We start from the raw sequence: 56802 nt of genomic DNA, 5'->3' as shown, positions 1-56802 counted from the left end.
GGCGGTGTGCTGGTCGGCACCGGCACCGGTCCCGACGACTTCGGTCTCAAAGGCATCGCGCTGTGCGCGGTGGTGGCGATTGCGCTGAACCTGCTGCTGCCGGGCAATGACGGCTGGAAGCAGAAGAAGGCGGATGAGCCGCTGATCTAAGCCTTAGCTTCAAGATCGTTCCCACGCGGATCAACCCACACTGATCGTTCCCACGCTCTGCGTGGGAACGATCAAAGCCAGCCTGCTGGCGACGCTTTCAGAGGGCCAACGGCGCCCGTTCACAAAGCGTTGCCAACGCCTTCGCCCATTGCGGGTCGTCATTCAGGCACGGCACCAGCACCAGCTCTTCGCCCCCCGCCTCGCGGAACTGTTCCTTGCCGCGATCGCCGATCTCTTCCAGCGTCTCGATGCAATCGGCAACAAACGCCGGGCACATCACCAGAATCTTCTTCACGCCGCTTTTGGCCAGCTCATCCAGCCGCGCTTCAGTGTAGGGCTCGATCCATTTCGCCCGGCCCAGACGCGATTGAAACGACACCGACCACTTGCCGTCCGCCAGCCCCATGCGCTCAGCGAACAACGCCGCGGTGCGCAGGCATTGGGCGCGATAACAGGTGGCCAGGACGGCAGCCGAAGCGTTCCTGCAGCAATCTTCATTCTTGAAGCAATGATTGCCGGTCGGGTCGAGCTTGGTCAGGTGCCGCTCGGGCAAACCATGGAAGCTCAGCAACAGGTGATCGTAATCCTGCTGCAAGTGCGGCTTGGCGCTCGCCACCAGAGCGTCGAGGTACTCCGGCTGATCGTAGAACGGCTGCAACACCGACAGTTGCACATTGAGTTTCTTTTCGCGTACCACCCGCTTGGCTTCTTCAATCACCGTGGTGGTGGTGCTGTCGGCGAACTGTGGATAAAGCGGCGCGAGGGTAATGCGTTTGTGCCCCGCCGCTACCAGCTTCATCAGACTTGTCTCAATCGACGGCTCACCGTAACGCATGGCCAGTTCCACCGGGCCGTGGGTCCACTGCGCCTTCATCTGCTGTTGCAGGCGACGACTGAGCACCACCAGCGGCGACCCTTCGTCCCACCAGATCGAGGCGTAGGCATGGGCCGACTGCTCCGGGCGCTTGATCAGGATCAGCGACACCAGCAGACGCCGCAGCGGCCACGGCAGGTCGATCACGTACGGGTCCATCAGGAATTGATTGAGATAGCGGCGCACGTCGGCCACCGAAGTGGAGGCCGGCGAGCCCAGGTTGACCAGAAGCAAGGCGTGATCGGTCATGCAACGTCCTATTTCAGAGGCGGCTGGACAGATCGTCCAGGGCCGCGCGTAAATCCGTGAACCGGAAAGTGAATCCCGCTTCCAGCAAGCGTTTGGGCGTGGCCCGTTGGCCTCCCAGCAACAGCAATGACATCTCGCCGAGCCCGACCTTCAAGGCGAGCGCCGGCATCGGCATGAACGCCGGGCGGTGCAACACGCTGCCCAGCGTCCTGGCGAATTCGCGATTGCGCACCGGTTTCGGCGCGCACGCATTATAAGGACCGCTCGCCTGATTGCGGTGCAGAAGAAAATCAATCAGGGCGATTTGGTCATCGATATGAATCCACGGCATCCACTGCCGACCGTTGCCCAAAGGCCCGCCCAGCCCGAGCTTGAACGGCAGCAGCAGGCGCGACAAAAAGCCGCCCTCGGCCGACAGCACCAGGCCGGTGCGCACCAGCACCACGCGAATGTCCATCGCTTCGGCGCGTTGCGCGGTTTCCTCCCAGGCGATGCACAACTGGCTGGCGAAATCGTCGATCACCGGCGGCGAGTCCTCGGTCAACTCACGTTCGCCACCGTCACCGTACCAACCCACGGCCGAGCCCGAGATCAGCAGCGACGGTTTCTGCCCGCGCTTTTCCAGCCATGCCAGCAGCGATTCGGTCAGTGTGATCCGGCTACTCCACAACAGCGCCTTGCGCCGATGGGTCCACGGCCGGTCGGCAATCGGCGCGCCGGCCAGGTTGACGATCACGTCGACCGGTTCGTCGCCAAGGTCCTCCAGACGCGCGACGCCACGCACCTGGGCGCCACAGATTTGCGCAACTTTCTCCGGACGGCGGCTCCAGACCGTCAGGCGATGCCCTTGTCCGGACCAGTACCGGCAAAGCTGACGTCCGATCAACCCAGTACCGCCGGTCAGCAATATCTGCATGACTTCTTCCTCGCGTGGCGTTTTACCCCGATCACTAGTCTATTTTTATAAACAGGGATCTTTTCTATCGGGCAGGCTCTATTGTTTAACCATAGGCCAAGCTGTCAGAACCAGAACGCTGGAAGTTATACCAAAAAACATAATTGTACAGGTTTCATCCACGGCGTAGTCTGTGCAGAAAGGTAAACGAGGCCCCTATGACTGTACCTATAGCAATCATTGGCACCGGCATCGCCGGACTCTCCGCCGCCCAGGCACTCACGGATGCCGGGCATACCGTTCAGTTGTTCGATAAAAGTCGCGGCAGCGGCGGGCGCATGTCGAGCAAGCGCAGCGATGCCGGCTCGCTGGACATGGGTGCGCAATACTTCACCGCCCGTGACCGGCGCTTCGTGACCGAAGTCCAGCGCTGGCAAAGCAAAGGCTGGGTCGCCGAATGGGCACCGCAGCTCTACACCTATCATGGCGGGCAACTGAACCTGTCGCCGGACGAACAGACCCGCTGGGTCGGCACGCCGCGCATGAGCGCCATCACTCGCGGCCTGCTCGATGGCCTGGAAGTGCATTTCGCCTGCCGGATCACCGAGGTCTATCGCGGTGAAGAACATTGGCACCTGCAGGACGCCGAGGGTTTCACCCACGGGCCGTTCAGCCACGTGGTGGTCGCCACGCCGGCGCCTCAGGCCACTGCCCTGCTGGCCTCCGCGCCGAAACTCGCCGGCGCCGCCGCCGGCGTGAAAATGGACCCGACCTGGGCCGTCGCCCTCGCCTTCGACACGCCACTGGATACGCCGATCGAAGGCTGCTTCGTTCAGGACAGCGCCCTTGACTGGCTGGCCCGCAACCGCAGCAAACCGGGTCGCGACACCACCTGCGACACCTGGGTTCTGCACGCCACCAGTGCCTGGAGCCGGCAGCACATCGACCTGCCCAAGGAAGCGGTGATCGAACAATTGCACGGCGCCTTCGCCGAGTTGCTGCACAGCGCCATGCCGGCACCGACCTTCAGCCTCGCCCACCGCTGGCTGTATGCCCGCCCCGCCAGCAGCCACGAATGGGGCACCCTGGCCGACGCCGATCTGGGCCTGTATGCCTGTGGCGACTGGTGCCTGTCGGGTCGGGTCGAAGGGGCGTGGCTCAGTGGCCAGGAGGCGGCAAGACGCTTGCACGAACACCTGCAGTGAATCGCATCAATCCGCGCAAATTGCTGCTGTCGAAATGGACAGCAGCCCACCCGCAAAACCGTGAAAAGCATTTTCTGGTGACCGAACTCTTCCGCGACGAGGACGGCACAGTGCTGGAAATCGAATTGCAGGCGGTGCTAACCCGGCGTACCGAGCAATGCGACTGGCGCGCCCTGGAGGATGATTCACGCTGGAAAATGGGCTGGCGTTAAAAACCTCAAAAAAACTTATACAAACAGTTTGACTTGTACACCCATGAATCTATGCTGAGAGCATGTTGTACAGATCTATTTGTCTGTACAGGTTCAGATTCGAGGTTGTTGCATGTCCGACTCATCGACGTCCCTGCCGAAAATCGCCATCAGCGCCTGCCTGATGGGCGCCGAAGTACGCTACAACGGCGGACACAAGGAATCGCGGCTGTGCAGCCGCACCCTGGCCGAGCATTTTGAATTCGTTCCCGTCTGTCCTGAAGTCGCGATCGGTCTGGGGATTCCCCGCGAACCGATCCGTCTGGTGGGTGACCCGACCAGGCCCGAGGCGGTCGGCACCGTCAATTCATCGATCAATGTCACCCAACCGCTGGCGGCCTATGGAGAAAAAATGGCTGCAGAGCTCGATGGCATCTGCGGCTACATCTTCATGCAGCAATCGCCGTCCTGCGGACTTGAGCGAGTCAAGGTCTACCATGCCAACGGCGCACCGGTGAATGGTGGCGGGCGCGGCATTTACGCCGAGGCGTTCTGTGCACGGCATCCGGATCTGCCGGTGGAAGAAGCCGGGCGCCTTAATGACCCCGTGCTGCGGGAGAACTTCATCACTCGCGTACTCGCCTACCGCGAATGGCAGCAAGTGCTCAAGCAAGGCCTGAGCCGCCGCGCGCTCACCGACTTCCACTCGCGCTACAAATACCTGCTGATGGCCCACAACCCGGTGCAATACAAGGCGCTGGGCAATCGGCTGGGCAACATGGGCCGGACCGACCCGGCCGAGCTGGGCCCGCGCTATTTCAGCGAATTGATGGCGGCGCTGAAAAAATGCGCCACTCGCCGCACCCACAGCAATGTCCTGCAACACATCAGTGGTTACCTGAAACAGGCGATCAGCCCCGAAGACAAACAGGAAGTGCAGCACATCATCGGCCAGTACCGACACGGCATAGTGCCGCTGGTGGTGCCGCTGACGCTGCTCAAGCATCACTTTCGCCTCCACCCGGATCCCTATATTGCGCAGCAGGTGTACCTGCAACCGCATCCGGAAAACCTCAGCCTGCGAAACGCCATTTGATGAACGACTCACCCGATACCAGCGCCCGGGAAGACCTCGGCGCCGACTTCAAGAAAGCCCTCGACGAAGGCTGGCTGCCAATCCGCGAAGTCGCCCGTCAGACCGGCGTGAACGCCGTCACCCTGCGCGCCTGGGAACGGCGCTATGGGCTGATCGTTCCGCAGCGCACGCCCAAGGGCCATCGCCTGTACAACGCCGAGCATGTGCAACGTATCCAGAACATCCTTACCTGGCTCAACCGTGGCGTTGCGGTCAGCCAGGTCAAACCGCTGCTCGACACGGCGCAGGCCTTGAACGAACCGGTGGAGAACGAATGGCATCCCCTGCGCCAGGCCGCCCTGCTGGCGGTCACTGACCTGAACGAGCGCGGCCTCGACGACAGCATCAACCAGGCGATGGCGCTGTATCCGCCACGCACGCTGTGCGAGCAATTACTGCTGCCGCTGCTGAGCGATCTCGAACAGCGCTGGCAGGGCCAGTTCGGCGCGCAGATGGAACGTGTGTTCTTTTATGCCTGGTTGCGCAGCAAATTCGGCGCGCGCATCTACCATAACAATCGTCAGTTGCGCACCGCGCCGCTGCTGCTGATCAACCAGTCGGACCTGCCACTGGAGCCGCACGTTTGGCTCTGCGCCTGGCTGATCAGCAGCGCCGATTGCCCGGTGCAGGTTTTCGACTGGCCGCTGCCGGCCGGCGAGCTGGCATTGGCAACCGATACCCTGCAAGCCCGTGGCGTACTGCTGTATTCCAGCAAAGCCCTGAACCTTGCGCAGCTGCCGAAACTGTTGAATGGCGTCAGCTGCCCGAAACTGATTGCCGGACCAACGGTGTGCATCCACCACGCCGAGTTGTCCGCAAACACTACCGAACTCGCTGATCTGCTCCTGGCCGAAGACCCCCTTTCGGCGCATCGGGTACTCGTTGAGCGTGGGTTGATTTAATGATTCAGACAGAGACCGACATGCAATTGATCTGGCTGCGCAGCGACCTGCGCCAACATGACAACACCGCCCTGGCGGCCGCCGCCGAGCGTGGCCCGACCGTGGCCGTGTACCTGTTGAGCCCAGAGCAATGGCAGCAACACGACGACGCACCGTGCAAGATCGATTTCTGGCTGCGCAATCTACGTGAGCTGAGCAAAAGCCTCGGCGAGCTGAATATCCCGCTCCTGCTCCGCACCGCGCCTCACTGGGATCAGGCACCAGCGGTACTGCTCGAACTGTGTCGGCAACTGAAGATCGAGGCCGTGCACGTCAACGAGGAATACGGCATCAACGAAAGCCGTCGCGATGCGGCCGTCGCCGAGGCCCTGCAAGCCGACGGCATCACCTTCCACAGCTACCTCGACCAATTGCTGTTCAAGCCCGGCAGCGTGCTGACCCGGACCGGCACTTACTTTCAGGTGTTCAGCCAGTTCCGCAAAGTCTGCTACGAACGCCTGCACCGCTCGATGCCTTCGCTGAAACAGGCGCCGGGCAAACAGTCGGCACTGAACATCACCAGCGACCCTGTTCCAGCAGCCATCGAAGGTTTCCCGACACCCGGCGAATCCCTGCGCGCACTGTGGCCCGCCGGTGAAACCGAAGCCCGACGCCGTCTCGACACGTTCGCCGATGCACAGATCGACTACTACAAGAGCGAACGCGACTTCCCGGCCAAACCTGGCACCAGTCAGCTCTCGGCCTACCTGGCCGCCGGTGTGATCTCGCCGCGCCAATGCCTGCACGCCGCCCTGCAAAGTAATCAGGGCGAATTCGAAAGCGGCAAGGTCGGGGCCGTCACCTGGATCAACGAACTACTGTGGCGCGAGTTCTACAAACATATCCTCGTCGGTTATCCACGGGTTTCACGCCATCGCGCATTCCGTCCGGAAACCGAAGCCCTGGCCTGGCGCGATGCCCCGGACGATCTGGCCGCCTGGCAGGAGGCCCGCACCGGGTTGCCGATCATCGATGCGGCCATGCGCCAACTGCTGGAAACCGGCTGGATGCACAACCGCCTGCGCATGGTGGTGGCGATGTTTCTGACCAAGAACCTGTTGATCGACTGGCGCGAAGGCGAGCGTTTTTTCATGCGCCACCTGATCGACGGCGACCTGGCCGCCAACAACGGCGGCTGGCAGTGGAGTTCCTCGACCGGCACCGATTCGGCGCCGTACTTCCGGATCTTCAACCCGCTCAGCCAGTCGGAAAAATTCGACAGCGAAGGCCTGTTCATCAAGCACTGGCTGCCGCAACTGACCGGGCTGAACAAGAAAGACGTGCACAACCCGGCCAATGCCGGCGGGCTGTTCGGCGTGGCGGACTATCCGTCGCCGATCGTCAATTTGAGCGCGTCACGGGAGCGAGCGCTGGCAGCGTTCAAGAATCTGCCGTCGCGGTCGTCTCAAGGAGAGAGCGATGAGTGAATTTCTGCGCAGTTTCGCCCAGCGGTTCGCACAGTTGGATAAAGACAACTTGCGTAACCTCGACGAACTGTACAGCGCAGACATTCATTTCACCGATCCGTTGCACGAAGTCCAGGGGCTGGCGCAACTACGCAGTTACTTCAGCGAGTTGTACGCCAACGTCAACGAACTGCGCTTCGATTTCCACGGTTTCGACCAGATCGGCGAAGGCGAAGGCTATTTGCGTTGGGTCATGAGCTACCGCCACCCGCGACTGGCCGGCGGACAACTGATCCGCGTCGTCGGCTGCTCGCACCTGCTCTGGCGCGACAAGGTTTACCGCCACCGGGATTACTTCGATGCCGGGGCACTGCTCTATGAACATTTACCCGTATTGGGCCGGGTGATCGCCTGGCTGAAAAGGAGATTGGGATGAGTCGTACAGCTCCACGTCGTTACTGGTTGACCGGTGCCAGCAGTGGTATCGGCGCGGCACTCGCAGAAGAAATTCTCAAAAGCGGTGCACAGCTGGCGGTCAGTTCCCGCCAGGTCGCGCCGCTCAAAGTGTTGTCACAACGCTATCCGGGCCAGGTACTGGTCGTGCCGGGAGACTTGACCAACAGCCAGACCGTCCGGGAAATCGGCGAGAAGATCGCAATGGAATGGGGGGCGCTGGACACGGTGATCCTCAACGCCGGCACCTGCGAGTACGTCGATGCCCGGCAGTTCGACGCCTCGATCATCGAGCACGTGGTGCGCACCAACCTGCTCGCCAGCAGCTACTGCATCGAAGCCGCCCTGCCCTTGCTGCGCAAAGGTACGGCACCGTTTCTGGTGGGGATGGCCAGCTCCGTCACCTATGTTCCGCTGCCCCGCGCCGAAGCCTACGGCGCATCCAAGGCCGGGCTGCGTTATCTGTTCGAATCGCTGCGCATCGATCTGGCCGACGAAGGCATTGACGTTACCGTCATCAGCCCCGGTTTCGTCGACACACCGCTGACCGCCAAGAATGATTTCCCGATGCCGCTCAGCTGGCCTGTGGATAAAGCCGCGCGGCATATTTTCGCCAAACTTGAGGACCGGCCGCTGGAGATCGCTTTCCCGGCACTGTTCATGGCGGTCCTGTGGCCCCTGTCGAAAATGCCTGCGCGGGTACAACTGGCCATTGGCAAACGCATGGTGCGCAGCAACCCGCCGCTCAGGGATGCAACATGAAAATCGCCATCGTCGGCAGCGGCATCGCCGGTCTGAGCTGCGCGTATCTGCTCGCTCGCCGACACGAAATCACCGTGTTCGAAGCCGACGCCCGGGTCGGCGGCCATACGCACACCGTGCCGGTGACCGTGGACGGGCGCGAGTACGCGGTGGACACCGGGTTCATCGTGTTCAACGACTGGACGTACCCGAACTTCATTCGCTTGCTCGGTCAGTTGGGCGTGGCCTTCAAGCCCACCGAGATGAGTTTTTCGGTCAACGATCCGGACACCGGCCTGGAATACAACGGCAACAACCTCAACAGCCTGTTCGCCCAGCGCAGCAATTTGCTGTCACCTGGATTCTGGGGCATGTTGCGCGACATCCTGCGGTTCAATAAAGAAGCCCGGCGCGACCTTGCCGAGCAGCGGATCGACACTGACACCACCCTTGACGATTACCTCAAGGCCGGCGGGTACGGCGAGCGTTTCATCCTGCATTACATCGTGCCGATGGGCGCGGCGATCTGGTCGATGCCGATGGCCGAGATGCTCAATTTTCCATTGCAGTTCTTCGTGCGCTTTTTTGAGAATCACGGATTGCTGTCGGTCAGCAATCGGCCGCAGTGGCAGGTGATCGAGGGCGGTTCCAGTGCCTACATCACGCCGCTGGTCGAGTCGTTCAAGGAACGCATCCGCCTGAACTGCCCGGTGGGCCGGATCGATCGCGACGAGCACGGCGTGGTCATCCACAGCCCGGCCGGCATCGAGCGTTTCGACAAAGTGGTGCTGGCCTGTCACAGCGATCAAGCGTTGCGACTGCTGGGAGATCCTGACGATAAAGAACGGGAAATCCTCGGCGCCCTGCCCTACGCCGACAACGAAGTGGTGCTGCACACCGATACCCGCCTGCTGCCCACACGCAAACGGGCCTGGGCCAGCTGGAATTATCGCCTCGGCGGAACGGGCCATACCCAGGCAGCCGTGACCTACGACATGAACATTTTGCAAGGCATTCAGAGCGACACCACGTTCTGCGTCAGCCTCAACCAGAGCGCTGGCATCACACCATCCAAAGTCCTGGCGCGCTTCACCTATGCCCACCCGCAATTCAGCCTCGCGGCCGTGGCGGCGCAGCAGCGCTGGGCTGAAATCGACGGTGCGCAACACACGCATTATTGCGGCGCCTATTGGGCCAACGGTTTTCATGAGGACGGCGTAGTCAGCGCCCTGCGCGTGGCCGCAGCCTTCGGAGAAAGCCTGTGAACAGCGCGCTCTACAGTGGCTGGATTGCCCATCGGCGATTCGCACCGCGCCGTCATCAATTCCGTTACCGGATCGGCATGCTGTATCTGGATCTGGCTGAACAGGAAGCGGTGCTGGGCCTGTCCCGACTGGCGGGCACCAGCCGCTTTGCGCCGTTTTCATTTCGCGAAACCGACTACCTGAAAACCTTCACCGGCCGGGGTGTACGCCTGAGCGATGCGGTGCGGCAACTGGTGGGCGAAGCCCTGGGCCGCGCACCGCAAGGCTCGATCTGCCTGCTGACCCAGCCGCGCAGTTGGGGCCTGTCGTTCAACCCGGTAAGTTTTTTCTATTGCCACGAGGCCGACGGCCAACTGGCGGCGATTCTCTGCGAAGTCAGCAACACGCCGTGGCGCGAGCGTTATCACTACGTGCTGCCGGCCCGAGCGCCGACCCATTTGCAGAACTTTCACCAGCACTTTGCCGTGGCCAAGGCCTTTCATGTGTCGCCGTTCCTGCCGCCGGATCTGGAATACCGCATGAGTTTCAGCCCCGCCGCGCAGACCCTGGGCGTACACATGGCCGACTGGCAGGGCGAGCAGAAACTGTTCGACGCCACCCTCGACCTGCGACGCGAACCCCTTGATCGAAGCCACTTGCACCGACACCTGTGGCGCTTTCCCTGGATGACTGCCAAGACCGCGCTGGCGATCTATTGGCAGGCGCTGCGCCTGTTGCTCAAGCGCACTCCGGTGTATGACCACCAGCGCACCGACGACCTTTTTCGAACCGCCACCGTACCGACCGAGGAACGCCACCATGAAATCCACTAGCGTCTCGGCCAAAGCCAGCCTGTTCAGCCCCCATGGCCTGAGCGGTTCGCTGCTGCGCCGGGGAGTGCTGCGCCAGCTCGAGCAGCTCAAGCAGGGTCAATTGATCGTCATCGAGGACGGCGAACGCCACGTCTTCGGTACGCCAGGCAGCACGCTGGTGGGGGAAATTCAGGTGCTGGACCCGGCCGTCTGGGGGCTGGTCGCCGGCAATGGTTCGATCGGTGCCGGTGAGGCTTTTATTCATGGCTACTGGCGCTCGCCGGATCTGACGGCCGTAGTGCGGGTCTTTGTCAGCAACCTTGAAGTGCTCGACGCCATGGAAGGTGGCCTGGCCCGGCTCGGTCGCCCACTGGTGCGCGGACTGCACTGGCTCAACCGCAATACGCGCAAAGGCTCGCAGAAAAACATCGCTGCTCATTACGACCTCGGCAATGACCTGTTCGAGCAGTTTCTCGATCCGACCATGATGTATTCCGCCGCGCAGTTTCTCAGCCCCGACGACAGCCTGGAGCAGGCGCAACTGAACAAACTGGAGCGGATCTGCCAGAAACTCGCGCTCAAGCCCGACGACCACCTGCTGGAAATCGGCACCGGCTGGGGCAGCATGGCACTCTACGCGGCGCAGCATTACGGTTGCAGAGTCACCACCACCACGTTGTCGAAGGAGCAGTTCGCCTTCACTGCCGCCCGTATCGAACGCCTCGGTTTGCAGGATCAGGTGACGCTGCTGCTCAAGGACTACCGCGACCTCACCGGCCAGTACGACAAACTGGTGTCGATCGAGATGATCGAAGCGGTCGGCCACCGCTTCCTGCCGACCTACTTCAAACAGTGCGCGCACCTGCTCAAGAGCAACGGCCTGATGCTGCTGCAAGCGATCACCATCCGCGAACAGCGCTACGAACAGGCACGTCGCGGGGTGGACTTCATCCAGCGCTACATTTTCCCCGGCGGCGCCCTGCCCTGCGTGCAGAAGATGCTTGAGATCGTCAGCCGCGACACCGACATGAACCTGCTGCATATGGAAGATTTCGGCCTGCACTACGCCCGCACCCTGCGTCTGTGGCACGAGAACTTTCGCCATGCTCACGGCCGCCTGACGGAACTGGGCTATGACGATTACTTCCTCAGGTTGTGGGAGTTCTACCTGTGTTACTGCGAGGGCGGATTTCTCGAACGCACCATCGGCACCGCACAACTGGTGCTGGCCAAACCGGCGGCGATGACCGCGCCCTTGCTCGGCCGATTCGATGCTTGAGCGATTGGCCAACGCGGTGCTGTTCCAGATCGGCTGGCTGGCCTGCGTGCTCGGTGGCGACAGCCTGTGGTTGCTGCTGGCACTGGCGATGCTGGTGATTCATCTGCGCTGGATCAGCAGTTGGGCGCAGGAAGGCCGGTTGATCCTCAGCGTGGTGATCATCGGCACGGCGGTGGACAGTGCGCTGCGCGGCCTGGGGGTTTTCGAATTCAAGGATCTGTCGCCGCTGATTCCGCTGTGGCTGATGCTGTTGTGGGCGCTGTTTGCCACGACATTGCGTCATTGTCTGCAATGGAGCGCCAGGCCCTGGTGGCTGGCCAGTCTGCTCGGCGCAGCGGGTGGCGCGCTGTCCTATGGCGCTGGCGGACGTCTGGCCGGCGTGCAGTTTCCCTATGGTGAGTTTGCGACCCTGACCGGCATCGCGCTGCTGTGGGCGTTGCTGTTTCCGCTGTTGCACCAGTTGTCCCGGCGGCTGGAACGCTAAACGCCTGTCAGGCCTTTCACACGGTCCTCGGTCACTGCCGTACACTGGCGCCATGAAAACCATTCCCCATCGGCAAATCGCCGAACCCGTGGTCACCTGCTCGACCTGTGCGGCCTGCTGCTGTCAGCTTGAAGTGATGCTGATCACCGACACCGGCGTGCCCGAGCGTTTTATCGATACCGACGATTGGGGGGGTGAAGTGATGCTGCGTCTGGACGACGGCTGGTGCGCGGCGCTGGATCGCGACACGATGATGTGCACGATTTACGAGAAGCGTCCGCTGATCTGCCGCGAGTTCGAAATGGGCGCCCCGGAATGCATCGACGAACGCCAGGGAATTGCCACGGCGTATCGCTGAGCACAAAAAAAAAGAGCGCCTGGCGCTCTTTTTTGCTTGAACTGATTTTCCAGGTACTTACAGCGGCATCGTGTAATGCAGCGCGTAGCTTTCAACCCCGTCGTTGTCGCTGCTCAGACCGGCGTTGGAATAGTGCGTCGCACGGATCCCGACTTCATGCCCGCCATTGAAGCGCAGGCCGAAACCGATACGGTCTTCGAACTGGAAAGAGCCGCCGAGCTTGTTGTCTTCGTATTCGGTGTTGGAGAACAGCGCCACGCCGATCCCCGCCTCGACATACGGTTTGACCGACTGGCCGGCAAACTCGTAAACAAATACCGGCGAGAAGGACAGGCTGTTGTTGCTCGACGTCTTGTCGCCTTCCCAATAAGTGTAGGCACCGCTCCAGTAACCGGTCAGACGACCCACGTCACTTTGCAGCCAGCTCTTGTCCCAATCGAAATTCATGCCCAGGCGATAAGTCATGGTCGAATCGCTGGTAGCACCCACTGCAAACTCGACGCCAGCAGCTTGTGCGGTAAAACTTTGCCCCATCAGTGCAGCCGCAATCGCGGCCAAGCAGAATAGTCGCTTCACTTTGAAACTTCCTTTTCCGGAACGATCGTTTGGTTTTTTAGGTCACTCTGCGCTATAGAAATCTGCGCTTGGTCAGAAGTTCAGCTGACTTTTTAGATATTTCACATTTTTTTTACAAAGTGAATCTTTCAACGTCGCCAACGACTTGGCCCAGCAGGACCAGGGTCTTGCGCAGAGACGCGGGATCGGCGCTGGTCCAGAATCTGACCGGGCGGTTCGGACCTGCGGCGAGCAGATCACGCTCGGCCAGCAGCCGCTGCAATTGCCGCGCTACCGCCGCGCCCGTATCGATCAGGCTGATGCTCTCGGGGATCATCGACTTGAGCATCGGCTTGAGAAACGGGTAGTGGGTGCAGCCCAGGATGATCGTGTCGCAACCGTTGGCCAGTAGCGGGTCAACGTAGTGCTTGAGCAAGGCACGTAACTCGGGGCTGTGCAGATCGCCGCTTTCAATGCGCTCGACCAGTCCTGGACACGGCTGAGTGATGACCCGCACATCCGTGGCGAAGCGGTCGAGCAATGCGGCGAATTTGGCGCTCTGCAAGGTGCCGGTGGTGGCGAGCACGCCCACCACACCGCTGCGGGTGGCGGCGGCGGCCGGTTTGACCGCCGGCTCCATCCCAACAATCGGCCACTCGGGAAAGTCCCGGCGCAGATCGGCAACGCCGGCCACGGTCGCGGTATTGCACGCGATCACCAGCGCCTTGGCGCCCTGCTCGCGGAAAAACCCGGCCATCACGCTGCAACGCTGGCGGATGAATTCCGGGGTTTTCTCGCCATAAGGGATGTGGCCGCAATCGCCCAAGTACAGCAGCGATTCGTTCGGCAGCAGGTGCTGGATTTCCGCCAGCACCGACACGCCACCGACGCCGGAATCGAATACGGCAATCGGCGCTTCACGCATGCTGCGAACCACAGACGCTGCACCCCGGATCGCGCTTGACCCGCAGTTCACGAAAGCGCGAGCCCAGTGCATCGATCAACAGCAGACGGCCCACCAGCGGCTCACCAAATTCCGCCAGCAGCTTCAAGGCTTCCAGCGCTTGCAGGCTACCGACCAGACCGACCAGCGGCCCGACCACGCCGGCTTCGCTGCAAGTCAGTTCGGCTTCGCTGCCGTGACCGTACAGGCAGTGGTAGCACGGGCTCTCGGTGCGACGCGGGTCGAACACTGAGAGCTGTCCTTCAAGACGGATCGCCGCGCCGCTGACCAATGGCTTGCGCGCCGCCACGCATGCGGCGTTGACCGCTTCGCGGGTGGAGAAATTGTCCGAACAGTCGAGCACCAGATCCACCGCGGCCACGGCGGCGGCGAGGGAATCCTCATCCAGCGCCTGACGATGGGGCACCAGGCGGATTTCAGGATTGATCGCGCTCAGGCGCTTGAGCGCCGAGTCGACCTTGGTCATGCCGACGCTGTCGGTGTCGTGGATGATCTGGCGTTGCAGGTTGGTCAGGTCGACCGTGTCGAAATCCGCCAGGTGCAATTCACCGACACCCGCCGCCGCCAGGTACAAGGCCACCGGCGCACCGAGGCCGCCGAGGCCGACGATCAATACCCGGCTGTCCTTGAGCTTCAACTGGCCATCGATGTCGATGTGTTGCAGCAGGATCTGCCGACTGTAGCGCAACAATTCCTGATCATTCAGCACGGCAGGCGCCCCAGGCTGATCCGTTGATGGCCGCCCAGATCGGTGCGGCTGTGGACTTCGTCGAAACCTTGCGTCAGCAGCAGATCGCGCACGGCTTCGGCTTGATCATAGCCGTGCTCGAGCATCAGCCAGCCACCGGCCTCCAGATGGGCCGGCGCCTGGGTGATGATCAGCCGCAGATCGTCGAGCCCGTCGATGCCGGCCACCAAGGCGCTTTCCGGCTCGAAACGCACATCACCTTCCACCAGATGCGGGTCGGCGGCGCGGATGTACGGCGGGTTGCTGATGATCAGCTCGAAACGCTTGCCTTCGAGGGCGCTGAACCAGTGGCTGCTCAATACCGTGGCGTTGTTCAGGTGCAGGCGCTGACGATTGCGCTCGGCCAAGGCCACGGCCTCCAGAACGCGATCCACGGCGGTGACCTTCCACGCCGGGCGCTCGCTGGCCAGGGCCAGGGCAATTGCCCCGCTGCCGGTGCCAAGGTCGAGGACCTTGGCCGGGGTCGCCGGCAACAACTCCAGCGCGGCTTCCACCAGCAGCTCGGTGTCCGGACGCGGGATCAGCGTGTGCGGCGCGACTTCCAGATCCAGCTTCCAGAAACCCTGCTGGCCCAGAATGTAGGCGACCGGTTCGCCACTGCGGCGGCGTTGCAGGTACTCGGCGAAGACCAGCGCAGCTTCGCTGGGCACGATGCGCTCGGGCCAGGTGTGGAGAAAACTGCGCGACTTGCCCAGCGCGGCGGCCAGAAGCAATTCGGCGTCCAGACGCGCCGTCGACGAGTCCGGCAGTTCGGCGGCGCGCAACAGGCTGGCGATGATGGTCATTTACTCACCTATCGCTGCGAGTTGGTCGGCCTGGTATTCGGCCAGCAACGGCTCGATCACCGCTTCGACGCCACCGGCGAGAATTTCGTCGAGGGAATACAGGGTCAGGTTGACGCGATGATCGGTGACCCGGCCCTGGGCAAAGTTGTAGGTGCGGATGCGCTCGGAGCGGTCACCGGAACCCACCAGCAATTTACGTTCGCTGGCGATGGCGTTGGCCGCGGCGGCAGTTTGCTGATCGTTGAGCTTGGCCGACAGCCAGGCCATCGCCCGGGCGCGGTTCTTGTGCTGGGAACGTTCTTCCTGGCACTCGACAACGGTGCCGGTCGGTATGTGGGTGATGCGGATCGCCGAATCGGTGGTGTTGACGTGCTGACCACCGGCCCCGGAGGAGCGGTATGTGTCGACGCGCAAATCCGCCGGGTTGATCTCGATGGCTTCACGCTCGTCCGGCTCGGGCAATACCGCCACGGTGCAGGCCGAGGTGTGGATACGGCCCTGGGATTCGGTGGCGGGTACACGCTGTACGCGGTGCGCGCCGGATTCGAATTTCAGCTTGCCGTAAACGTTGTCGCCTTCGATGCGGGCGATGACTTCTTTATAGCCACCGTGTTCGCCTTCGTTTTCCGAGAGGATCTCCACGCGCCAGCCACGGCGTTCGGCGTAACGCGAGTACATGCGGAACAGGTCACCCGAGAAGATCGCCGCCTCGTCACCACCGGTGCCGGCGCGGATTTCGAGAAACACGTTGCGCCCGTCGTTGGGATCCTTGGGCAGCAACATGCGTTGCAGGTCGGATTCCAGCGTGATCAGCAATTCCTTGGCTTCGCGGACTTCTTCCACAGCCATCTCACGCATGTCCGGGTCGCTGTCCTTGAGCAGCGCCTGTGCGCCTTCAAGATCGCTTTGTACGCCGAGCAGCTTTTTATAGCCTTGTACCACCGGCTCAAGTTCGGCGTATTCCTTGGAATAAGCGCGGAATTTGGTCTGGTCGGAAATGACTTCGGCGTCGCCGAGCAGCGCGGTCAGTTCCTCGAAACGGTCCTGGAGGATGTCCAGCTTATTGAGCAGTGACGCTTTCATTGCGGTTTTTTATCCGAAAAGCTATCCGGTGAGCCCTCGAGGGCAAAGAGTTCCTGAGCCATGGCCAGCGCATCAAGGCGGCCTTCGGCAGAAAGCTTTTTCAACTGCACGCTCGGGGCGTGCAGGAGTTTGTTGGTCAGGCCACGGGCCAGTTGCCCGAGGATGTCTTCGGCGTTGCCGCCGTTGGCCAGCAGGCGCAGAGCCTTTTGCAGCTCTTCGTCACGCAGGCGTTCGCTCTGTTGACGATAGGCCTTGAGCACATCGACCGCCGCCAGCTCGCGCAGGCGCACCATGAAATCGTCGGCGCCGACCGAAACCATCTCTTCGGCAGCCTGGGCTGCACCCTGACGGCTCTTGAGGTTTTCGGCGACCACTTCGTGCAGATCGTCGACGCTATAGAGGTAAACGTCGTCGAGTTCGCCGACTTCCGGCTCGATGTCACGGGGAACGGCGATGTCGACCATGAAGATCGGCTTGTGCTTGCGCAACTTCAGCGCGCTTTCCACCGCACCTTTACCGAGGATCGGCAACTGACTCGCGGTAGAGCTGATCACGATATCGCTGCGCACCAGTTCGGCCGGGATGTCCGATAGCAACACTGCATGGGCACCGAACTGCTCGGCCAGCAGGCTGGCGCGTTCCAGGGTCCGGTTGGCGACCACGATGCGTTTGACCCCCAGTTCATGCAGATGGCGGGCGACCAGGGTGATGGTCTCGCCGGCGCCGATCAGCAGGGCCTGGCTGCGTTGCAGGTCGCTGAAAATCTGTTTGGCCAGGCTGACGGCGGCAAACGCCACGGACACCGGGTTTTCACCGATGGCGGTGTCGGTGCGCACTTGCTTGGCGGCGTTGAAGGTCGCCTGGAACAGTCGCCCGAGCAGCGGCCCGATAGTGCCGGCCTCGCGGGCCACGGCGTAGGCCGATTTCATCTGGCCGAGAATCTGCGGTTCGCCCAGCACCAGCGAGTCGAGCCCGGAGGCGACGCGCATCATGTGACGAACGGCCGCATCGTCTTCATGCACATAAGCGCTCGCGCGCAGCTCATCGAGGCTCAAATGGTGATAGTCGGCCAGCCAGCGCAGCACGATATCGGCCGACAGCTGATCCTGTTCTATATACAGCTCACTGCGATTGCAGGTGGAGAGGATCGCAGCTTCGCGGCTGTCGGTGAGTCGGCAGAGCTGCTGCAAGGCCTCCACCAGCTGCTCAGGGGTAAAGGCCACGCGCTCGCGGACGTCTACTGAAGCAGTCTTGTGGTTGATACCGAGTGCAAGGAAGGCCATTCAAGGTCGCTGATGGTGACGTGAAGCCGGCAATTGTCCTACTTCGTCAGATTCAGAACAACTACCGCTGACTATTGTCCCAATTGTCGGCCCCTATAATGGCCACAATCGAGACTCGGTTATGTTTGGCCGAAGGCTTGTGTCATGATGATCCGACCGCAGGTTAGTCGTCCTCTTCCTATATGAACAGATCTTCCGCGTTGCTCCTCGCTTTTGTCTTCCTCAGCGGCTGCCAGGCCTTGGCCCCCGTTTCGCAGGACGGTGCCTCACCGGTCGAAGACACCACGCCGGCCCCTGAAAAGCCCAAGGTTTACAGCTCGTTCAGCCAGGAAACGGTGTTCAGTCTGCTGAGCGCCGAGCTCGCCGGCCAGCGCAATCGTTTCGACATTGCCCTGGACAACTACGTGACCCAGGCCATCAACACCCAGGATCCGGGCGTCTCCGAGCGTGCGTTCCGCATCGCCGAGTACCTGGGCGCCGACCAGCCGGCTCTCGATACCGCGCTGATCTGGGCGAAAAACGCCCCGGACGACCTCGAAGCGCAACGCGCCGCCGCCGTGCAACTGGCCCGCGCCGGGCGTTATGACGACTCGATGGTCTATATGGAGAAAGTCCTGCAGGGCAAGGGCGACACCCATTTCGACTTCCTCGCACTGTCGGCCGCCGATACCGATCAGGAAACCCGCAACGGCCTGATGAAAAGTTTCGACCGCCTGTTGCAGCGTCACCCGAACAACAATCAGCTGATTTTCGGCAAGGCCCTGCTGATGCAGCAGGATGGCGACACCAAAGGCGCGCTGACCCTGCTCGAAGACAATCCGCCGGAAGACGGCGAGATCGCCCCGATTCTGCTGCGTGCACGCCTGCTGCAAGGGCTGAGTCGTGGCGACGAAGCCTTGCCGTTGCTGCAAAAGAGCATCAAGAAGTATCCGGACGACAAACGCCTGCGCCTGACCTACGCGCGGATGCTGGTAGAGCAGAACCGGATGGACGACGCCAAGGTCGAGTTCTCCACCCTGGTTCAGCAATACCCGGAAGACGACGAGCTTCGTTACTCCCTGGCACTGGTCTGCCTGGAAGCCAAGGCCTGGGACGAGGCCAAGGGTTATCTGGAAGACCTCATCGCCCGGGAAAGCCATGTCGATTCGGCGCATCTGAACCTGGGGCGCATCGCCGAAGAGCGCAACGATCCGCAAGGCGCGCTCATCGAGTACGCCCAGGTCGGCCCGGGCAACGATTACCTGCCGGCGCAACTGCGTCAGGCCGATATTCTGATGAACAACGGCAAGACCGCCGAAGCCCAGAGCAAACTGGCCGCCGAGCGCGATGAGCAGCCGGATTACGCGATCCAGCTGTACCTGATCGAAGCCGAAACCCTGTCCGCCAACAATCAGGGCGACAAGGCCTGGAAAGTCCTGCAACAAGCGTTGCAGCAGTACCCGGACGATCTGAATCTGCTTTACACCCGCGCGATGCAGGCGGAAAAACGCAATGACCTGGCGCAGATGGAAAAAGACCTGCGCCTGATCATCAAGCGCGATCCGGACAACGCCATGGCCCTCAACGCCCTCGGCTACACCCTCTCCGACCGCACGACCCGCTACGCCGAAGCCAAGGCGCTGATCGAGCAGGCCCACCAGATCAATCCGGAAGACCCGGCAGTGCTCGACAGCCTCGGCTGGGTGAACTTTCGCATGGGCAATCTGGAAGACGCCGAGAAATACTTGCGCCAGGCCCTCGATCGCTTCCCCGATCACGAAGTCGCCGCTCATCTGGGCGAAGTACTGTGGGCCAAAGGCAAGCAGCGCGAAGCCAAGCAAATCTGGGGCAAGTTCCTCAAGGACCAACCCGACAGCACCATCCTGCGCAGCACCATCAAGCGCCTGACCGGATCCGAGACTCTTTAACTCATGTTTTTGCGCCACGTCATCGTTTTCAGCTTCATCGCCCTGCTCGCCGGTTGCGCGGGCTTCGGCGCCCGTGAATCCGTCGAGGGCCATGGCAGCCCTGCCCAATGGGCCGCGAACAAACAGCAACTGACCGGTCTCGACGGCTGGCAGATCGACGGCAAGATCGGCATCCGCGCGCCGAAAGACTCGGGCAGCGGCACGCTGTTCTGGCTGCAACGTCAGGGCTACTACGACATCCGCTTGTCCGGCCCGCTGGGTCGCGGCGCGGCGCGGCTGACCGGCCGCCCGGGCGCGGTGTCACTGGAAGTGGCGAATCAGGGTCGCTATGAAGCACCAACTCCGGAAGCACTGATCGAAGAGCAACTGGGCTGGAAACTGCCGGTCTCGCATCTGGCCTGGTGGGTTCGCGGCCTTCCGGCCCCGGACAGCAAAAGCCGCTTGACCCTGGACGGCAACAGTCGCCTGGCCAATCTGGATCAGGATGGATGGCAGGTCGAATACCTCGGTTATGCCGAACAGAACGGTTACTGGCTGCCCGAGCGGATCAAGCTGCACGGCACCGATCTGGACGTGACGCTGGTCATCAAGACCTGGCAACCGCGCAAACTGGGGCAATAACGCATGACCGCTGCACGCCTGACGCTGCCCTCGCCGGCCAAACTCAACCTGATGCTGCACATTCTCGGTCGCCGTGAAGACGGTTATCACGAGTTGCAGACGCTTTTTCAGTTCCTCGACTACGGCGACGAAATCACCTTCGCCGTGCGTGACGACGGCATTATTCGCCTGCACACCGAATTCGACGGCGTGCCCCACGACAGCAACCTGATCGTGCGCGCGGCGAAAAAACTGCAGGAGCAATCCGGCTGCTCGCTCGGCATTGATATCTGGATCGACAAGATCCTGCCGATGGGCGGCGGCATCGGTGGCGGCAGTTCGAACGCGGCCACCACGCTGCTTGGTCTCAATCATTTGTGGCAACTGGGTTGGGATCAAGATCGCCTGGCGGCACTGGGCCTGACGCTGGGCGCCGACGTGCCGGTGTTCGTGGGTGGCCATGCGGCTTTCGCCGAAGGTGTCGGCGAAAAACTGACCCCGGTCGAGCCCGCCGAACCGTGGTATGTCGTACTCGTTCCGCAAGTCTCTGTTAGTACGGCAGAAATTTTTTCAGATCCTTTGTTGACACGTAACACGCCGCCCATTAAAGTGCGCCCCGTTCCCGAGGGAAACAGTCGAAACGACTGCTTGCCGGTGGTCTCGAGGCGTTACCCGGAAGTACGTAACGCATTGAATTTGTTAGGTAATTTTACCGAAGCAAAACTCACCGGAACTGGAAGTTGTGTGTTTGGGGGCTTCCCAAGCAAAGCTGAAGCTGATAAAGTCTCGGCCCTTCTGACAGAGACCCTTACAGGGTTTGTAGCAAAAGGAAGCAACGTTTCGATGTTGCATCGCAAGCTGCAAAGTCTGCTCTAAAGGAATCAAGTGCCCGGCACTTGCAAGCAATAGATACAGGGGCGTCGCCAAGCGGTAAGGCAGCAGGTTTTGATCCTGCCATGCGTTGGTTCGAATCCAGCCGCCCCTGCCATTTTCCTATACTCATCCAGGTATACCCTCAGCCTTCAGGTACTGCGCGTGTCCAAGATGATGGTCTTTACGGGGAACGCTAACCCCGATCTGGCTCGGCGTGTCGTACGTCAGCTGCATATCCCTCTCGGTGACATCTCTGTCGGTAAATTTTCCGACGGCGAAATTACAGCCGAGATCAATGAAAACGTTCGTGGTAAAGACGTCTTCATTATTCAGCCGACTTGCGCTCCGACCAACGATAACCTGATGGAACTGGTAGTGATGGCTGATGCCTTCCGCCGCTCCTCGGCTACTCGTATCACTGCTGTTATTCCTTATTTTGGTTATGCCCGTCAGGATCGCCGTCCGCGTTCCGCACGTGTGGCTATCAGCGCGAAAGTCGTTGCTGACATGCTCACCGTAGTCGGCATCGACCGTGTTCTCACGGTTGATCTGCATGCTGACCAGATTCAGGGCTTCTTCGATATTCCGGTAGATAACATCTACGGCTCCCCGGTTCTGGTGGATGACATCGAAGATCAGCGCTTCGAGAACCTGATGATCGTGTCCCCGGACATTGGTGGCGTCGTGCGTGCACGTGCCGTTGCCAAATCCCTGGGCGTGGATCTCGGGATCATCGACAAACGCCGTGAGAAAGCCAATCACTCTGAAGTGATGCATATCATCGGTGATGTCGAAGGGCGTACCTGCATTCTGGTCGATGACATGGTCGATACCGCCGGCACCCTGTGCCACGCGGCCAAGGCCCTGAAAGAGCATGGCGCAGCCAAGGTCTTTGCCTACTGCACACACCCTGTGCTGTCGGGTCGGGCCATCGAGAATATCGAAAATTCCGTGCTGGACGAGCTGGTGGTCACCAACACCATCCCGCTGTCCGCTGCAGCACAAGCCTGTGCACGTATCCGTCAACTGGATATCGCACCGGTTGTTGCCGAAGCGGTTCGCCGCATCAGCAATGAAGAATCGATCAGCGCGATGTTCCGTTAAGGGCCCTGCCCTTCGCGAAATGTCTCGTTGACGAAAAGCGCCCCGCCCCGGCATCTCTGCCGGGGCGGGGCTTTTTTGCCCATACCGTGTTCGGCGCTGGTCGCAAACGCCACTCGGTCATGGCTATTTTGGAGATACAAAATGAACGATTTTACTTTGAATGCTGAACTGCGTTCCGACCTGGGGAAAGGTGCGAGCCGCCGCCTGCGTCGTCTCGCTGCCCTGGTTCCAGCTGTTGTTTACGGTGGCGAAAAAGCCCCTGAATCCATCAGCATGCTGGCCAAAGAAGTTGCCAAACTGCTCGAAAACGAAGCGGCCTACAGCCACGTTATCGAACTGAACGTTGGTGGCACCAAGCAAAACGTAATCATCAAGGCTCTGCAACGTCACCCGGCCAAAGGCCACGTGATGCACGCTGACTTCGTACGCGTTGTAGCTGGCCAGAAACTGACCGCTATCGTTCCTGTGCACTTCATCAACGAAGCGGCTCCAGTGAAGAAAGGCGGCGAAATCTCGCACGTTGTTGCCGAGATCGAAGTTTCCTGCCTGCCGAAAGATCTGCCTGAGTTCATCGAAGTCGACCTGGCTAACGCTGAAATCGGCACCATCGTTCACCTGTCGGACCTCAAGGCTCCTAAAGGCGTTGAGTTCGTTGCTCTGGCACACGGCGATGACAAGGCTGTTGCCAACGTCCACGCTCCACGTGTTGCTCCAGAAGCTACCGAAGAAGGCGCAGCAGAGTAATTCACTCTGTCATGCCTGAGTGAGCAGGTAACATCGCGGACTGGAACGTAGCGAGAAAGCGGGCGGGAACGCGGAGTTTACATCCATGGTAAATGAGCATTTTTCGTCCACTTTCGCCGCCTTCCCTGATCGCGGCGATGTTATCCACCACTCAAAGGAAGGGCCCCTATCGTGACTGCCATCAAACTGATCGTTGGCCTGGGAAATCCAGGCGCTGAATACGAACAGACCCGGCATAACGCAGGGGCCCTTTTTGTTGAGCGCATCGCCCACGCACAGAACGTGAATCTCGTGGCCGATCGCAAGTATTTCGGCCTGACCGGGCGTTTTTCGCATCAGGGTCAGGATGTTCGTCTGCTGATTCCCACCACCTACATGAACCGCAGCGGCCAGGCCGTGGCGGCACTCGCCGGTTTCTTCCGCATCAAGCCTGAAGAGATCCTGGTGGCACATGACGAACTCGATCTGCCTCCGGGCGTCGCCAAACTCAAAGTCGGCGGCGGCCATGGCGGTCACAACGGGTTGCGCGACATCATTGCGCAATTGGGCAATCAGAATACGTTTCACCGCCTGCGGCTTGGCATCGGCCACCCGGGCGTCGCCAGTATGGTTTCAAATTTCGTCCTGGGTCGTGCGCCACGCGCCGAACAGGAAAAACTCGATGCCAGCATCGACTTTGCCCTCGGCGTGCTGCCGGATATCCTCGCCGGTGAATGGAACCGCGCGATGAAAAACCTGCACAGCCAGAAGGCCTGACTCTAATCCGAGGGGAAACACCATGGGATTCAATTGCGGCATCGTCGGCCTGCCTAACGTCGGCAAGTCCACCCTGTTCAACGCCCTGACCAAATCCGGGATCGCGGCCGAGAACTTCCCCTTCTGCACCATCGAGCCGAACAGCGGCATCGTGCCGATGCCGGATCCGCGTCTGGATGCCCTGGCGGCCATCGTCAATCCGAAGCGCATCCTGCCGACCACCATGGAATTCGTCGACATCGCAGGCCTGGTGGCCGGCGCGTCGAAAGGTGAAGGCCTGGGCAACAAGTTCCTGGCCAACATCCGCGAAACCGACGCGATCGCCCACGTTGTGCGCTGCTTCGAAGATGAAAACGTGATCCACGTTTCCAACAGCGTCAACCCGAAGCGCGACATCGAAATCATCGACCTGGAACTGATCTTCGCCGACCTCGACAGCTGCGAGAAGCAACTGCAGAAGGTTTCGCGCAACGCCAAGGGCGGTGACAAGGACGCAGTGGCCCAGAAGGCCCTGCTGGAGCAGTTGATCCCGCACTTCACCGAAGGCAAGCCTGCACGCAGCCTGATGAAGAACATGAGCGCCGACGAAAAGGCGATCATCAAGGGCTTCCACCTGCTGACCACCAAGCCGGTCATGTACATCGCCAACGTCGCTGAAGACGGTTTCGAGAACAACCCGCACCTGGACGTGGTCAAGGCCATCGCCGAAGAAGAAGGCGCCATGGTCGTTCCGGTCTGCAACAAGATCGAAGCGGAAATCGCCGAGCTGGATGACGGCGAAGAGAAAGACATGTTCCTCGAGGCCCTGGGCCTGGAAGAGCCCGGCCTCAACCGCGTGATCCGCGCCGGCTACGAAATGCTGCACCTGCAGACCTACTTCACCGCCGGTGTCGAAGAAGTCCGCGCCTGGACCGTCCGCGTCGGTGCCACCGCACCGCAAGCCGCCGGCGTAATCCACACCGACTTCGAAAAAGGCTTCATCCGCGCCGAAGTGATCGCCTACAACGACTTCATCCAGTACAAGGGCGAAGCCGGGACCAAAGAAGCCGGTAAATGGCGTCTGGAAGGCAAGGACTACATCGTCAAGGACGGCGACGTGATGCACTTCCGCTTCAACGTGTAAAAGCCGCACCCAATAAAAAGCCGCGTTCGATACGCGGCTTTTTTATGCCTGAAATTCAGTCCGTCAGGCCTTTCTGGTTTTCGGCAGGAAGATCGCCAGCACCCCGAACAGCGGCAGGAACGAGCACAGGAAGTACACGTATTCGATGCCGTGAATGTCCGCGAGATGCCCGAGCAACGCCGCACCAATCCCGCCAAAACCGAACATCAGACCGAAGAACACCCCGGCAATCATCCCCACGTTGCCCGGCACCAGTTCCTGCGCATACACCACGATCGCCGAGAACGCCGAAGCGAGGATGAAACCGATCACCACGCTCAGGACGCTGGTCCAGAACAGATCGACATGTGGCATCAGCAGCGTGAACGGCGCCACGCCGAGGATCGAGAACCAGATCACCGCCTTGCGCCCGATCTTGTCGCCAATCGGCCCGCCGAAGAACGTGCCCGCCGCGACCGCGCCGAGGAACAGGAACAGGTGCAGTTGGGAACTTGCCACCGACAGGTCGAACTTCTCGATCAGGTAGAAGGTGAAGTAACTGGTCAGGCTGGCCATGTAGAAATACTTGGAGAACACCAGCAGCCCGAGCACCACCAACGCACTGGTCACCCTGCCCTTCGACAGTCCATGAGTGGCGGCCTGGCCAGCCTTGAGCTTGAACAGGTTCAGGTGATGGGCGTACCAGCGGCTGATGCGATAAAGCACGAACAACGCAAACACTGCGAACAGCCCGAACCACGCCACGTTGCCCTGACCGAAAGGAATGATGATCGCCGCCGCGAGTAACGGGCCGAAGGCCGAACCGGCATTACCACCGACCTGGAACGTCGACTGCGCCAGACCGAAACGCCCACCAGAAGCCAGGCGGGCGATACGAGAAGCCTCGGGGTGAAAGGTTGATGAACCAATGCCGATCAGCGCCGCCGCCAGCAGAATCAACGGAAAACTGCCGACCATCGACATCATCACGATGCCGATCAGCGTGCACACGGAACCTGCCGGCAGCAGCCACGGCTTCGGGTGCCGGTCGGTGTGATAACCGACCCACGGCTGCAACAGCGAAGCGGTCAATTGAAAGGTCAGGGTAATCAGGCCGACCTGAGTAAAGCTCAAGCCATAGTTGGCCTTGAGCATCGGATAGATCGACGGCAGCACCGACTGGATCAGGTCGTTGATCAAATGCGCCAGCGCCACCGCGCCGATGATGCGCATCACCAGTGGACTGCTCTGGGGAGGAGCGGACGCCGAGGCAGCGGCGGTCTGAACGTTGCTGATAGCCATGGGAGTTTCCGGACTGCAGATGGGTGCACGCGGGCAGGTGCGTCAATGTGCCATTTTTCGGTGCGCCAGCGCCATCCCCTTAGCCAGCTAACGAACTATTCAATCGTCGCGTCGCAAGTGATAGCGCAACGCCATGGTCTGAATCTTGCCTTGCTTATCCGCTTGAACGCGGCGCCCTTACAAAGGGCATCGAGAATGGGAAGTTTCGCTACAGAGCCGGCCTACAGAGCGGGTAAGGGTGAACTTTCGAGGCCTTTAAGCAGGGCACCAATCCCGGTCGCAACGACCGCGATGCACGCCGATGGTGCGTGGTGTCCAGAGGAGTCATGGGGCATGCAGTTTTTTTTATCACCGGGGATCGGATTGCTGGGGCGGTTTGGCTTCGCGCGTAAATTCCAGTTGTTGTTTCTACTGTTTATCCTTCCATTGGCCGGCAGCCTGTTGATGATCGGCCAGGACTATCGCGAAAAACTCAACCTGATCGCTGGCGAACGTGCCGGCGTGCGGCAGTTGCTCGCCCTCGATGCGCTCGACAACCTGCTCGCCGCCCAACGCGACCGCGCCGCCCGCTGGCGCGCCACGGAAACCAACCGTCAGCCGACGCCCGCCACCCTCGCCGCGATGGCCGCATTCGATGCTGTGCAGCCTGCCGTTGCTCAGGCCACACTGGATCTGGGCAATGCCTTGCGAGCCGAAGGCGCGGAAGGCGAAACACTGACCCGCTATCAGGCCCTGCAAGCCGCGCTCAATGGTCTGGACTCGAAAAGCCTTTCCGGTGTTGGCTGGTGGCCAGACGGTTATGATCGCTTCACCAACGCACTCAGCGCCCTGCAAGCGCTGCGCGAACAAATCGCGATGGATAATCGCCTGATTCTTGCGCCGTGGCTGGAAACCTATCTGCTGACGCAGATTTCCACCCAGCACGCACCGGACCTGATCGAACGCGTCGGCCGACTGGCAGCTGTCGGCCAGGCGTCCGTGGTTTCCGGCCAGTTCACTCTGCAAAGCCGTTTGCAACTGCGTGACTTGCGCAGCCGCATCGGTGATGCCCGCGAGCAGTTGGTGAAAACCGCAGGCCTGCTCGAAGCGCGTCTGCCGCCAGCCCTGCAAAACTGGGCCGGGCAGTATCACGACAGCCTCAAACAACTGGATGCGGGTTTGAAAGTGCTGGATGACGGCGTATTCGGCGGCAGCATCAATCTCAAGCCTGAAGCGTTCGAGCGCAGCCTCGATGCCCTGCTCGGCAACCTCGCCACGCTGCGCCAGCAATCGCTGGTATCGCTGGATCAGCGGCTGGATGACTACCATGGATCGGCGATTCGTCAGTTCATCGTTGTGGCGACGGTCTTCGGTTTGCTGTTGCTGGCGGCGCTGTACTTGTTCGTTTGCCTGCAAGCCTCGATCCGTCGTAGCGCCAGCGGCATCACACTGCTGGCTGAGGCTTTGCGCGACGGTAATCTGAGCCTGCAAGTGCCAGTCGTGGGTCGCGATGAACTGGCCTCGATCAGCACCGCACTCAACGTGGCGGTGGTGCAATTGCGCACCAGCCTGCTGGGTGTCGATCACGAGACTTCGCAACTGAGCAACGCCGTGCGCAGCCTCAATGAACACTCCAGCGGCGCCCTCAGCGAAGTCGAGGCGCAGCAATTGCAGATCAGCCAGATCGCCGCAGCGGCCACACAACTGGCAGCGACTTCTCAAGGCGTGGCGCAGAGTTGCGAACAGGCGTCGGGCAGTGCCCAGCACACCCGGCGCATCGCTGCCGACAGCAGCCGTGACAGCCAGCGCACTACAGCAAGTATTCAACAGCTCAATCAGCGTCTGAACGAAACCGCAGCAGCGCTCGGCCGGGTCAGCGAGCAAGGGCAGCAGATTCAATTGGTGGTCGATACCATTCGTGGCGTCGCCGAACAGACCAACCTGCTGGCGCTCAACGCCGCCATCGAGGCCGCTCGCGCCGGTGAACAAGGGCGGGGTTTTGCCGTAGTGGCCGACGAGGTACGCAGCCTGTCGCAGCGTACGCAGTCGTCTACCGCGCAGATCGCCGGTACGGTCGACAGTCTGCGCAATACGGTCAACGAAGCCGTGAGCCTGATGGAAGCAGCGTGCGGCCAGGCGCAATCGGATGCCGAGGCGGTCACCGGACTTGGCGAACGCCTGGGGGAAATCGCCAGCGCCGTGCAGAGCGTCACCGACACCCTCGCCCAGATCGCCACGGCGGTCGAAGAACAGGCGAGCACCGCCGATGAGGTCAGCGGCAATATCCAGCAGGTGGATCAGGCGGCGGTCCGCCTGCTTGAAGGTGCGCGGGCGGTGAACCTTGCGGCGGACACCTTGAGTCAGGGCAGCCATGCCTTGAGTGCCAACACCGGAAGATTTCAGCTGCGTTGAAAGCCCCTCCCGCCCCGATTTTCGGTGCGGGAGGATAAGCGGTTGAAAATAAGAAGAAATATTTTGAATTTACGCTTGACGCTTTTCCATTTCAGGGGAATAATGCGCGCCACTTGGCTACATAGCTCAGTTGGTTAGAGCATAGCATTCATAATGCTGGGGTCCGGGGTTCAAGTCCCTGTGTAGCCACCAAGTACTAAAAACGGCTTACCGAAAGGTAAGCCGTTTTTTTATGCCTCGAGAAAAGTGCCTCCCCGCTGGATCGGTCTGATTCTGTAGGAACCCGGTGCGAAAGGCGTATGAAGAGGATTATTCGTTCGATCAGGCCTCTGCATCCCGGCAAGTCGATTTGATCGCCATCCCGATTGACCGACAAGCTCCCCTGTCTCGATTCCCGGACAGACAGGGAGTGGTCATGGACCTGAACAAATTCCTTTTCGACGATGAGTGGCGTCGAAAACGCCCGAGCGAAAACGCGACATGGACCGGATGGATTCCACCCCCGCCACCAGAACCCGTTTATATCCGGACAGACGAATGGCCCACCCCGACGCCCCGCGACGATCTGGTATTTGCCAAGTCCTGCACACCGGACAACTGGTGTCGAACGGATGCCGGCACAACACCTGAGCCCGCCTCTCACTTCGGCAAAGTCATGGTGGCAGGCGCCCTGCGCATTCCCGCTGCCAATCACGCCGTAGCGAAAGCCATCGGCGCCGATCTGGCGTTGGGGCGCATGGCCGGTGGTGGAATCCTGCAGCAGCGCCTTAATTGGGCAATCCGCGGTGCGGGAGGCCCGGCCAGCGTGTTTATCCTCGGGATGCTCCCGACCCGAATGGGCGACGGCACGCTTCACACTGATGAACAGCTACGCAGCATGAGCCGCGCCACCACTCGCGTGCGCTTTCAGTTTCGGCGTGATGCCGAAGGGGTCATGCAGGTTTACGGCATTCACACCGGCGCTTCGGGCGATGACTCGGTGCGCACCGTAAAAGTCGAGTGGAACAGCGACAAGACCGCCATGGAGGCGAAGCTCAACGGCATCACGATTTTGTGGACGCCGCAACGCGGGCCGCTGGGATCGATGCCGCCGCTGGTGTATCCGGAACACGGCGAACCACTCAGCACGATTCTCGTCCATCCGATCGCGGCGAACACCGACAGCCAGATTGAAATCCTGCCCGGCGAAGACATCACCGCCGAGGATTGTATTCTTGTGTTTCCGGCGGAGACCGGGCTGAAGTCGTTGTATGTGGTGTTTTCGAAACCGGCGAGATTAACGCCTGGGACGGTGACGGGGGTTGGGGAGGATGTTTCCGGGATATGGCTTGACCATGCCCGGGGGGGATCTGGTGCGCCAATCCCAACCAGCATTGCCGATTCGCTAAGAGGGCGTGAATATTCCAGCTTTGATTCATTCAGACGCGCCTTCTGGGCCGAAGCATCAAAAGATACCAGGCTAGCCGGGCAACTCAGCGAAGATAGCTTGGAGCGTATGCGCAACGGAAAGGCGCCTCGCGCCCGATTAGCTGATGCGGCTGGTAAAAGAATCTCTCACGAAATTCATCATGTGGAACTGATATCTCAAGGCGGCGAGGTCTATAACGTTGACAACCTGAGGGTCCACACTCCTAAAAATCACGTCGAAATACACCAGGATTGAGGCAACTGCATGAGCGACCCCTTCATCAAAAGCAATTTCTCTGATTACACCGAACAAGACTTCGTTGAGTTCATTGACGAGATCAGAAAGGAAGACAAGGCACCTACAGATGACCGTGCAGATATTCTATTGCTGCACTTCAACAAGATCGTTGGGCATCCGAGCAAGATGGATCTTATCTACTACCCTGAGCCAGGTGCTGACACGTCGTCCTCTGGCATAGCCCGTACAGTCGCGGCATGGCATGAAGCAAACGGACTGCCAGGATTCAAGAAGTGAAGATTCATGGTCAATCACTGAAATGACTTCACACTACTAAGTATTAAAAACGGCTTACCAAAAGATAGGCCGTTTTTTTATGCCTCGAGAAAAGTGGCCTCCTCTGCAGATCAGCCAGATTCCGTAGGAACCGGGTGCGAAAAGCGTACGAAGAGGATTATTCGTTCGATCAGGCCTCTGCATCCCGGCAAGTCGATTTGATCGCCATCCCGATTGACCGACAAGCTCCCCTGCCTTGATCCCAAGACAGACAGGGAGTTGTCATGGGTCCGGACAAAGATCCTTTCGATGATATCTGGCGCCGAAAACTTCCGAACGGTGGCGCCTTAATTGGGCAATCCGCGGTGCGGGAGGCCCGGCCAGCGTGTTTATCCTCGGGATGCTCCCGACCCGAATGGGCGACGGCACGCTTCACACTGATGAACAGCTACGCAGCATGAGCCGCGCCATCACTCGCGTGCGCTTCCAGTTTCGGCGTGATGCCGAAGGGGTCATGCAGGTCTACGGCATCCACACCGGAGCCTCGGGCGACGACTCCGTGCGTACCGTGGGAGGGAGTTTTCAAACTTCGACGCGTTCAGAAAAGCATTCTGGCAAGCCGTGCGGGATGATCCAGAACTTTTCGATCAGTTCAATTCGGATGCCCAAGATCGTTTAATGTCGGGCAACGCACCCGCGGTTCGAGACAGGGAGTCTGTAGGCACAAGAGGGGTATTTGAAATACATCACGTCGAGCGGATCACTGATGGCGGCGCTGTCTACGACATAGACAACCTCCGAATCAACACCCCTAAAAATCACATCTTTCAACACAAAAAACAGTGAACGCACATGGAAAAAATATCTGAATACACTGAAACCGAATTTATCCGTTTCATCGAAAAAATACGTGCCACCAATAAAAGTGGATCGGATACGGAGCTTGGCGAGCTGCTGGCACAATTCAGAAAGCTGACCGGTCACCCGGACGGCACCGACTTGATTTTTTATCCCGAACCAGGAGAGGACAATTCTGCCGTGGGCATTACGAAGACCGTAAAAGAATGGCGTGCTACCAACGGACTGCCAGGCTTCAAGCAGTGAACATCAGCCGGCCATAGTCCCACCCACTGCAAATATCCAAGCAGTCAAAACGGCTTACCGAAAGGTAAGCCGTTTGTTTATCCCTCGCCCATTAACGCCGCCAGCCCTCTCGCCCAAATCTGCCGCGTCCGCAAACCGACAATCGCCCGCCAGTCCGGATCCGCCGGATAAAACTGCTCCAGCAGATTCAACTTGATCGCCCTCCCCGCCGCATCCAGCGGATCGCCATGCAGATGCAGCCAGTGATCGTCGCGCAGATAACGATGCACGTCCGGCCCCGGATAAGTCCCGCACTCGATCACGAACGGCATCAGTTGCACATTCGGCAGCGCATTGAGCAATGCCTGCGAGGTGTAGCCGGTAGCGGTCGCGGCAACGCCGGTTTCACTCAAGGTTTCGGCGCCGGTGTGCAGCGTGTAGAGCCACGGGCCGTAAATCGATTGCGCTTGGGCCAGTGCCGGATACGGCGCCTGGGTTATCGTCAGCAGCATCGGATGCCCGTACTCACCGGCGCCGGTGTGCAGGTCGAAACACATCACGGTTTCAGCGCCGGCCAGATGATTCTCGATGATGGAATGCAGCGTGCGATTCGACCAACTCGGCGCGAGTCCGCCAAAGAACAACCCGTCGGAATGACTGTGCTGGCCGCCCTCGACAATCGACATCACTGCCGGCCAGCCGTGCTCGGCAATTTGCGCATCGAGAAAGGCATCAGCCTTTTGCCGCTCGGGGCCGTTCAAATCGGTGCAGGCGTAGATTTCATGGAGCGCCGCGTAAGCGCGGTTGTCCGGAAGCGGTCGGTTGAAATCCAGGTGATTGCGGTTGAGGTCGATGTTGTCTTCGTTGACCCGCCGCAGCCACGCCGTGCCCCACGGGTTGATCAGATGAACCATCACCACCGCGACATCCTTCGGCAGCGACTCCGGCGTGAAATGCTTCAGCCAGTCGATCTGGCACTCCGAGCCGTAATAACCTTCAACCCCGTGGGTGCCGCTGAGCGCCACCAGACGCCGTTTGGTCGCTGGATCCCCCAGCACCGCGATATCGGTACTCAAAGACTCGCCAAACGGCCCATTGAGCGGATGCGCGTACGAAGAGAGCGTGGCACCCGCCACCTTCGCGGCAGCAAGAAAGCGCTCGCGCTGTTCGCGATAGCTGGGCTGTGTCGGAAATGCGTTATGCATGGCGGCCTCTTGTTGTTTGTTCTGGCTTCACTATTGGCTCTGACCCTACAGAAAATTCGCCAAGGCATGAAGGACAAACACACCGATGGTTTGCGTCCTGCACGGTCGGCCGATACAGTCCGTCAGACTTTTATCCCACGGACGGAGAGCCCCGCGTGCTTCCAGCCCTTTCCCTGAACCGCTTTCGTCTGCCCGCCCTGACGCTGATCGTCAGCGCCATCGCCCTCACTGCCTGCAACGCACCGCCCTCCTCGACCCTGCCGCTGGCCCCGGAAGCCGCCTCCGGCTACCGCACCGGCCTGCAAGCCAGCCACGCCGAGAAACACATGGCCGCCGCTGCCAATCCACTGGCCGCCGAAGCCGGTCGCGAGATGTTGCGTCAGGGTGGTTCCGCCATCGATGCCGCCATCGCAATGCAAGCCGTGTTGACCCTGGTCGAGCCGCAATCCTCGGGGATCGGTGGTGGCGCGATGATTGTGCTGTGGGATGGCAAACAGGTGCGCACCTATGACGGTCGTGAAACGGCACCGGCCGGCGCGACCGAGAAGCTGTTTCTAAACGCTGACGGCAAACCGATGCCGTTCCCGCAGGCGCAGATCGGCGGGCGCTCCGTCGGCACGCCGGGCGTGATGCGAGCGCTGGAACTGGCGCACAAAAAGCACGGCCGCTTGCCGTGGGCCAAGCTGTTCGAACCGGCGATCAAACTCGCCGAGCAGGGCTTTGCAATCTCCCCGCGCCTGCATTCACTGCTGAAATCCGATCCGGAGATACGCCGCTCGCCAGACATGGCCAAGTACTTTCTGAACAGCGATGGCAGCGTCAAAGCCGTCGGCACTCGCTTGCAGAACCCGGCGCTGGCCGCCGTGCTCAAGCGCATTGCCAATGAAGGTGCGGACGCGCTGTACAAAGGCCCGATCGCCGAAGAGATCGTGGCCAGGGTTCAGGGTCACGCCAACCCCGGCAGCCTGTCGCTGACCGACCTTCTGCACTATCAGGCCAAGGAGCGCGCGCCCCTGTGCACCGACTACAAACGCTGGCAGGTTTGCGGGATGCCGCCGCCATCATCGGGCGGGATTGCGGTGGCGCAGATTCTCGGCACCTTGCAGGCGCTGGAGGGCCGCGATCCGCGTCTGTCCCTCACACCGCTCAAACCTGTGAAAACCGATAAACCGGCCGGCCTTGAACCCGCGCCACAAGCCGTCCATCTGATCGCCGAAGCCGAGCGCCTGGCCTACGCCGACCGCGCGCAATACGTAGCCGATACCGACTTCGTGCCGGTACCGGTCAAAGGCCTGGTCGATCCGGGTTACCTGGCCAGCCGCGCCAGCCTGATCGGCGAACGCAGCATGGGCAGCGCCAGACCCGGCACACCGCCGGGCATACAGGTTGCCTATGCGCCGGATCGCTCTCCGCTGCGCATTTCCACCTCACAAGTGGTGGCCGTGGATGACTTCGGTGGCGCCGTATCGATGACCACCACCATCGAAGCAGCGTTCGGCTCGCACCTGATGGTTCAGGGCTTCTTGCTCAATAATCAGATGACCGACTTCTCGTTCATCCCCGAAGAGAACGGACAGAAAGTCGCCAACCGCGTAGAGCCCGGCAAACGCCCGCGCTCGTCGATGGCGCCGACCCTGATCTTCGACCGCAACAGTGGCGAGTTCGTCGCCACCGTCGGTTCACCCGGCGGCTCGCAGATCATCGAATACGTGGCCAAAACCACCGTCGGCCTGCTCGACTGGAACCTCGACCCACAAAGCGCCATCAGCCTGCCCAACTTCGGCAGCCGCAACGGCCCGACAGAACTGGAACAAGGCCAGTTCAGCCCGACGCTGATCCAGGCGCTCAAGGACAAGGGCCACACCGTCAACGAAATCGACATGACCAGCGGCACCCAGGCCATCGTGCGGGTCAAGGATGCTGCGGGGAAGGCAACGCTGGCAGGTGGGGCGGATCCTCGGCGTGAAGGGGTAGCATTGGGGGATTGAATCAGCACTGCCAACTGAAAAAGGCTTACCGAGAGGCAAGCCTTTTTTTGTATTGCAACATCCGGCCATGACTTGTCATCCAGCGGCGCTCAAACCTCGAGCGTCTTGCCATCCACCGGATCGCCAATCGTCAGGAAATGCCCCCCGGCCACGTGGTGCAGAGTGCGCAAGCCGTCATGCCCCTCGAAGTGCCAGCGTCCATCGCTGAACACCCGCGAATCAGCCTGCGCCGCAATCACCTCGGCCAGGAACAGATCGTACTGTTCATGATTGCGCGGCTCCGGCAACAACCGGCATTCGAGCCAGGCCACGCAACCGTCCAGCATCGGAGCATCAACCTGTTCAGCCGCAAAGGTCTGCAAGCCATAAGCCTGGAACTTGTCCTGCCCCTGGTCCCGATTGATTTCCAGGCCTGAAGTCGAGCCGACGGTCTGCACGATGTCAGCCTGACTCACACAAGGAACGTTGAGAACGAAAGTGCCCGCAGCTTCGAGCAATTGCCGGGTCCAGGTGGACTTATCGAGGACCACCGCGACTTTCGGCGGTTCGAAATCCAGCGGCATGGCCCACGCAGCCGCCATGATGTTGCGCTGCCCGGCATGGGCGGCGCTGACCAGCACGGTCGGCCCGTGATTGAGCAGGCGGTAGGCTTTGTTCAGGGGAACCGGGCGGCGGAAAGACTCGCGCATGGGATCTGCTCCGGGGAAAAGAGCCGATTGTAGCGGGATAAAAACCGCGAAGGGATGGTCATGGACAATCCCTTCGCCTGACAGCATCAGTTGGATAACTGATTGGCAAACTGGCCGACCGCGTTCACCACTTTCTGCGCGCCGTCCTGGATCTCGACGATCACCGTACCGGCCTCCGCCGCCAGCGCCAGCCCTTGCTCGGCCTGCTGCTTGCCGTCGGTCATGAGGGCCACGGCGTTGCGCGCCATATCCTGGTTCTGGCGCACCACACCGACGATTTCCTCGGTCGCCTGACTGGTGCGCGAAGCCAGTTGCCGCACTTCGTCGGCCACCACGGCAAAGCCTCGGCCCTGCTCACCCGCGCGAGCGGCTTCAATGGCAGCGTTGAGCGCCAGCAGGTTGGTCTGTTCGGCAATGCCGCTGATGGTCTTGACGATGGTGCCGATCACCTGGGATTGCTCGTTCAGCGCCTCAATGCCTTCGCCGGCGGTCTGCATGTGCCTGGACAGATCGCGCATCACGTTGACCGCTTCAGTCACCACACGGGTGCCGCGCTGGGCGGTGCTGTCGGTTTGCAGGGACGTGCTGTAGGCGATATTGGCGGCGTCGGCGACGGCCTGTTCCTGATTGACCTGATCGGTGATCACCGTGGCGAACTTCACCACTTTGTAGAGCTTTTCGTTGGCGTCGAGTACCGGGTTATAGGAGGCCTCCAGCCAGACGACACGACCATGGCTGTCGACCCGCTTGAAACGGCCGGCAACGAATTCGCCATTGTTCAAACGACGCCAGAAGTTCTGGTATTCGGCGCTGTTGTACTCCTCCGGCTCGCAGAACTGGCGATGATGTTTGCCCTTGATCTGCGCCAGGCTGTAACCCATGCCCTGGAGGAAACGTTCGTTGGCACTGAGCACGTTACCGCTGAGGTCGAACTCGATCACGGCCGTCGAACGCACCAGCGCGCCGATCAGGTTTTCGTGTTCGCGGGAAGCCTCGATGGTGCGGGTCAGGTCGCTGGAGAAAATCGAGAAGTGCTTGATCCGGCCATCCGATGAACGAATCGGCTGGACGATGGAGCGCAACCACGCCTCTTCGCCGTTACCGCGTGAAAGACGCACAGCACCGGCGAAATGCTCGCCACGGCTCAGTGCAGCCTTGAAGCGGTGATGAAACTCGTCGGACTTCACATGGGCCGGCACGATGTCTTCGATGGCCCGGCCGATCAGGTCGTGGCTCTTGTAGAGCATTTCGTTGAGGAAGTTCTGGTTGACCGACTGAATCCGCCCGTCGGGCTCAAGGGTGAGCACCAGCATCTCGCTTTCCAGGCTCTCCTTCACTTGCAGAAGGCTGGAGAGTTCTTCACGAAGAGCCGCCAGCTCTTGCTTCAGGCGTTTGTTGAACATGGGAAAGCACCGATGGACTGGATGGAGAGCGGACACACAGCCTAACCATCGGCCTTGGAAATCTTTTCTGAAGAGCGCGCGAGGCTTGTCCTACAAAAATAGTTAAGCCTCGACAACTCAGGCGGTGCCGGCCACGGCACACTGCTCCGCGCGCGGCATCCGCGAACCGAAATACGCCGCACTGGCGACGCCCACCGCGCCCATCACCGCGCAGAACATCACGCAGATCCACGGGCTCCATGGCATCAGACCGATCAGCAGCAACGGCGTGACACTGGCCCAGGCGGCGTAGGCAATGTTGTAGGTGAAGGAGATCCCGGAGACGCGAATCCGCGCCGGGAACAGGCTGACCATCACCGACGGCACCGCACCGACCACGCCACAGCACAACCCGGCGATGGCGTAGGCCAGACCGACCCAATCCCCGCCGCTGATAAGGCAGGTGTAAAGCAAGCCGATCCCCAGTGGCAGCAACAGGCTGTAGAGCATGACCGTACGCCAGGCGCCGATGCGATCGACCAGCCGACCGGCAATCACGCAACCGATGTTCAGAAAGACAATGCCCAGTGCGCTCAACGCGAAGGTGTGACCGGCAGTCATGCCAAAGGTTTTTTGCATCATGGTCGGGGTGATGACCACGAACACCACCACCGCCGAGGTCAGTACGCAGGTCAGCAGCATCGCCGGCAACATCGCCAGGCGATGATCGCGCAGCACGCTGCGCAGCGGCAGTTCGACCCGCGCCTCGCGCTGCGCTTCCATGGCCATGAACACCGGGGTTTCGCTCAGCCAGCGGCGCAGCCAGACGCCGATCACACCGAACACACCGCCGAGCAGGAACGGGTAACGCCAGGCGTAATCGAGCACTTCGGACGGAGTGAACACTTGTGCGAGAAAGGTCGCGGTCAATGCGCCGATCAAATAGCCGAAGGTCAGACCGGCCTGCAAAAAGCCCAGGGCATACCCGCGATGACCAACCGGTGCGTGCTCGGCAACGAACACCCAGGCACTCGGCACTTCGCCGCCCACCGCCGCGCCTTGCAGGATACGCAGCGCCAACAGTAACAGCGGTGCGAAATAGCCGATCTGCGCGTAGGTCGGCATGATCCCGATCAGCAGGCACGGCAGCGCCATCATCAGGATGCTCAGGCTGAAGACTTTCTTGCGTCCCAGTCGGTCGGCGAAATGCGCCATCAGGATCCCGCCCAACGGGCGCGCCAGATAGCCGGTGACAAAGATCCCGAAGCTTTGCAGCAGGCGCAGCCACTCAGGCATTTCCGGCGGGAAGAACAACTGGCTGAGGGTCAGGGCGAAGAACACGAAAATGATGAAATCGTAGATCTCCAGCGCCCCGCCCAGGGCCGCAAGGCCGAGGGTCTTGTAGTCGGAACGGCTGAACGGCACCGGTCGGGCTGTGGATTGGGCAGTCATGGCAAAGAACTCTGGCAGGCAAAAAACCAAGGCGCTCATGGTCTACGCAAACGGGCCGTCGGACAACCCGTTAGACCATAGTCCTGATTTCTGCAAAACACGGTCACAAAAATCCGCCGTTGATTTACTGTTGGCACCTGTCCAGACGGGCCGGCCAAGCCCCGAAGACCACAATAAACATAAAAATCCGAGGTATTCCCGTGGCCGTTGATATCGAAGATAGCCGCTCTGCGCGCTTTGCCTTGCGCTGTTCAAGTTTTGCCGAACGCTGGTTTCCCGATTCCTGGGTATTCGCCGCACTGGCGGTGATCATCGTCGCCCTGGCGACCCTGGCCATGGGCGCCAAACCCACTGACGCCGCCATGGCGTTCGGGGACGGGTTCTGGAGCCTGATCCCGTTCACCATGCAGATGGCTTTCGTAGTGATCGGCGGTTATGTCGTGGCCAGTTCGCCGCCCGCCGTGAAACTGATCGACCGTCTGGCGCGGATCCCGAAGAACGGCCGCTCGGCCGTGGCCTGGGTCGCGTTGATCTCGATGGTCGCATCCTTGCTCAACTGGGGCCTGTCGCTGGTGTTCGGCGGTTTGCTGGTCCGCGCCCTCGCCCGCCGCACCGATCTGAAAATGGATTACCGCGCCGCCGGTGCCGCCGCCTATCTGGGCCTTGGTGCGGTTTGGGCACTGGGACTGTCGTCGTCCGCCGCGCAGTTGCAGGCCAACCCGGCCAGCCTGCCGCCGTCGATTCTGTCGATCACCGGGGTGATTCCGTTCACCCAGACGATTTTCCTCTGGCAGTCGGGGGTGATGCTGCTGGCGCTGATCGTGATTTCGATCATCATCGCCTACGCCACCGCGCCCGGCCCGAACTCGGCGCGTGACGCCAAGGCCTGCGGCATCGACCCGGCCTTCAACCTGCCGCCGCTGCAACCGCGCACCCGTCCCGGCGAATGGCTGGAACACAGCCCGCTGCTGATCATTCTGCTGGTATTGCTGGCGGCCGGTTGGCTGTTCCACGAGTTTTCGACCAAACCGGCGATCACCGCGATTTCCGGGCTCAACACCTACAACTTCCTGTTCATCATGCTCGGCGCGTTGCTGCACTGGCGCCCGCGCAGTTTCCTCGATGCGGTGGCGCGAGCCGTGCCGACCACCACCGGGGTGCTGATCCAGTTCCCGCTGTATGGCTCGATTGCAGCGCTGATGACCACGGTCAAGGGCACTGACGCCCAGACCCTGGCCCATCACATCTCGACGTTCTTCGTCAGCATCGCCTCCCACGACACCTATGCGCTGCTGATGGGCGTGTACTCGGCGATTCTCGGTTTCTTCATTCCGTCCGGCGGCGGCAAGTGGATCATCGAGGCGCCGTACGTGATGCAGGTGGCTAACGATCTGAACTATCACCTCGGTTGGGCAGTGCAGATCTACAACGCCGCCGAAGCCCTGCCGAACCTGATCAACCCCTTCTACATGCTGCCGCTGCTGGGCGTTCTGGGGCTGAAGGCGCGGGATCTGATCGGTTTCTCGTTCGTGCAATTGCTGGTGCACACGCCACTGGTGCTGGTGTTGCTGTGGGCGCTGGGCACGACCCTTTCCTATCTCCCGCCCGTGATGCCATAAACGATGGCGACAGGGTGCCGGCCCCGGCGCCCTGTCTTTCTCTTCAACAAAATCACCCGAACGAACCGTTCTGCGGCTGCCTGTCGCAAATAATGGCTCAGAGCCATCATCTTTCTTTACCGCGCCACTGCCTCGGTAATATTCTTGCGCGCCAATATCTGTTTCATTTTTTGTCTGAGCGCAAAGGGAGTTCGTTGCAATGATCGTCGGGATTGACCTGGGAACGACCAACAGCCTTGTTGCCGTATGGCGCGGCGATGCCACTGAGTTGGTGCCCAATGCCCTGGGGCAGTTCCTGACACCCAGCGTGGTGGGGCTGGACGATCAGGGCCGGATTCTGGTCGGGCAAGCCGCCCGTGAACGCCTGCACACCCACCCGCGCCTGACCGCGTCGCTGTTCAAACGCCATATGGGCAGCGCGACTGAGGTCTACCTCGGGGATAAAAAATTCCGTCCCGAAGAGCTGTCGGCGCTGGTGCTCAAGAGCCTGAAAGAAGACGTCGAGCGCACCTACGGCCAGACCGTCACGGAAGCCGTGATCAGCGTTCCGGCCTATTTCAGCGACGCCCAGCGCAAGGCCACACGCATCGCCGGTGAGCTGGCGGGCCTGAAAGTCGAAAAGCTGATCAACGAACCCACCGCCGCCGCACTGGCTTACGGCCTGCACCAAAGGGACAAGGAAACCTCATTCCTGGTGTTCGACCTGGGCGGCGGTACATTCGACGTGTCGATTCTCGAACTCTTCGAAGGCGTCATGGAGGTGCGCGCCAGCGCCGGTGACAACTTCCTGGGCGGCGAGGATTTCGACAACGTGCTGCTCGAGCACTTTATCGATCAGCATCGCAACGTGTCGGACTTCCCCGAGCGCACGACCATCCTCCAGCCGCTGCGCCGCGAGGCCGAGCGTGTGCGCCGCGCACTGGGGCAGGACGCCAGCGCCGAATTCAGAGTGCAGGTCGGCGAAAAGCAGTGGACGCAGACCATCACTCAGGCGCAAATGGCGACGCTGTACATGCCATTGCTCGAACGCCTGCGCGCGCCGATCGAACGGGCCCTGCGCGACGCACGCATCCGCGTCAGCGACCTCGACGAGATCCTGCTGGTCGGCGGTACCACCCGCATGCCGCTGGTGCGCAAACTTGCCGCCGGGCTGTTCGGTCGCTTCCCGTCGATCAGTCTCGATCCGGATCAGGTGGTGGCCCAGGGCGCCGCGATTCAGGCAGCGCTCAAGGCCCGATCGGCCGCGCTGGAAGAAGTGGTGCTCACCGATGTCTGCTCCTACACCCTGGGGATCGAGACCTCCACCCAGGTCGGTCGCCAATATGAAAGCGGGCATTACCTGCCGATCATCGAGCGCAACAGCATCGTCCCGGTCAGCCGGGTGAAAACCGTGCAGACCCTTCACGACAATCAGGAACAGGTCGTCGTGAAAATCTTTCAGGGCGAAAGCCGCCTGGTCAAAGACAACGTGGCGCTCGGCCAACTGGACATCAAGGTGCCCAAGCGCAAGGCCGGCGAAGTCGAGCTGGATGTGCGCTTCACCTACGACAACAACGGCTTGCTCGAAGCCCAGGTCAGCATTCCCCTGACCGGTCAGCAACACTCGCTGGTCATCGAGAACAACCCCGGTGTGCTGACGCCCGAGGAGATCCAGCAGCGTCTGCAAAGCCTCGCGCAACTGAAGATCCATCCACGCGAGCAACAGGTCAACACTCTGCTCAGTGCGCGGCTGGAACGTCTGTATCAGGAAAGCCTGGGCGACCTGCGTGATCAGATCGGCCATTGGGCCAAGCAATTCCAGCACGCCCTGGACTCTCAGGACGAACGGCAGATCCGTGAGACCCGCACCGAACTGAGCAAGCAGTTGAGCGCCCTCGACCGCAGTCCCTGGCAGTAAGGAAACACGACATGGAATGCTGGTCTGTCCTGCAACTGCCCGAAGACGCCGGGCTGCGTGATATCAAGCGCAGCTATGCGCGGCTGCTGAAAGTCTTCCGGCCCGATGAAGATGCCGCAGGCTTCCAGCGCCTGCGCGAGGCCTATGAGCGCGCACTGTCGATTGCCCAGTGGCGCCTTGAAAACGAAGAGACCGAGGAGCACGGCGACGTCATGCTGGCCCCGGGGATCGCCGCGCTGGCGGCACAAGAGCAGTCCATGGCTCAGCCGCTGCAGAAGACCGGGACTGATGCGTGGGATTACCCCTCGCCGCCATTCGACCCGGTGACCCCGGCCGCACCCGAAGCACCGCTCGAGTTGCCGATCTTGCGGGTGCAGCCCCTGAACTCAGAGCCCGTGGAGCCGACCGCTGACCAAGCCATTGAAGCCGCATCCCCGTTGCTGAACGGCCTCTCGGACACCAATCTGGACGAGCGTTGGGAACAGGCGCGCCAACAGGATTGTGCGCAAGCGTTCCAGACATGGTTGCTGGCGTTGTGCTTCGATCAACCCGCCCTGCGCCTTTCGATTGCCCGTTGGGCGGTGCAGCACCTCGGTTGGCTGGGCCCATTTCAGGAGATCGTCATTGCCGACGGGCAGCGCAGCATTCTCGCCAGCGAGTTGCTGACGGACTACCGACAATCGCTGGAAACACTGCTCGCATCGCAAAACGAGCGCGAATTTCTCGCGCGGCTCAGGACTTACACGGCCCAACCCTGGCTCCAGGTGTTCGACCGTCGGGAACACTGGCAGCAAATCATTCTGCAACTGCTGCAGGACACGGAGTGGAGCGTGCCACTGTTCGACCGCGTGTCCCAGTTGTTCGGCTGGGACGACACCAAGGGCATTCATCCGCAACCGGACTGGCTCTGGCAGGCGCTGATCGAGCGCTGCAATCAGGAAAGCCTCTACGACAACCTGTGCGCCCGGGCCGAAGATCAGCGCAACGGGACGCCCGACGCGCTGGCCGCGCGCCTGCTGATCAGCCCGATGAAGCCGCGGCAACAGAAGGACATGACCGACCGGTTCATTCCGGCGGACTGGCAGGCCTGTCAGCAGCTGTCGGAAACCCTCAAGTGGCGCTTCCCCGACCTGCTCGCCCGTCTTCCGTACGCCGATGTTTTCTACTGGCGACGGTTTCTGCCGCGTTACGTTGCCGGCGAGACCTCCTTGCGGACATGGGCGGCAATTGCGTTGGCGCTGTGGTTGTTCTATCTCCCCACCGAGCACAAAACCACGGAAATGAGCATCATCATTCCGTTGGCCTTCGCCTGCGTCCCGACGTGGTTTTTCCGTAATGCCTTGAGTTGGTGGGTGCCTCTCAGCGGTGAGGTGATCGTTCAGGATCTCTGGCTGACCGAGACCCTGATTCCGCGCCGTTGGAACCCCGACACTCGCTGGCTGGTCATCCGTCACGGCGTACCGCAAGCCATCATGATTGCGCTGTTCTCGGTACTGCTTGGCGGACTGGGGGCGTTCACTTACATCGGCACGATCCTGATCGGACTGTGCCACAGGCGGCGTATCGGTACTCTCGACCCCGAACTGAGCGACCGGCGCCCTTGGCTGACCGCACTGCACTGGGCGCATTTCAGTCCGTTGCAACTGCTGTTTCTGGTGGTCATGACCGGCGTGATTCTTGCCAGTCAACTCGGTTATTCGCTGAAACACCTGTTCCCCGGCTAGGCTAGAAGCGGGCCGGATTGCCCCTCCACCAAGGTTTTACCCACGCTGAAAAGGATCTGAGCATGTTGAAACTTGCAGGCCTCACCCTCGCGGCGCTCACGTTGAGCGCTGCGGCCCACGCCGATGTCGACCTGAAACTGGGCAGCACCGAGCGCGTCACCCGCCTCTTCGCCTACCCCAACAATTGCAGCGTGATCTGCTTTCGCAACTGGACGCTGGAGCAGACCGTCGCCCATTACCTGAGCCAGAGCGTGCAGCGCGACGGCTACACCAACGCCAAAGTGCTGGTGAAAAACGACAACGATCAGCTCTATGCCGAAATCAGTGGCGTACCGAAGGGCTACGACAAACCGCTGACCGCACTGCTGGACGCCGGCGACCTGGCCTACAACGGCGCCAGCAAACTCAACGCCGACGGCAAATGGGCATACAGCTGGTATCTGTTCCTGCCACTGGGCATGGCCCTGGAAAACCGCAAAAGTGTCGAGCTGCTGCACTTCCCGCCGGATTACTCGCTGACCCAGGCCCAGGATTACCTGCGCTCGAACACCACTGACCGCTGGGCCGCGCTGCTGACCGACAATGGCATCCCCGCCGACCAGACGCCGGGCTACCAGACCATCATCGACATCGCCCCGATCGCCGCGCCGGCCAGCGCCGGCAAGGATCTGGAAGGCGTGTATGACTACTTCAAGGATTACCAGACCACCATGGTCAAGCAGGTCAGCCAGAACGCCAGCGGCGCCGTGCTGCCGATGGTTGCCTTTGGTGCACCGGTGCGTAACTGGATCAAGCAGCAATACGGTGCGACCGTGAATGTACTGGGCCTGGCAACCATCAGCCCGAGCGCGGGGGTGAATGTACCGGTGCTGGGCTCCAACCACCCGAGCTACATCTGGTACGCCGCCGACCCGGCCAACTACACCGGCGACGATGCACAGGCCAAGGCCGATGCGGCCGGTCTGAAGGTGATGGGACAAGACTTGAGCGCCGCCTGCTGGCAGGCGGGGATGGGCAGCAAACCGGGAACCGATCCGAAGACACTGCTCAACAGCTGCACCCAGACCTGGCAGGTGACGCAGAAAGCCAAGACCTGCGAGCTGTTCTACACCACCATTCGCAACGAGACCGTGGCAGAAGCGGACAAGACCTGCTCGACCGCACCGGTCAAATCCCGGCTGCAACAATTGAAGAGCCCGCTGCCGGCCATGGCCGCTCCTGCTGCCCATCTCTGAACATGCGTTCGGCTTTCCCGTGTGAGCCTCTGCTGACTCGGGAAAGCGTCTATTTCGCCTGTCAGATCTGACAGTAGACCGCTATTGTGATTTACGGGATCTTGGATCCAATGAGCGTGTTGCAGGACTGACAGGATGTCAGCCGAGGGTAGTCGCAACATCGAAGCCAACAGGGACCGTTATGAACACTTACGCATTACCAGCCGGACCGGCACGCGATACCGAGGGCATTTATCCTTTTGCCGGGCTTCCCGTGCGCCTGGGATTTCCCTCAAAGCAGGATTTCGAAATTCTTTATGATCCCGAGGGCGTGGCCACCACTGTCATCGCGTGCCGAGCATTCCTGCGTATCACTCGAATGTGCCGGTTTTCGGGCCAACTGCTGCCCTATCGCTGCCGGCAGACCCGGCAACTGCTGGCCGGCATCCATCTGTACGATCCGCGCTTTTGCGGCGCGATCGAGCATTGTTGCGACCCGAACACCTTTCTCGACATGAGCGAGTTATGGCTGTGGGCATTGCGCGACATTGTCGCGGGAGAACGGCTGACGGTGGATTACGCCGCCACCGAAGACAAACTGCTGCGGCAGTTCGCCTGCGGTTGCGGATCCTCGCGCTGCCGTGGATGGATCACCGGTTACGACGAAACACCCAATCTTGAAGGCCAGCGCTATTTGCTGAGCTGGCGACGTCGGCAAGGTTTACGCTGAACGACCGATCAAGGCGCGCCGACCGGACGCAAGCGGTACTGCGGCGGCAATTGCTCGAAACCGCTGATCGTGGTGTTCAGACTCTTCCAGCGACCATCCTTGATGCCGTAGATGCAGCCGTGGATCGACAGGCTCTGCCCGCGATGCCAGGCGTTCTGGATGATGCTGGTGTGGGCGACGTTGGCCACTTGCTGGATGACGTTGAGCTCACACAGACGGTCGACCTGTTCTTCTTCGGTCGGCAGCTTGGCCAGTTCTTCGCGTTTTTCGTAGTACAAGTCGCGGATCGAGCGCAGCCAGCCGTCGATCAGGCCGAACTGACGATCCTGCATCGACGCCCGCACGCCGCCGCAACCGTAGTGCCCGGTCACCAGAATATGTTTGACCTTGAGCACGTCCACCGCGTACTGGATCACCGACAGGCAGTTGAGGTCGGTGTGCAGCACCACGTTGGCGACGTTGCGGTGAACGAACAGATCGCCCGGCAGCATGCCGACGATTTCATTGGCCGGCACCCGTGCGTCGGAGCAGCCGATCCACAGATATTCAGGTGTCTGCTGGCGGGCCAGCTTGGCGAAGAAATCCGGGTCTTCCTTGGTGATCGCGTCAGCCCAACGCTCGTTGTTATCAATCAGGTCTTGTAAGTCATGCATGCGGTAAGGCCTCAAGAAAGATGCGCTGGTATGACAGTCGACCGCCTGTCGGGGTCACGCGGGGATCATGGGTGATTTGCTTTGAATTCTCGTGCGCCAGGTGAGTCCACCTCAGTAAGGCCCACAGTATGAGGATTTGCCATGACTGATTCACGACGTCCGTACGATGCGGTGCAACCGGAGCCCATCGATGATAACGAAGACCGCATGGGTTCGGTGCATGAGCTGGACTTCGACGACGAAGAGCCCAGTGCGAAGATCGGCGATGAGATCCCGGAGCAGGAACGCGAACAATTGATGCCCAACGAGCGCGTGCGTGAGGCTGGCATGACAGGGGCTTCGGTCAGTGATCATGAACCGACTGACGACGACATGAGCCCGGAAACCCTGATCCATGAAGATGGCGCTCGGGATGCCGAAGAGGCTGGCGAAGACAATCCGGCGGATTGGGATCTGAGCTTGGTCGATGAAGATGACATCGGCGGCGGCAATGGCCTGGATGAGGCTGAACTGGCGCGGCGTGATCCGCTGGATCGCAAGCGTTGATTTGTACTGCCTGACAGGACGCCATCGCGAGCTTGACCGCGATGTTTTAGCGTTTCAATCGACCAACGTGCAGACCATGACCACGGCATCTTCGCGCCCGCCGACCGCCGGGTAGTAATCCCGGCGTCGGCCGATCTCGTTGAAGCCATAGCGCTCATACAGGCGAAAGGCCGACGTGTTGCTGTCGCGCACTTCCAGGAAACATTCCCGGGCATCGGCGGCGCAGGCGCGGGACATCAGGTGTTCGAGCAAGGTCAGCCCCAGCCCGCGCCCCTGGTTTTCCGGCTTGATCGTGATATTGAGCAGGTGCGCTTCATCAAGAATGATCTGCACCACCCCGTGTCCCACCTGCTGCTCTCCTTCGAACATCAACCAGATCTGATACTTGCCCAAGCCGTCGAGAAAAATCCCGCGGGTCCACGGATGACTGTACGCGGCATATTCAATCTTCAGCACAGCGTCCAGATCCGCCTCGGTCATCGGGCGAAACGATACAGCGTCACTCATTCGATTCTTTCCAGCGCGCCATCAGCCGACGCATGGCTTGCCACACGGCGGCCTTGCGCTGTGGCTCTTCCATCAACAATTCCAGCCCGGGCACGGCCCACGCCAGGCCAAGCCCCTCGATTTGCAATTCACGGTTGAACGCCTCGGCCTCCGCTTCGCCGGCAAAACGCACCGCCGGCAGGCCGATCAGCCACAGACAGGCGCACGGCGCCGCCTCCATCTGCACCGACAGGAAACCCTGGACGAAATCCCGGGCCGCCTCCGGGCCCTGATCCATCGTGCCGCGGTTCAGCCATGGCCAGCGCACCGGCTCACCGACAATCTGTGGCGCGTCCGGCAGACCGGCGGCACGCAGCATGTCCTTGAGCAGCAGATAAGCCGGATCGCGGGACTGGAAGGCTTCCCCTGTGGGTAACTCAACCAGCAGCAGGCAACGGCCGGCGCGCAGCAATTGCAGGGCAAATCGCGGCGGCGGCACGGGTGCCGGTCTGGCGACGATCGGCGTTTCGTCGACTTCTTCCACCGGTTTGGCGGCTGTGCGGGTACTGGCCAGCGAAGGTCGCGGCACCTCGATCTTCGGCCGCTCGACCGGGCGCGCAGCCGGTTGCACCGGAGTTTCGGCCTGGGGTGCGGGCATCACCGGCGCGGCAATCTCGGGCTCGGGCATGTCCAGCAGCTCGGGCCGCGACGGTGCGGCAAAGGGCAATTCGGTGCGCGGCAGCCAGTTGACCACCTGCATGGCGTTCAAATAGGCGCGGCGGCGGGACTCGATTAGCAAGGGTCGGCCACTTGTGGATAACTGAAGTGCGCTGATTCTACCGCCCTTCGCTCAAGATCGCCCGCTGTTGATCGATAGTCTTGACCGATAGCTTGACGCAAAGAAAAGCGACAGCCCGTCCCGAGAGTGAATCGCATCCTTCGTGATGCAGTACAATCGCGGCTTTTAATCGCCAACCAGCCGGCCATTCCGATGATCGAACCCAAGCGCGTCTTGCGCGCCCTCGCTGAACACTGGGCACTTCTGGAGCCACTGTGCGAGCACTTCGACCAAGGCACCCTGAGCCTCAACGAACTGCGCACGCAACTGGCCGCCCAACAACTGGACAGCACGCCGCAGGACATCACCAGCCTGCTCGACGTGTGGATCCGCCTCGACATTCTGGTTCCCGTGGCGAAAAGCCCGAACCGTTTCGAACTCAATGCGCAGATCCACGACTTCCTCGCCTATCTGCGCCGCGAGCACCGTCTGGGCCTGTGCCTGGAAATCGAAGCCTATCTGCGTCACCTCGAGCGTCTGGCCGGTTATATCCAGGATGCGTTCGACGTCCGTGACGGCAATGACCTGGCCCGTCAGCTGCGCCTGCTCGACATGCGCGTGCGCGATGTTCTGAAGAAACTCGACAACGACGAACAGGCGCTGGTGGCCGTGGCCGAGCGGGCCAAGACCAGTGATCGGCAGATTCCGCTGCGTCAGCGTTACGCCGAAGTGCTGGCGACGTGGGACGAATACGTCGAGCCGATGATCGATCTGGTGAACGCCGACGGCGCCTTCGAGCAAGGCGTGCGCAAGGTCGAAACCGTGCTGCTGAAAATGCTCAGCGAACAGCAGCGCCTCGGCCATCTGGTCGATGACGACATGCTGCTGCGCACCCACGCACGCATCCTCGAAATGCAGACCAGCGCCCAGTTGACCCTGCGTCACGCCCGCGAGCTGCTGCTGCCGCTGCGTGAAGAAGCCCGCCGGCACAACGCCGTGACCCGTGGTGCTGCGCTGGCGCTGGCCGCCATTCGCCGCAAAGGCATCGACGCCGTGCCGCAAGCCGCGATGCCGCTGTTCACCCGGCCGCAAAGCACCTTTCTGGGCAGCGCCAGTCAGGTTGAAGCCTACGTCTATGCCCTGGCCCGTTTCGAGCCGAAACCGGCGCGTTTCCCCAAGGCGCACAAGTCGCAGAAGACCGGCGATGCCCCGCGCGCACCGCGCACCGTGCGCGAGATGGTCGACCGCTGCGAAGAGTCCCTGCCGATGCCGGATCTGATGACCTGGCTGCTGGAGCAGGAACCGGACGGCGCGACCGACGAATTGCTGTACTGGTTCTCGCGCCTGTCGCGGGAAAAACGCTTCAAGCGCGAGCGTCTGGAACGCCGCGAATACCACACTCACGAGCACCAGGTCAGCCTGCGCTCCTTCGCCCTGCTCTCGGCCGGCGACACCGCCGCCGAGGATTCTGCGAGCATCCCCAATGCATCTTGATCTATCCGAACTGTCGCAACTCGCGCCGATCTTCCGCGAGCTGTTCAAGGGTTACCACGTCAGCCGCCGCGACCCGGAGCTGTACGCGCAACTGTCGAACTTCCAGGACCAGTACCGCACGCTGTTCAAGGCACTGGGCTTCGAACTGGTCTGCGACACCCGTGGTTTCTATTACTTCGTGCCGGACATGGCTGCAGCGGCGGTGAACAAGACCGCTCAACGTCTGGCGCTGTTCACTTTCATCCTGGTCGAGCATCTGGCCGATCAGGGCCGCGACCCGATCGCCGTGCTCGACGGCGGCAGCCTCGGCCGCGAAGAACTGCCCTCGCTGCTGGAAAAATACCGCGACCTGTTCATCCAGGCCGAAGTACAGACCGTCGAAGAACTCGAAGAAAAAATCATGCGCCGCATGACCCAGCTCGGTTTCGCCAGCGAGGAAAACGGTGTGTACCGTTTCTTGCCGCCGATGCACCGCTTCCTCGATGTCTGCCTGTCGGTTCAGCAGGACCGCGATCTGGCGGCCAGCGTGCACAGCGTTCTGCCGTTGCCGGCACCGGTGCTGATCGACGAAGCCGCCGAGGCCAGATTCCTCGCCACCGACGACCCGCTCGATCTCAGCGAATTTGAGGAAGAAAGCGAAGAAGACGCACTGGCCCGCGCCATTGCCGAAGAACAGGAGTCCGACGCATGAGCCAGGAACGCTACGGCATCCGCCGCTTTGCCCTTTTGAACACCGCCGGTTACAGCCTCGGCCTGTTCCCGCTGGAAGAACCGCTGTCGGTCTACGGCGCGAACAACCTCGGCAAATCCGCCTCGATCAACGCCTTGCAGTTCCCGATTCTGGCGCGCATGTCCGACATGAGTTTCGGCAAGTACAGCCTGGAACAGTCCCGGCGCTTCTACTTTGCCTCCGACACCAGCTACATCCTGGTCGAAGTGAACCTGCCCCACGGCCCGCACGTGATCGGCGTGGTCGGTCGCGGCCCGGGCGGCGGTTTCGGTCACCAGTTCTTCGCCTACGCCGGCAAGCTCGATCTGGCGCACTACCAGAAAAACGACACCTGCCTGCGGCAGAAAGAGTTGTTCAGCAACCTTGAGAAAGAAGGCCTGAAAGCCTACGAACTCAAGCCCGATGAACTGCGCCGCTTGCTGGTGGGCGGTCATACGTCGATTCCGCTGGATCTGACCCTGATTCCGCTGCGCTCGACCAGCGAGCAGAGCCTGAAGACTTTCCGCGCGCTGTTCATCAACCTGCTGCACATGCGCGAAATCACCGCGGCCAAGCTCAAGCAACTGTTCCTCGATGCGTTCGAACACAGTCTGCGTTCCGGCAGCGTCGATTACATCGCGGCGTGCGAAGAAGCCTTCCGCGACGTGCGTCGCATGGAACAGGACTACAACTCGTTGGTGGCTGCCGGCCCGTTGGTCGAAGCCTTGGCCAACGGCGTCAAACAGCGCGATGTGCTGCGCGGCAAACTGCATCGCCTGTCGCCGCTGCTCGACTCGTTGCTCGGCACCTGGTCGGACTACGCCACGGCGCGCAAGGAAGAGCTGACGATTCAGGCCGAGCACTACCGTCGCGAGCAGGACGATCTGCAAAACGATCAGCGTGGCGGCACTCAGGAGTTGATGCGCCTGGAGCGGGAAATCTCCGGCATCCAGCGCTGGCTCGGCGAGTTGTCGGTACTGAAGAACCGCTTTGCATTGGTCGATGACGTCAAAGTGCTGGAACAGCAACTGCTGGCGGCCAAGGACGCTCACGACGAACTGGCCGGTGCGCTGGCGCAGTCCCGTCAATTCAGTGCCGAGGATCTCGAAGAACGTCTTCGCGATCTGGAAAAACGCCTGAAGTCGGTGAAGCAGCAACTCGATCACGCCGACAACAACAGCTACGCCCGCCTGCGCGAAGAGTTTTCGCAACAGGACGTCGAGCGCCTGATGCGTCTGTTCAACAGCGCGCTGTTCAGCCTGCCGCTGGGCGAACACGGCATCACCATGGACGAGAACGGCGAGTGGGTGAAGTCCGTGGAGCTGATTCTCGACGGCTTCAAGGGCGAGCGTTTCGAAGTGCCGGGCCTGTCGATCGACATCTCGCATATCGAGCCGCCGGCCCTGCAAGCACTGGCCGACCGTGCCGCGTTGCGCGATCAGAAAGAACGTCTGGAAAAAGAGCTCAAGCAACTCAAGACCCAACAAGCCGTGGCCGCTGACCGCGCCGCGAGCAAGACCCAGACCGAAGCGCTGTACCAGCAGGTGCTGGATGCGCAGAAAGCGCTGGAAGACTTCCGTCGTACCCAGACCCTGAGCGCCGAAGAAGGCGACAAGCTCGAGCAACTGGCGCAGATGGAAGCTGCGCAGGACGAACTCAAGCGTTCCAGCGATGCGTTCACCGAGCGCGTCCAGCAACTGTCGGCCAAGCTGCAACTGGTCGGCCGGCAGATCGCCGACATGGAAGCCAAGCAACGCACCCTCGACGACGCCCTGCGCCGCCGTCAGCTGCTGCCGGCGGACCTGCCGTTCGGCACGCCGTTCATGGATCCGGTCGACGATTCGATGGACAACCTGCTGCCGCTGCTCAATGACTATCAGGACAGCTGGCAAGGCCTGTTGCGCGCCGATGGCCAGATCGAAGCGCTGTACGCGCAGGTGCGCCTCAAAGGCGTGGCCAAGTTCGACAGTGAAGACGACATGGAGCGCCGTCTGTCGTTGCTGATCAACGCTTACGCGCACCGCACCGACGAAGCCCTGACCCTCGGCAAGGCCCGCCGCGCAGCCGTGACCGATATCGCCCGGACCCTGCGCAACATTCGCAGCGACTACGACAGCCTCGAGCACCAACTGGCTTTGTTCAACCGCGAGATCAACAAGCGTCAGGTGTCCAACCTGCAGAGCTTCCGCATTGTGCTGGCGCCGAACAAGGAAGCGCTCAAGCACATCGACCAGATCATCCACAGCGCCGGTCAGTACGAAGAAGGCGAAACACTGTCGGTGTTCGACCTGAGCCAAAGTGCGGAACAGGACAACAAGAACGAAGAGGCCAAGGAGTACCTGGCGCGGCTGGTGGCGGCGAACCACAACCAGCTCGGCCTCAAGGACTTGTTCGAACTGGCGTTCGAGATCACCAAGGTCAACGGCCAGCCGGTGATCCACACCGACATCGATGGCGCGGCGTCCAACGGCACCACGATGACCATCAAGGCGCTGACCAACATGTACTTGTTGCTGCACTTGATGGACCGCGACCTGGCCGGTCGCGTGCGTCTGCCGTACTACCTCGACGAGGCAGCAGACATCGACGAGAAGAACCAGGCCGCTCTGCTGGAAACCAGCCTGCAACTGGGCTTCGTGCCGATTCTGGCGAGTGTGAAGCCGCAGGTCTGCGCCAGTGTCGCCATCGACCTGGAAGGCGGCAGCGGCCCGGCCGGCATCTACATCGACGAGGCGGACTGGAAGTACATCCGTCGCCACGATGGGGTGAAAGCCACCGTCAATGTCCAGGCGGACGAGCCGGAGCTGGATGCGGTTTGATGCGTCACTGACGGGCATAAAAAAGGGCCGCGATCCATTGGATCGCGGCCCTTTTCATTGGGCGGGATTATTTGCCGAGGGGGATTTTCGGCGCCCAGGTCAGCCACTCGTCTTCGAATTTGTCGAACAGCGGGAACGTTTGTTCGGCGCGGGCCGGATTGCCCATTTTCTCGCCATCCGGCGTGGCGAAGGCGATACCGCCCTGGATCACTGTTTCAAGCGACTCCGTGCGCACCGTTACGCCCTTGAACAGACCGATGTCGAAACCGACACCGCTGGTGTTCCAGAAGCGGCTGCCGCTGCGCACCAGTGGCGCGTACTTCGGTTCGATCAGGATATGTACCAGTACGCGATCCGCGGTCTGGCCCAGTTCATAACCGGTGACTTTGCCCACGGCAATTTCGCGGTAGGTCACTGGCACGCCCGGCTTTAGCGAGCCTCGGCGGGCAGCGCTCAATACAAGTCTCAAGCCTGCCTCTTGCTTGGTGACTTCCGGCGCATTGGCCAGGGCCACGAAGTTCTTCTGCGGGCCAAGGTTCTTGGCGGCCGGTTGCACTTCGATGTACTGGCCGGTGACCAGCGTCTCCAGGTTCGAGGTCTTGATCAGCCCCAATTCCGGTTTGACCACCCAGAACTGGCTGCCGACCCGGGCGATCTTCTCCGGCACTTCAGTGATGCGCGCGGTGAGGATGACCGATTGCAGATCATCGGTCAGGTCGACACTTTCGATCTTGCCGACATCCAGGCCTTTGAAGCGAATCGGGGTGCCGCTGCGCAGACCGTCAGCGCGATCCACCTTGATAGTGACGACGGCGCCTTTCTGATTCGCTTCATCATGATTGGCGAACAGACGGAAGCGCGGGATGCGCTTTTGCAGCGGAGCCTTGGCTTGCGGCGTTTCGAAGGCAATGCCGCCGGCCATCAGCGTCTGCAGCGATTCACTCTTGACCTGAATCCCGCCGGTCAAACCGCCGGTCAACGTGACACCGCTGACATTCCAGAACCGGGTCGAGGCGTTGACCAGGTTTTCGTATTCTTTCTCGATGTGGACGCCGATCACCAGTTGCTTACGAGTCTTGGAGAACTGATAACTCTGCACCGAGCCGACCTTGACCTGCTTGTAGAGGATCGGGCTGCCGACATCGATCGAGCCGAGAGTGTCGGTAAACAGCACCAGATGCAGACCGGGAGCGCGCAGATCCAGTGGCGGCGCTTTTGGCCGGGCCTCGAACTCACGCTGCGGAGCGCCGCCCTTGTCGCCCGGGCGTACGGCGATGTAGTTACCTTTCACCAGCGCTTCCAGACCGGTGATGCCGGCCAGGGAAATCGATGGTTTAACTACCCAGAATTGCGTGCCGGTCACCAGGTAATCTTCGGCCAGCGGGTCGAGGGTCAGTTCGGCGGTGGCGCTGGACAGATCCGGATCGATCTTCAGCGCTTTGAGGTTACCGACCTGAATGCCCTTGTACATCACCGGGGTGCGCCCGGCTTGCAGGCCCTCGAAGTCACTGAGTTTGACCTTCACGCGGATGCCCGCGGCGGCCGCATCGAAGTCTTCGTAGAGACGGAACGGCAGGCTAGGATCGGTGGGCGGGCTGTCCTTGCGATTCTCTGGCGTGGCGAAAGCGATACCGCCGGCGACGATGCTGGCCAGGGACTCGCTGCGTACTTTCACGCCGGACAGGTTGGCGTCAATGCTGATGCCGCTGGCGTTCCAGAAACGGGTGTGTTTGCGCACAAGCTTGGCGTAGGTTGGTTCGATGAACACCTTGAGTTCAACGGTGCTCTGGTCTTCCGACAGCACGTAACTTTTGATCTGGCCGACTTTGATCTGCTTGTAGAACACCGGGCTGCCGCGATTCAGCGAACCGAGGCGATCGGCCTTGATCGTCAAGTGCAGACCGGGTTTGGAGTCCGACAGCGGCGGTTCTTCGGCCAAGGCCTTGAACTTGCGGGTCGGCTCGCCTTCACCGGGGCTGATAGCGACGTAGTTTCCCGATACCAGGGTTTCCAGGCCGGTGATCCCGGCCAGGGTCACGCTCGGCTTGACCAGCCAGAAGCGGGTGCTGGTTTTCAGGTACTGATCGACCTCCTTGTTCATCTCGATGGTCGCGATGACGCCCTTGGAATTGCCTTCATCATCGAGCTTGAGAGTTTTCACCTTGCCGACCGGCATGCCCTTGTAGACCACCTCGGTCTTGTTGGCCTGAATGCCTTCACCGCTTTCAAACCGCACCTGAATCTCGATGCCGGTTTCGGTATAGGCACGCCAGCCGAGCCAGCTGCCGATAATCAAGGCGATCAGGGGCAGTACCCAGATGGCAGACCAGTTCGAAGCCGGTCGGGTTTTCGCTACAGGCAAATCAGTCATGGTCGGCGTCCGACTCCGTGTTATCCCATATCAGTCGGGGATCGAAAGTGACAGCGGCGAGCATCGTCAGAATCACCACACTGGCGAAGGCGATGGCGCCAAGATTGGCTTCGACACTGGCTAGCCGGCCGAAGTTGACGACCGCCACCAGAATGGCGATCACGAAAATGTCGAGCATCGACCAACGGCCGATGAATTCGATGAAGCGGTACATCCAGATCCGCTGACGTGCGGACAAGGGCTGGCGGCGCTGCACCGAAAACAACAGCAGCGCGATGCCCACCAGCTTGAAGGTCGGCACCAGGATGCTGGCGATGAACACCACGGCGGCGATTGGAATCATGCCGTGCTGCACCAATTGGATGACACCGGACATGATCGTGCTCGGGTCACCCTGTCCCAGCGAGCTGACTGTCATGATCGGCAATACGTTGGCTGGTATGTAGATAATCGCGGCTGTAATCAGCAGCGCCCAGGTTCGCGCGAGACTATTGGGCCGCCGGGCGTGAACCAGTGCACCGCATCGAGTGCAGGTCTGCACATCGCTGTCGGTATCCTGCCTGTTCAGTTCGTGGCATTCGGTACAGATCAAAATGCCTGCATCAATCGCCCGCATGGGCATCTTCTCCTGATAACGCCTGCCAGATCTGATGCGGGGACATCACCACCTCGAGCCAGACCTGAACCAATAACAAGCCGATAAAACATGCCAGACCGAGGCCGACGGTGATGGCCGCCATATCCGCCAGTTTGACAATCGCGACCAGGACGCCCATGAGGTAGACCTCAAGCATGCCCCAATCCTTGAGGTGGTGATAAATGCGGTAGAGCAACAGGCCGTAGCTACGACCGATGTTGAAACGGATGGTCAACAATACGATCAACTGACACAGCAGTTTCAGCAGGGGAATCGCCATGCTGCAAAGGAATACGACGACCGAAACACCGCGCATATCGGTATTGAACAGACCGATCACACCGCTCCAGACAGTGTCTTGCGACGATTGCCCGAGAACATTGAGCTGCATGATGGGTAAAAAGTTCGCTGGCACGTAGAGCAACAAGGCGGCAATGACCAGGGCGAGACTGCGCTGCACCACATTATGGCGATGGGCATACAGTTCGTAACCGCAACGTGGGCAGAGGGCTTTTTCGCCGTGAGCAAGCTTGGGCTTGCGCATCAGCAGATCGCACTCATGGCAGGCCACCAAGTCATCCAGCGGTAAATCTGACAGCCCGGGGGCGCCAACCGAATCTGACATAAGGGCTCTGGCTCCGAAAAAGTTGGGATCTATTCTAGTGTTCTGATTCGAAAATAACTGTGCAAATTTGTTCGCTGACGCGAGCAAAAACTTTCCCGCGGACAAAACAAAACCCCAACTGCTTTCGCAATTGGGGTTTCGGAATTTAATCTTGACGATGACCTAC

Annotated in this window: 54 protein-coding genes, 2 tRNA genes and 2 pseudogenes (1 of these 58 only partly in view); 38 read left to right on the top strand and 20 right to left on the bottom strand. The window is 60.8% G+C overall.

The genetic code is table 11. The features are described 5' to 3' along the window. Window positions 1-150: the final stretch of a uracil-xanthine permease family protein gene (locus tag ACKJSM_RS25215; protein WP_039766305.1), read on the top strand. The gene continues 1125 nt to the left of window position 1, outside the view; only the last 150 of its 1275 coding nucleotides appear in the window; its start codon lies off the left edge, out of view; the stop codon is at window positions 148-150. A gap of 97 nt (window positions 151-247) precedes the next feature. On the opposite strand, the gene hemH is transcribed toward ACKJSM_RS25215, so the two are convergent. Next, window positions 248-1273, bottom strand: coding sequence for a ferrochelatase (gene hemH / locus ACKJSM_RS25210; RefSeq protein WP_410239195.1), 1026 nt, complete (start codon window positions 1271-1273; stop codon window positions 248-250). 13 nt (window positions 1274-1286) lie between these two features. Further along, on the bottom strand, window positions 1287-2189 hold the full coding sequence (locus ACKJSM_RS25205; protein WP_410239194.1) for a TIGR01777 family oxidoreductase: 903 nt from the start codon (window positions 2187-2189) through the stop codon (window positions 1287-1289). Between the two features lie 197 nt (window positions 2190-2386). Here ACKJSM_RS25205 and ACKJSM_RS25200 point away from each other — a divergent pair, with 197 nt between their 5' ends. The 12 genes from ACKJSM_RS25200 (at window position 2387) to ACKJSM_RS25145 (ending at window position 12417) form a co-directional block, all read left to right on the top strand. Further along, window positions 2387-3373: an NAD(P)/FAD-dependent oxidoreductase gene (locus tag ACKJSM_RS25200; RefSeq protein ID WP_236182224.1), complete on the top strand. Its 987-nt coding sequence runs from the start codon at window positions 2387-2389 to the stop codon at window positions 3371-3373. Next, window positions 3370-3585: a TIGR02450 family Trp-rich protein gene (locus tag ACKJSM_RS25195; RefSeq protein ID WP_236182225.1), complete on the top strand. Its 216-nt coding sequence runs from the start codon at window positions 3370-3372 to the stop codon at window positions 3583-3585. Before ACKJSM_RS25200 ends, ACKJSM_RS25195 begins: the two co-directional genes overlap by 4 nt. Before the next feature lie 112 nt (window positions 3586-3697). Further along, window positions 3698-4660 carry a YbgA family protein gene (locus tag ACKJSM_RS25190; protein ID WP_236182226.1) on the top strand — a complete coding sequence of 321 codons (963 nt, stop codon included), beginning with the start codon at window positions 3698-3700 and terminating at the stop codon, window positions 4658-4660. Further along, a complete protein-coding gene (locus ACKJSM_RS25185) occupies window positions 4660-5601 on the top strand; it encodes a MerR family transcriptional regulator (RefSeq protein WP_410239193.1) in 942 nt (313 codons plus the stop codon). The genes ACKJSM_RS25190 and ACKJSM_RS25185 overlap by 1 nt, the downstream gene beginning before the upstream one ends. 20 nt (window positions 5602-5621) lie before the next feature. Further along, a complete protein-coding gene (gene phrB / locus ACKJSM_RS25180) occupies window positions 5622-7067 on the top strand; it encodes a deoxyribodipyrimidine photo-lyase (protein WP_410239192.1) in 1446 nt (481 codons plus the stop codon). After that, complete coding sequence (locus ACKJSM_RS25175; RefSeq protein WP_236182229.1) at window positions 7060-7482, top strand: nuclear transport factor 2 family protein; 423 nt, start codon at window positions 7060-7062, stop codon at window positions 7480-7482. Before phrB ends, ACKJSM_RS25175 begins: the two co-directional genes overlap by 8 nt. Further along, window positions 7479-8261 (top strand): SDR family NAD(P)-dependent oxidoreductase, encoded by a 783-nt coding sequence (locus ACKJSM_RS25170; RefSeq protein WP_236182230.1) that lies wholly within the window; start codon window positions 7479-7481, stop codon window positions 8259-8261. Before ACKJSM_RS25175 ends, ACKJSM_RS25170 begins: the two co-directional genes overlap by 4 nt. After that, a complete protein-coding gene (locus ACKJSM_RS25165; RefSeq protein WP_410239191.1) occupies window positions 8258-9505 on the top strand; it encodes an NAD(P)/FAD-dependent oxidoreductase in 1248 nt (415 codons plus the stop codon). Before ACKJSM_RS25170 ends, ACKJSM_RS25165 begins: the two co-directional genes overlap by 4 nt. Next, the gene (locus tag ACKJSM_RS25160) at window positions 9502-10317 is read left to right on the top strand and encodes a DUF1365 domain-containing protein (protein WP_410239190.1); all 816 of its coding nucleotides are present in this window, start codon (window positions 9502-9504) and stop codon (window positions 10315-10317) included. The genes ACKJSM_RS25165 and ACKJSM_RS25160 overlap by 4 nt, the downstream gene beginning before the upstream one ends. Beyond that, window positions 10304-11575 carry a class I SAM-dependent methyltransferase gene (locus tag ACKJSM_RS25155; RefSeq protein ID WP_410239189.1) on the top strand — a complete coding sequence of 424 codons (1272 nt, stop codon included), beginning with the start codon at window positions 10304-10306 and terminating at the stop codon, window positions 11573-11575. The genes ACKJSM_RS25160 and ACKJSM_RS25155 overlap by 14 nt, the downstream gene beginning before the upstream one ends. After that, window positions 11568-12059 (top strand): DUF2878 domain-containing protein, encoded by a 492-nt coding sequence (locus tag ACKJSM_RS25150; protein WP_410239188.1) that lies wholly within the window; start codon window positions 11568-11570, stop codon window positions 12057-12059. Before ACKJSM_RS25155 ends, ACKJSM_RS25150 begins: the two co-directional genes overlap by 8 nt. Before the next feature lie 52 nt (window positions 12060-12111). Beyond that, window positions 12112-12417 (top strand): YkgJ family cysteine cluster protein, encoded by a 306-nt coding sequence (locus ACKJSM_RS25145; protein ID WP_011335918.1) that lies wholly within the window; start codon window positions 12112-12114, stop codon window positions 12415-12417. 57 nt (window positions 12418-12474) lie between these two features. Here the strand turns inward: ACKJSM_RS25145 and ACKJSM_RS25140 are convergent, their stop codons facing one another. From ACKJSM_RS25140 to hemA, 6 genes are all read right to left on the bottom strand, one after another. Continuing rightward, on the bottom strand, window positions 12475-12993 hold the full coding sequence (locus ACKJSM_RS25140; protein WP_039766327.1) for an acyloxyacyl hydrolase: 519 nt from the start codon (window positions 12991-12993) through the stop codon (window positions 12475-12477). A gap of 112 nt (window positions 12994-13105) precedes the next feature. Next, window positions 13106-13897, bottom strand: a complete 792-nt coding sequence (gene murI / locus ACKJSM_RS25135) for a glutamate racemase (RefSeq protein ID WP_236182235.1) — start codon at window positions 13895-13897, stop codon at window positions 13106-13108. Beyond that, entirely contained in the window at window positions 13890-14645 is a 756-nt protein-coding gene (locus ACKJSM_RS25130; protein ID WP_236182236.1) for a molybdopterin-synthase adenylyltransferase MoeB, read from the bottom strand. Before ACKJSM_RS25130 ends, murI begins: the two co-directional genes overlap by 8 nt. After that, window positions 14639-15469, bottom strand: a complete 831-nt coding sequence (gene prmC / locus ACKJSM_RS25125; RefSeq protein ID WP_410239187.1) for a peptide chain release factor N(5)-glutamine methyltransferase — start codon at window positions 15467-15469, stop codon at window positions 14639-14641. Before prmC ends, ACKJSM_RS25130 begins: the two co-directional genes overlap by 7 nt. Beyond that, window positions 15470-16552: a peptide chain release factor 1 gene (gene prfA, locus ACKJSM_RS25120; protein WP_236182238.1), complete on the bottom strand. Its 1083-nt coding sequence runs from the start codon at window positions 16550-16552 to the stop codon at window positions 15470-15472. Next, window positions 16549-17835: a glutamyl-tRNA reductase gene (gene hemA, locus ACKJSM_RS25115; RefSeq protein WP_236182239.1), complete on the bottom strand. Its 1287-nt coding sequence runs from the start codon at window positions 17833-17835 to the stop codon at window positions 16549-16551. The genes prfA and hemA overlap by 4 nt, the downstream gene beginning before the upstream one ends. 182 nt (window positions 17836-18017) lie before the next feature. On the opposite strand from hemA, the gene ACKJSM_RS25110 reads away from it, so the two are divergent. From ACKJSM_RS25110 to ychF, 8 genes are all read left to right on the top strand, one after another. Then, window positions 18018-19742 (top strand): tetratricopeptide repeat protein, encoded by a 1725-nt coding sequence (locus ACKJSM_RS25110; RefSeq protein ID WP_236182240.1) that lies wholly within the window; start codon window positions 18018-18020, stop codon window positions 19740-19742. 3 nt (window positions 19743-19745) lie between these two features. Next, window positions 19746-20363, top strand: coding sequence for a lipoprotein insertase outer membrane protein LolB (lolB, locus tag ACKJSM_RS25105; RefSeq protein ID WP_236182241.1), 618 nt, complete (start codon window positions 19746-19748; stop codon window positions 20361-20363). A gap of 3 nt (window positions 20364-20366) precedes the next feature. Further along, window positions 20367-21218 (top strand): 4-(cytidine 5'-diphospho)-2-C-methyl-D-erythritol kinase, encoded by an 852-nt coding sequence (gene ispE / locus ACKJSM_RS25100; RefSeq protein ID WP_410239186.1) that lies wholly within the window; start codon window positions 20367-20369, stop codon window positions 21216-21218. A 37-nt stretch (window positions 21219-21255) separates the two neighbouring features. Continuing rightward, window positions 21256-21330, top strand: a tRNA-Gln gene (locus tag ACKJSM_RS25095). Window positions 21331-21377: 47 nt separating this feature from the next. Further along, the gene (locus tag ACKJSM_RS25090) at window positions 21378-22319 is read left to right on the top strand and encodes a ribose-phosphate pyrophosphokinase (protein ID WP_003171603.1); all 942 of its coding nucleotides are present in this window, start codon (window positions 21378-21380) and stop codon (window positions 22317-22319) included. A gap of 141 nt (window positions 22320-22460) precedes the next feature. Continuing rightward, window positions 22461-23063 carry a 50S ribosomal protein L25/general stress protein Ctc gene (locus ACKJSM_RS25085; RefSeq protein ID WP_236182243.1) on the top strand — a complete coding sequence of 201 codons (603 nt, stop codon included), beginning with the start codon at window positions 22461-22463 and terminating at the stop codon, window positions 23061-23063. 171 nt (window positions 23064-23234) lie between these two features. Further along, complete coding sequence (gene pth / locus ACKJSM_RS25080; protein WP_007951726.1) at window positions 23235-23819, top strand: aminoacyl-tRNA hydrolase; 585 nt, start codon at window positions 23235-23237, stop codon at window positions 23817-23819. A 22-nt stretch (window positions 23820-23841) separates the two neighbouring features. Then, window positions 23842-24942 (top strand): redox-regulated ATPase YchF, encoded by a 1101-nt coding sequence (gene ychF, locus ACKJSM_RS25075; RefSeq protein ID WP_410239185.1) that lies wholly within the window; start codon window positions 23842-23844, stop codon window positions 24940-24942. A gap of 63 nt (window positions 24943-25005) precedes the next feature. On the opposite strand, the gene ACKJSM_RS25070 is transcribed toward ychF, so the two are convergent. Then, window positions 25006-26223, bottom strand: a complete 1218-nt coding sequence (locus tag ACKJSM_RS25070) for an MFS transporter (RefSeq protein WP_236182245.1) — start codon at window positions 26221-26223, stop codon at window positions 25006-25008. 333 nt (window positions 26224-26556) lie between these two features. Between ACKJSM_RS25070 and ACKJSM_RS25065 the strand changes: the two genes are divergently transcribed. From ACKJSM_RS25065 to ACKJSM_RS25035, 7 genes are all read left to right on the top strand, one after another. Continuing rightward, on the top strand, window positions 26557-28614 hold the full coding sequence (locus ACKJSM_RS25065; RefSeq protein WP_410239184.1) for a methyl-accepting chemotaxis protein: 2058 nt from the start codon (window positions 26557-26559) through the stop codon (window positions 28612-28614). A gap of 115 nt (window positions 28615-28729) precedes the next feature. Then, a tRNA-Met gene (locus ACKJSM_RS25060) sits at window positions 28730-28806 on the top strand. Between the two features lie 223 nt (window positions 28807-29029). Further along, a complete protein-coding gene (locus ACKJSM_RS25055) occupies window positions 29030-30277 on the top strand; it encodes an S-type pyocin domain-containing protein (protein ID WP_410239183.1) in 1248 nt (415 codons plus the stop codon). A 9-nt stretch (window positions 30278-30286) separates the two neighbouring features. After that, window positions 30287-30556: a bacteriocin immunity protein gene (locus tag ACKJSM_RS25050; RefSeq protein WP_410239182.1), complete on the top strand. Its 270-nt coding sequence runs from the start codon at window positions 30287-30289 to the stop codon at window positions 30554-30556. Window positions 30557-30920: 364 nt separating this feature from the next. Further along, on the top strand, window positions 30921-31214 hold the full coding sequence (locus ACKJSM_RS25045) for an S-type pyocin domain-containing protein (protein ID WP_410239181.1): 294 nt from the start codon (window positions 30921-30923) through the stop codon (window positions 31212-31214). Further along, window positions 31157-31381 carry a hypothetical protein gene (locus ACKJSM_RS25040; RefSeq protein ID WP_410239180.1) on the top strand — a complete coding sequence of 75 codons (225 nt, stop codon included), beginning with the start codon at window positions 31157-31159 and terminating at the stop codon, window positions 31379-31381. Before ACKJSM_RS25045 ends, ACKJSM_RS25040 begins: the two co-directional genes overlap by 58 nt. Before the next feature lie 6 nt (window positions 31382-31387). Continuing rightward, the gene (locus tag ACKJSM_RS25035) at window positions 31388-31639 is read left to right on the top strand and encodes a bacteriocin immunity protein (protein ID WP_064599398.1); all 252 of its coding nucleotides are present in this window, start codon (window positions 31388-31390) and stop codon (window positions 31637-31639) included. Between the two features lie 77 nt (window positions 31640-31716). Here ACKJSM_RS25035 and ACKJSM_RS25030 read toward each other — a convergent pair whose 3' ends face one another. After that, window positions 31717-32823 carry a DUF2817 domain-containing protein gene (locus tag ACKJSM_RS25030; RefSeq protein ID WP_410239179.1) on the bottom strand — a complete coding sequence of 369 codons (1107 nt, stop codon included), beginning with the start codon at window positions 32821-32823 and terminating at the stop codon, window positions 31717-31719. A gap of 155 nt (window positions 32824-32978) precedes the next feature. Between ACKJSM_RS25030 and ggt the strand changes: the two genes are divergently transcribed. Further along, window positions 32979-34811, top strand: coding sequence for a gamma-glutamyltransferase (ggt, locus tag ACKJSM_RS25025; protein WP_410239178.1), 1833 nt, complete (start codon window positions 32979-32981; stop codon window positions 34809-34811). An 89-nt stretch (window positions 34812-34900) separates the two neighbouring features. Here ggt and ACKJSM_RS25020 read toward each other — a convergent pair whose 3' ends face one another. The 4 genes and pseudogenes from ACKJSM_RS25020 to ACKJSM_RS25005 all read right to left on the bottom strand — a co-directional run bounded on the left by ACKJSM_RS25020 (window position 34901) and on the right by ACKJSM_RS25005 (window position 38334). Next, window positions 34901-35500 (bottom strand): flavin reductase family protein, encoded by a 600-nt coding sequence (locus ACKJSM_RS25020; protein WP_236182251.1) that lies wholly within the window; start codon window positions 35498-35500, stop codon window positions 34901-34903. 86 nt (window positions 35501-35586) lie between these two features. Continuing rightward, window positions 35587-36018: pseudogene (locus ACKJSM_RS25015) on the bottom strand (methyl-accepting chemotaxis protein); the annotation flags it as partial. A gap of 108 nt (window positions 36019-36126) precedes the next feature. Continuing rightward, window positions 36127-36813, bottom strand: a pseudogene (locus ACKJSM_RS25010) (PAS domain-containing protein); the annotation flags it as partial. Between the two features lie 207 nt (window positions 36814-37020). Beyond that, window positions 37021-38334: an MFS transporter gene (locus ACKJSM_RS25005; RefSeq protein WP_236182252.1), complete on the bottom strand. Its 1314-nt coding sequence runs from the start codon at window positions 38332-38334 to the stop codon at window positions 37021-37023. 200 nt (window positions 38335-38534) lie between these two features. Between ACKJSM_RS25005 and ACKJSM_RS25000 the strand changes: the two genes are divergently transcribed. The 5 genes from ACKJSM_RS25000 (at window position 38535) to ACKJSM_RS24980 (ending at window position 45518) form a co-directional block, all read left to right on the top strand. Further along, a complete protein-coding gene (locus tag ACKJSM_RS25000; RefSeq protein WP_039766372.1) occupies window positions 38535-39953 on the top strand; it encodes a short-chain fatty acid transporter in 1419 nt (472 codons plus the stop codon). Window positions 39954-40152: 199 nt separating this feature from the next. After that, window positions 40153-41850, top strand: a complete 1698-nt coding sequence (locus ACKJSM_RS24995; RefSeq protein WP_236182253.1) for a molecular chaperone HscC — start codon at window positions 40153-40155, stop codon at window positions 41848-41850. A gap of 11 nt (window positions 41851-41861) precedes the next feature. After that, a complete protein-coding gene (locus tag ACKJSM_RS24990) occupies window positions 41862-43574 on the top strand; it encodes a J domain-containing protein (protein ID WP_410239177.1) in 1713 nt (570 codons plus the stop codon). Window positions 43575-43636: 62 nt separating this feature from the next. Then, window positions 43637-44809, top strand: a complete 1173-nt coding sequence (locus ACKJSM_RS24985) for a hypothetical protein (RefSeq protein ID WP_410239176.1) — start codon at window positions 43637-43639, stop codon at window positions 44807-44809. Window positions 44810-44990: 181 nt separating this feature from the next. Further along, window positions 44991-45518 carry a lysine methyltransferase gene (locus ACKJSM_RS24980; protein ID WP_410239175.1) on the top strand — a complete coding sequence of 176 codons (528 nt, stop codon included), beginning with the start codon at window positions 44991-44993 and terminating at the stop codon, window positions 45516-45518. Between the two features lie 8 nt (window positions 45519-45526). On the opposite strand, the gene can is transcribed toward ACKJSM_RS24980, so the two are convergent. Next, window positions 45527-46171 carry a carbonate dehydratase gene (gene can, locus ACKJSM_RS24975; protein ID WP_007951756.1) on the bottom strand — a complete coding sequence of 215 codons (645 nt, stop codon included), beginning with the start codon at window positions 46169-46171 and terminating at the stop codon, window positions 45527-45529. Between the two features lie 141 nt (window positions 46172-46312). Here can and ACKJSM_RS24970 point away from each other — a divergent pair, with 141 nt between their 5' ends. Continuing rightward, complete coding sequence (locus tag ACKJSM_RS24970; RefSeq protein WP_410239174.1) at window positions 46313-46717, top strand: serine kinase/phosphatase; 405 nt, start codon at window positions 46313-46315, stop codon at window positions 46715-46717. 54 nt (window positions 46718-46771) lie between these two features. Here the strand turns inward: ACKJSM_RS24970 and rimI are convergent, their stop codons facing one another. Then, entirely contained in the window at window positions 46772-47224 is a 453-nt protein-coding gene (gene rimI / locus ACKJSM_RS24965; RefSeq protein ID WP_410239173.1) for a ribosomal protein S18-alanine N-acetyltransferase, read from the bottom strand. After that, entirely contained in the window at window positions 47217-47963 is a 747-nt protein-coding gene (locus ACKJSM_RS24960) for an energy transducer TonB (protein ID WP_236182264.1), read from the bottom strand. Before ACKJSM_RS24960 ends, rimI begins: the two co-directional genes overlap by 8 nt. Before the next feature lie 231 nt (window positions 47964-48194). Here ACKJSM_RS24960 and mksB point away from each other — a divergent pair, with 231 nt between their 5' ends. The 3 genes from mksB to mksF are packed head-to-tail and all read left to right on the top strand — an operon-like array spanning window position 48195 to window position 53003. Then, entirely contained in the window at window positions 48195-49475 is a 1281-nt protein-coding gene (gene mksB, locus ACKJSM_RS24955; RefSeq protein ID WP_162803847.1) for an Mks condensin complex protein MksB, read from the top strand. Then, window positions 49465-50166 carry an Mks condensin complex protein MksE gene (gene mksE / locus ACKJSM_RS24950; RefSeq protein WP_236182259.1) on the top strand — a complete coding sequence of 234 codons (702 nt, stop codon included), beginning with the start codon at window positions 49465-49467 and terminating at the stop codon, window positions 50164-50166. Before mksB ends, mksE begins: the two co-directional genes overlap by 11 nt. Further along, on the top strand, window positions 50163-53003 hold the full coding sequence (gene mksF, locus ACKJSM_RS24945) for an Mks condensin complex protein MksF (RefSeq protein WP_410239172.1): 2841 nt from the start codon (window positions 50163-50165) through the stop codon (window positions 53001-53003). The genes mksE and mksF overlap by 4 nt, the downstream gene beginning before the upstream one ends. 67 nt (window positions 53004-53070) lie before the next feature. Here mksF and ACKJSM_RS24940 read toward each other — a convergent pair whose 3' ends face one another. Genes ACKJSM_RS24940 through ACKJSM_RS24930 form a run of 3 tightly spaced genes read right to left on the bottom strand, consistent with a single transcriptional unit; the run spans window position 53071 to window position 56636 of the window. Further along, window positions 53071-55374, bottom strand: coding sequence for an MlaD family protein (locus ACKJSM_RS24940; protein WP_410239171.1), 2304 nt, complete (start codon window positions 55372-55374; stop codon window positions 53071-53073). Continuing rightward, window positions 55367-55990, bottom strand: a complete 624-nt coding sequence (locus ACKJSM_RS24935) for a paraquat-inducible protein A (protein ID WP_007951771.1) — start codon at window positions 55988-55990, stop codon at window positions 55367-55369. Before ACKJSM_RS24935 ends, ACKJSM_RS24940 begins: the two co-directional genes overlap by 8 nt. Continuing rightward, the gene (locus ACKJSM_RS24930) at window positions 55977-56636 is read right to left on the bottom strand and encodes a paraquat-inducible protein A (RefSeq protein ID WP_236182262.1); all 660 of its coding nucleotides are present in this window, start codon (window positions 56634-56636) and stop codon (window positions 55977-55979) included. Before ACKJSM_RS24930 ends, ACKJSM_RS24935 begins: the two co-directional genes overlap by 14 nt. Window positions 56637-56802: the final 166 nt, after the last annotated feature.

It is taken from the genome of Pseudomonas sp. PHC1 (assembly GCF_046487845.1).
GTDB classification, from domain to species: Bacteria; Pseudomonadota; Gammaproteobacteria; order Pseudomonadales; family Pseudomonadaceae; genus Aquipseudomonas; species Aquipseudomonas sputi.
Note: the sequence above shows the minus strand (reverse complement) of the source record. Positions and strands in the feature narration are given on the sequence as shown.

Excerpts from the sequence above, each read along its gene's own strand:
- ACKJSM_RS24990 (WP_410239177.1), top strand. The coding sequence starts at position 41,862 with ATGGAATGCTGGTCTGTCCTGCAACTGCCCGAAGACGCCGGGCTGCGT.
- rimI (WP_410239173.1), bottom strand. The coding sequence starts at position 47,224 with ATGAGTGACGCTGTATCGTTTCGCCCGATGACCGAGGCGGATCTGGAC.
- ACKJSM_RS25190 (WP_236182226.1), top strand. The coding sequence starts at position 3,698 with ATGTCCGACTCATCGACGTCCCTGCCGAAAATCGCCATCAGCGCCTGC.
- can (WP_007951756.1), bottom strand. The coding sequence starts at position 46,171 with ATGCATGACTTACAAGACCTGATTGATAACAACGAGCGTTGGGCTGAC.
- murI (WP_236182235.1), bottom strand. The coding sequence starts at position 13,897 with ATGCGTGAAGCGCCGATTGCCGTATTCGATTCCGGCGTCGGTGGCGTG.
- phrB (WP_410239192.1), top strand. The coding sequence starts at position 5,622 with ATGCAATTGATCTGGCTGCGCAGCGACCTGCGCCAACATGACAACACC.
- ACKJSM_RS24935 (WP_007951771.1), bottom strand. The coding sequence starts at position 55,990 with ATGCGGGCGATTGATGCAGGCATTTTGATCTGTACCGAATGCCACGAA.
- ACKJSM_RS25205 (WP_410239194.1), bottom strand. The coding sequence starts at position 2,189 with ATGCAGATATTGCTGACCGGCGGTACTGGGTTGATCGGACGTCAGCTT.
- ACKJSM_RS25020 (WP_236182251.1), bottom strand. The coding sequence starts at position 35,500 with ATGCGCGAGTCTTTCCGCCGCCCGGTTCCCCTGAACAAAGCCTACCGC.
- ACKJSM_RS24940 (WP_410239171.1), bottom strand. The coding sequence starts at position 55,374 with ATGACTGATTTGCCTGTAGCGAAAACCCGACCGGCTTCGAACTGGTCT.
- hemH (WP_410239195.1), bottom strand. The coding sequence starts at position 1,273 with ATGACCGATCACGCCTTGCTTCTGGTCAACCTGGGCTCGCCGGCCTCC.
- ACKJSM_RS24970 (WP_410239174.1), top strand. The coding sequence starts at position 46,313 with ATGACTGATTCACGACGTCCGTACGATGCGGTGCAACCGGAGCCCATC.
- ACKJSM_RS24980 (WP_410239175.1), top strand. The coding sequence starts at position 44,991 with ATGAACACTTACGCATTACCAGCCGGACCGGCACGCGATACCGAGGGC.
- ACKJSM_RS24995 (WP_236182253.1), top strand. The coding sequence starts at position 40,153 with ATGATCGTCGGGATTGACCTGGGAACGACCAACAGCCTTGTTGCCGTA.
- ACKJSM_RS25110 (WP_236182240.1), top strand. The coding sequence starts at position 18,018 with ATGAACAGATCTTCCGCGTTGCTCCTCGCTTTTGTCTTCCTCAGCGGC.
- ACKJSM_RS24985 (WP_410239176.1), top strand. The coding sequence starts at position 43,637 with ATGTTGAAACTTGCAGGCCTCACCCTCGCGGCGCTCACGTTGAGCGCT.
- ACKJSM_RS25070 (WP_236182245.1), bottom strand. The coding sequence starts at position 26,223 with ATGGCTATCAGCAACGTTCAGACCGCCGCTGCCTCGGCGTCCGCTCCT.
- ychF (WP_410239185.1), top strand. The coding sequence starts at position 23,842 with ATGGGATTCAATTGCGGCATCGTCGGCCTGCCTAACGTCGGCAAGTCC.
- ACKJSM_RS25165 (WP_410239191.1), top strand. The coding sequence starts at position 8,258 with ATGAAAATCGCCATCGTCGGCAGCGGCATCGCCGGTCTGAGCTGCGCG.
- ACKJSM_RS25055 (WP_410239183.1), top strand. The coding sequence starts at position 29,030 with ATGGACCTGAACAAATTCCTTTTCGACGATGAGTGGCGTCGAAAACGC.
- prmC (WP_410239187.1), bottom strand. The coding sequence starts at position 15,469 with ATGACCATCATCGCCAGCCTGTTGCGCGCCGCCGAACTGCCGGACTCG.
- mksF (WP_410239172.1), top strand. The coding sequence starts at position 50,163 with ATGAGCCAGGAACGCTACGGCATCCGCCGCTTTGCCCTTTTGAACACC.
- ACKJSM_RS25065 (WP_410239184.1), top strand. The coding sequence starts at position 26,557 with ATGCAGTTTTTTTTATCACCGGGGATCGGATTGCTGGGGCGGTTTGGC.
- ACKJSM_RS25200 (WP_236182224.1), top strand. The coding sequence starts at position 2,387 with ATGACTGTACCTATAGCAATCATTGGCACCGGCATCGCCGGACTCTCC.
- ispE (WP_410239186.1), top strand. The coding sequence starts at position 20,367 with ATGACCGCTGCACGCCTGACGCTGCCCTCGCCGGCCAAACTCAACCTG.
- ACKJSM_RS25005 (WP_236182252.1), bottom strand. The coding sequence starts at position 38,334 with ATGACTGCCCAATCCACAGCCCGACCGGTGCCGTTCAGCCGTTCCGAC.
- ACKJSM_RS25150 (WP_410239188.1), top strand. The coding sequence starts at position 11,568 with ATGCTTGAGCGATTGGCCAACGCGGTGCTGTTCCAGATCGGCTGGCTG.
- ACKJSM_RS25085 (WP_236182243.1), top strand. The coding sequence starts at position 22,461 with ATGAACGATTTTACTTTGAATGCTGAACTGCGTTCCGACCTGGGGAAA.
- ACKJSM_RS25170 (WP_236182230.1), top strand. The coding sequence starts at position 7,479 with ATGAGTCGTACAGCTCCACGTCGTTACTGGTTGACCGGTGCCAGCAGT.
- ACKJSM_RS25030 (WP_410239179.1), bottom strand. The coding sequence starts at position 32,823 with ATGCATAACGCATTTCCGACACAGCCCAGCTATCGCGAACAGCGCGAG.
- ACKJSM_RS25175 (WP_236182229.1), top strand. The coding sequence starts at position 7,060 with ATGAGTGAATTTCTGCGCAGTTTCGCCCAGCGGTTCGCACAGTTGGAT.
- ACKJSM_RS25155 (WP_410239189.1), top strand. The coding sequence starts at position 10,304 with ATGAAATCCACTAGCGTCTCGGCCAAAGCCAGCCTGTTCAGCCCCCAT.
- ACKJSM_RS24960 (WP_236182264.1), bottom strand. The coding sequence starts at position 47,963 with ATGCAGGTGGTCAACTGGCTGCCGCGCACCGAATTGCCCTTTGCCGCA.
- lolB (WP_236182241.1), top strand. The coding sequence starts at position 19,746 with ATGTTTTTGCGCCACGTCATCGTTTTCAGCTTCATCGCCCTGCTCGCC.
- prfA (WP_236182238.1), bottom strand. The coding sequence starts at position 16,552 with ATGAAAGCGTCACTGCTCAATAAGCTGGACATCCTCCAGGACCGTTTC.
- ACKJSM_RS25185 (WP_410239193.1), top strand. The coding sequence starts at position 4,660 with ATGAACGACTCACCCGATACCAGCGCCCGGGAAGACCTCGGCGCCGAC.
- mksB (WP_162803847.1), top strand. The coding sequence starts at position 48,195 with ATGATCGAACCCAAGCGCGTCTTGCGCGCCCTCGCTGAACACTGGGCA.
- ACKJSM_RS25050 (WP_410239182.1), top strand. The coding sequence starts at position 30,287 with ATGAGCGACCCCTTCATCAAAAGCAATTTCTCTGATTACACCGAACAA.
- hemA (WP_236182239.1), bottom strand. The coding sequence starts at position 17,835 with ATGGCCTTCCTTGCACTCGGTATCAACCACAAGACTGCTTCAGTAGAC.
- mksE (WP_236182259.1), top strand. The coding sequence starts at position 49,465 with ATGCATCTTGATCTATCCGAACTGTCGCAACTCGCGCCGATCTTCCGC.
- ACKJSM_RS25035 (WP_064599398.1), top strand. The coding sequence starts at position 31,388 with ATGGAAAAAATATCTGAATACACTGAAACCGAATTTATCCGTTTCATC.
- ACKJSM_RS25145 (WP_011335918.1), top strand. The coding sequence starts at position 12,112 with ATGAAAACCATTCCCCATCGGCAAATCGCCGAACCCGTGGTCACCTGC.
- ACKJSM_RS24930 (WP_236182262.1), bottom strand. The coding sequence starts at position 56,636 with ATGTCAGATTCGGTTGGCGCCCCCGGGCTGTCAGATTTACCGCTGGAT.